At 34.9% G+C, this 48,650-nt stretch carries 50 protein-coding genes (1 of these 50 only partly in view); 25 read left to right on the forward strand and 25 right to left on the reverse strand.

Annotation, left to right across the window (positions count from 1 at the left end; all coding sequences use genetic code 11):
• On the forward strand, positions 1-658 hold the 3' portion of the coding sequence (locus ACTF54_RS10880) for a formate/nitrite transporter family protein (protein ID WP_347196193.1). It extends 173 nt beyond the left edge of the window; only the last 658 of its 831 coding nucleotides appear in the window; its start codon lies off the left edge, out of view; it ends in the stop codon at positions 656-658.
• Between the two features lie 13 nt (positions 659-671).
• Here ACTF54_RS10880 and ACTF54_RS10885 read toward each other — a convergent pair whose 3' ends face one another.
• Together ACTF54_RS10885 and alaS are read right to left on the reverse strand one after the other, a co-directional pair.
• On the reverse strand, positions 672-1,163 hold the full coding sequence (locus tag ACTF54_RS10885) for a hypothetical protein (RefSeq protein ID WP_438969342.1): 492 nt from the start codon (positions 1,161-1,163) through the stop codon (positions 672-674).
• A gap of 42 nt (positions 1,164-1,205) precedes the next feature.
• Positions 1,206-3,827 (reverse strand): alanine--tRNA ligase, encoded by a 2,622-nt coding sequence (gene alaS, locus ACTF54_RS10890; protein ID WP_438969343.1) that lies wholly within the window; start codon positions 3,825-3,827, stop codon positions 1,206-1,208.
• Positions 3,828-3,981: 154 nt separating this feature from the next.
• Between alaS and ACTF54_RS10895 the strand changes: the two genes are divergently transcribed.
• From ACTF54_RS10895 to ACTF54_RS10905, 3 genes are read left to right on the forward strand one after another with little or no spacing between them, the layout of a single operon-like run.
• Complete coding sequence (locus ACTF54_RS10895; RefSeq protein ID WP_347196190.1) at positions 3,982-4,962, forward strand: M23 family metallopeptidase; 981 nt, start codon at positions 3,982-3,984, stop codon at positions 4,960-4,962.
• A gap of 15 nt (positions 4,963-4,977) precedes the next feature.
• Positions 4,978-5,241, forward strand: a complete 264-nt coding sequence (locus ACTF54_RS10900; protein ID WP_347196189.1) for a hypothetical protein — start codon at positions 4,978-4,980, stop codon at positions 5,239-5,241.
• 6 nt (positions 5,242-5,247) lie between these two features.
• Positions 5,248-5,574, forward strand: a complete 327-nt coding sequence (locus tag ACTF54_RS10905; protein WP_347196188.1) for a MerR family transcriptional regulator — start codon at positions 5,248-5,250, stop codon at positions 5,572-5,574.
• 37 nt (positions 5,575-5,611) lie between these two features.
• Here ACTF54_RS10905 and ACTF54_RS10910 read toward each other — a convergent pair whose 3' ends face one another.
• A complete protein-coding gene (locus tag ACTF54_RS10910) occupies positions 5,612-5,782 on the reverse strand; it encodes a hypothetical protein (protein ID WP_438969344.1) in 171 nt (56 codons plus the stop codon).
• 121 nt (positions 5,783-5,903) lie between these two features.
• On the opposite strand from ACTF54_RS10910, the gene ACTF54_RS10915 reads away from it, so the two are divergent.
• The 3 genes from ACTF54_RS10915 to ACTF54_RS10925 are packed head-to-tail and all read left to right on the forward strand — an operon-like array spanning position 5,904 to position 9,471.
• Entirely contained in the window at positions 5,904-7,040 is a 1,137-nt protein-coding gene (locus ACTF54_RS10915) for an O-antigen ligase family protein (protein WP_438969345.1), read from the forward strand.
• Positions 7,040-8,053, forward strand: a complete 1,014-nt coding sequence (locus tag ACTF54_RS10920) for a glycosyltransferase family 4 protein (RefSeq protein WP_438969346.1) — start codon at positions 7,040-7,042, stop codon at positions 8,051-8,053. The genes ACTF54_RS10915 and ACTF54_RS10920 overlap by 1 nt, the downstream gene beginning before the upstream one ends.
• Before the next feature lie 32 nt (positions 8,054-8,085).
• Positions 8,086-9,471 (forward strand): sugar transferase, encoded by a 1,386-nt coding sequence (locus ACTF54_RS10925; RefSeq protein ID WP_438969347.1) that lies wholly within the window; start codon positions 8,086-8,088, stop codon positions 9,469-9,471.
• A gap of 74 nt (positions 9,472-9,545) precedes the next feature.
• On the opposite strand, the gene lnt is transcribed toward ACTF54_RS10925, so the two are convergent.
• Positions 9,546-11,171 (reverse strand): apolipoprotein N-acyltransferase, encoded by a 1,626-nt coding sequence (gene lnt / locus ACTF54_RS10930; protein WP_347195726.1) that lies wholly within the window; start codon positions 11,169-11,171, stop codon positions 9,546-9,548.
• A gap of 65 nt (positions 11,172-11,236) precedes the next feature.
• Positions 11,237-12,307, reverse strand: a complete 1,071-nt coding sequence (locus tag ACTF54_RS10935) for a PorV/PorQ family protein (RefSeq protein ID WP_347195725.1) — start codon at positions 12,305-12,307, stop codon at positions 11,237-11,239.
• 116 nt (positions 12,308-12,423) lie between these two features.
• Here ACTF54_RS10935 and ACTF54_RS10940 point away from each other — a divergent pair, with 116 nt between their 5' ends.
• Positions 12,424-13,182 (forward strand): CDP-alcohol phosphatidyltransferase family protein, encoded by a 759-nt coding sequence (locus tag ACTF54_RS10940; RefSeq protein ID WP_347195724.1) that lies wholly within the window; start codon positions 12,424-12,426, stop codon positions 13,180-13,182.
• Between the two features lie 70 nt (positions 13,183-13,252).
• Complete coding sequence (locus ACTF54_RS10945; RefSeq protein ID WP_438969348.1) at positions 13,253-13,726, forward strand: hypothetical protein; 474 nt, start codon at positions 13,253-13,255, stop codon at positions 13,724-13,726.
• A 9-nt stretch (positions 13,727-13,735) separates the two neighbouring features.
• On the opposite strand, the gene lptB is transcribed toward ACTF54_RS10945, so the two are convergent.
• Positions 13,736-14,482: an LPS export ABC transporter ATP-binding protein gene (gene lptB / locus ACTF54_RS10950; protein ID WP_438969349.1), complete on the reverse strand. Its 747-nt coding sequence runs from the start codon at positions 14,480-14,482 to the stop codon at positions 13,736-13,738.
• 105 nt (positions 14,483-14,587) lie between these two features.
• Between lptB and ACTF54_RS10955 the strand changes: the two genes are divergently transcribed.
• From ACTF54_RS10955 to ACTF54_RS10965, 3 genes are read left to right on the forward strand one after another with little or no spacing between them, the layout of a single operon-like run.
• On the forward strand, positions 14,588-14,815 hold the full coding sequence (locus ACTF54_RS10955; RefSeq protein WP_347195721.1) for a hypothetical protein: 228 nt from the start codon (positions 14,588-14,590) through the stop codon (positions 14,813-14,815).
• Positions 14,815-15,393, forward strand: a complete 579-nt coding sequence (locus ACTF54_RS10960) for a phosphatase PAP2 family protein (RefSeq protein WP_347195720.1) — start codon at positions 14,815-14,817, stop codon at positions 15,391-15,393. The genes ACTF54_RS10955 and ACTF54_RS10960 overlap by 1 nt, the downstream gene beginning before the upstream one ends.
• Before the next feature lie 6 nt (positions 15,394-15,399).
• Positions 15,400-15,846, forward strand: a complete 447-nt coding sequence (locus tag ACTF54_RS10965) for an OsmC family protein (protein ID WP_347195719.1) — start codon at positions 15,400-15,402, stop codon at positions 15,844-15,846.
• 13 nt (positions 15,847-15,859) lie between these two features.
• On the opposite strand, the gene ACTF54_RS10970 is transcribed toward ACTF54_RS10965, so the two are convergent.
• The 13 genes from ACTF54_RS10970 to ACTF54_RS11030 all read right to left on the reverse strand — a co-directional run bounded on the left by ACTF54_RS10970 (position 15,860) and on the right by ACTF54_RS11030 (position 30,917).
• Positions 15,860-16,483, reverse strand: a complete 624-nt coding sequence (locus tag ACTF54_RS10970) for a MarC family protein (protein ID WP_347195718.1) — start codon at positions 16,481-16,483, stop codon at positions 15,860-15,862.
• 111 nt (positions 16,484-16,594) lie between these two features.
• Positions 16,595-18,901: an acyl-CoA dehydrogenase family protein gene (locus tag ACTF54_RS10975; protein ID WP_438969350.1), complete on the reverse strand. Its 2,307-nt coding sequence runs from the start codon at positions 18,899-18,901 to the stop codon at positions 16,595-16,597.
• 315 nt (positions 18,902-19,216) lie between these two features.
• Positions 19,217-19,588, reverse strand: coding sequence for an endonuclease domain-containing protein (locus ACTF54_RS10980; protein ID WP_438969351.1), 372 nt, complete (start codon positions 19,586-19,588; stop codon positions 19,217-19,219).
• Positions 19,589-19,853: 265 nt separating this feature from the next.
• Complete coding sequence (locus ACTF54_RS10985; protein WP_438969352.1) at positions 19,854-21,716, reverse strand: M1 family metallopeptidase; 1,863 nt, start codon at positions 21,714-21,716, stop codon at positions 19,854-19,856.
• Between the two features lie 74 nt (positions 21,717-21,790).
• Complete coding sequence (locus tag ACTF54_RS10990) at positions 21,791-22,432, reverse strand: hypothetical protein (protein ID WP_347195714.1); 642 nt, start codon at positions 22,430-22,432, stop codon at positions 21,791-21,793.
• Positions 22,433-22,463: 31 nt separating this feature from the next.
• Entirely contained in the window at positions 22,464-23,477 is a 1,014-nt protein-coding gene (meaB, locus tag ACTF54_RS10995; protein ID WP_438969353.1) for a methylmalonyl Co-A mutase-associated GTPase MeaB, read from the reverse strand.
• A complete protein-coding gene (locus ACTF54_RS11000) occupies positions 23,478-23,897 on the reverse strand; it encodes a hypothetical protein (RefSeq protein ID WP_438969354.1) in 420 nt (139 codons plus the stop codon).
• A 498-nt stretch (positions 23,898-24,395) separates the two neighbouring features.
• Entirely contained in the window at positions 24,396-24,740 is a 345-nt protein-coding gene (locus ACTF54_RS11005; protein ID WP_438969355.1) for a DUF3140 domain-containing protein, read from the reverse strand.
• A 283-nt stretch (positions 24,741-25,023) separates the two neighbouring features.
• The gene (gene secA / locus ACTF54_RS11010; RefSeq protein WP_347195710.1) at positions 25,024-28,443 is read right to left on the reverse strand and encodes a preprotein translocase subunit SecA; all 3,420 of its coding nucleotides are present in this window, start codon (positions 28,441-28,443) and stop codon (positions 25,024-25,026) included.
• Positions 28,444-28,560: 117 nt separating this feature from the next.
• Positions 28,561-28,782, reverse strand: a complete 222-nt coding sequence (locus ACTF54_RS11015) for a DUF2795 domain-containing protein (RefSeq protein ID WP_015360681.1) — start codon at positions 28,780-28,782, stop codon at positions 28,561-28,563.
• Positions 28,783-29,002: 220 nt separating this feature from the next.
• On the reverse strand, positions 29,003-29,575 hold the full coding sequence (locus ACTF54_RS11020) for a cob(I)yrinic acid a,c-diamide adenosyltransferase (RefSeq protein ID WP_438969356.1): 573 nt from the start codon (positions 29,573-29,575) through the stop codon (positions 29,003-29,005).
• Between the two features lie 287 nt (positions 29,576-29,862).
• Positions 29,863-30,426 carry a YceI family protein gene (locus ACTF54_RS11025; protein WP_438969357.1) on the reverse strand — a complete coding sequence of 188 codons (564 nt, stop codon included), beginning with the start codon at positions 30,424-30,426 and terminating at the stop codon, positions 29,863-29,865.
• A gap of 59 nt (positions 30,427-30,485) precedes the next feature.
• Complete coding sequence (locus ACTF54_RS11030; protein ID WP_347195707.1) at positions 30,486-30,917, reverse strand: MarR family winged helix-turn-helix transcriptional regulator; 432 nt, start codon at positions 30,915-30,917, stop codon at positions 30,486-30,488.
• Between the two features lie 180 nt (positions 30,918-31,097).
• On the opposite strand from ACTF54_RS11030, the gene ACTF54_RS11035 reads away from it, so the two are divergent.
• Positions 31,098-31,685: a porin family protein gene (locus tag ACTF54_RS11035; RefSeq protein WP_347195706.1), complete on the forward strand. Its 588-nt coding sequence runs from the start codon at positions 31,098-31,100 to the stop codon at positions 31,683-31,685.
• Here the strand turns inward: ACTF54_RS11035 and ACTF54_RS11040 are convergent.
• From ACTF54_RS11040 to ACTF54_RS11055, 4 genes are all read right to left on the reverse strand, one after another.
• On the reverse strand, positions 31,668-31,922 hold the full coding sequence (locus ACTF54_RS11040; RefSeq protein WP_438969358.1) for a hypothetical protein: 255 nt from the start codon (positions 31,920-31,922) through the stop codon (positions 31,668-31,670). The genes ACTF54_RS11035 and ACTF54_RS11040 overlap by 18 nt on opposite strands.
• A 10-nt stretch (positions 31,923-31,932) precedes the next feature.
• Positions 31,933-32,223 (reverse strand): hypothetical protein, encoded by a 291-nt coding sequence (locus ACTF54_RS11045; protein WP_438969359.1) that lies wholly within the window; start codon positions 32,221-32,223, stop codon positions 31,933-31,935.
• Between the two features lie 82 nt (positions 32,224-32,305).
• On the reverse strand, positions 32,306-32,794 hold the full coding sequence (locus ACTF54_RS11050) for a CIA30 family protein (protein WP_347195704.1): 489 nt from the start codon (positions 32,792-32,794) through the stop codon (positions 32,306-32,308).
• Positions 32,795-33,156: 362 nt separating this feature from the next.
• Complete coding sequence (locus ACTF54_RS11055) at positions 33,157-34,725, reverse strand: ABC transporter substrate-binding protein (RefSeq protein WP_438969360.1); 1,569 nt, start codon at positions 34,723-34,725, stop codon at positions 33,157-33,159.
• 179 nt (positions 34,726-34,904) lie between these two features.
• Here ACTF54_RS11055 and ACTF54_RS11060 point away from each other — a divergent pair, with 179 nt between their 5' ends.
• From ACTF54_RS11060 to ACTF54_RS11070, 3 genes are all read left to right on the forward strand, one after another.
• Positions 34,905-35,315 (forward strand): DUF2141 domain-containing protein, encoded by a 411-nt coding sequence (locus ACTF54_RS11060; protein WP_347195702.1) that lies wholly within the window; start codon positions 34,905-34,907, stop codon positions 35,313-35,315.
• A gap of 125 nt (positions 35,316-35,440) precedes the next feature.
• Complete coding sequence (locus ACTF54_RS11065; RefSeq protein WP_347195701.1) at positions 35,441-36,352, forward strand: TIGR01777 family oxidoreductase; 912 nt, start codon at positions 35,441-35,443, stop codon at positions 36,350-36,352.
• A gap of 25 nt (positions 36,353-36,377) precedes the next feature.
• Positions 36,378-36,806 (forward strand): hypothetical protein, encoded by a 429-nt coding sequence (locus ACTF54_RS11070; RefSeq protein ID WP_347195700.1) that lies wholly within the window; start codon positions 36,378-36,380, stop codon positions 36,804-36,806.
• Here ACTF54_RS11070 and ACTF54_RS11075 read toward each other — a convergent pair.
• Both ACTF54_RS11075 and ACTF54_RS11080 read right to left on the reverse strand, forming a co-directional pair.
• Entirely contained in the window at positions 36,790-37,560 is a 771-nt protein-coding gene (locus tag ACTF54_RS11075) for a hypothetical protein (RefSeq protein WP_347202059.1), read from the reverse strand. The genes ACTF54_RS11070 and ACTF54_RS11075 overlap by 17 nt on opposite strands.
• A gap of 100 nt (positions 37,561-37,660) precedes the next feature.
• Positions 37,661-38,314, reverse strand: coding sequence for a YceI family protein (locus ACTF54_RS11080; RefSeq protein WP_347195698.1), 654 nt, complete (start codon positions 38,312-38,314; stop codon positions 37,661-37,663).
• Positions 38,315-38,551: 237 nt separating this feature from the next.
• Here ACTF54_RS11080 and ACTF54_RS11085 point away from each other — a divergent pair, with 237 nt between their 5' ends.
• The 9 genes from ACTF54_RS11085 (at position 38,552) to ACTF54_RS11125 (ending at position 47,947) form a co-directional block, all read left to right on the forward strand.
• Positions 38,552-39,106, forward strand: coding sequence for a nucleotide exchange factor GrpE (locus ACTF54_RS11085; protein WP_347195697.1), 555 nt, complete (start codon positions 38,552-38,554; stop codon positions 39,104-39,106).
• On the forward strand, positions 39,106-40,242 hold the full coding sequence (gene dnaJ / locus ACTF54_RS11090) for a molecular chaperone DnaJ (protein ID WP_347195728.1): 1,137 nt from the start codon (positions 39,106-39,108) through the stop codon (positions 40,240-40,242). The genes ACTF54_RS11085 and dnaJ overlap by 1 nt, the downstream gene beginning before the upstream one ends.
• A 268-nt stretch (positions 40,243-40,510) precedes the next feature.
• The gene (locus tag ACTF54_RS11095; protein WP_347195696.1) at positions 40,511-41,440 is read left to right on the forward strand and encodes an ABC transporter ATP-binding protein; all 930 of its coding nucleotides are present in this window, start codon (positions 40,511-40,513) and stop codon (positions 41,438-41,440) included.
• The gene (locus ACTF54_RS11100; RefSeq protein ID WP_347195695.1) at positions 41,433-42,728 is read left to right on the forward strand and encodes an ABC transporter permease; all 1,296 of its coding nucleotides are present in this window, start codon (positions 41,433-41,435) and stop codon (positions 42,726-42,728) included. Before ACTF54_RS11095 ends, ACTF54_RS11100 begins: the two co-directional genes overlap by 8 nt.
• A complete protein-coding gene (locus ACTF54_RS11105) occupies positions 42,713-43,615 on the forward strand; it encodes a mechanosensitive ion channel family protein (RefSeq protein ID WP_347195694.1) in 903 nt (300 codons plus the stop codon). The genes ACTF54_RS11100 and ACTF54_RS11105 overlap by 16 nt, the downstream gene beginning before the upstream one ends.
• A complete protein-coding gene (locus ACTF54_RS11110; RefSeq protein WP_438969361.1) occupies positions 43,608-44,501 on the forward strand; it encodes a DUF6268 family outer membrane beta-barrel protein in 894 nt (297 codons plus the stop codon). Before ACTF54_RS11105 ends, ACTF54_RS11110 begins: the two co-directional genes overlap by 8 nt.
• Before the next feature lie 2 nt (positions 44,502-44,503).
• The gene (locus ACTF54_RS11115) at positions 44,504-45,667 is read left to right on the forward strand and encodes a sigma-54-dependent transcriptional regulator (protein ID WP_347195692.1); all 1,164 of its coding nucleotides are present in this window, start codon (positions 44,504-44,506) and stop codon (positions 45,665-45,667) included.
• An 8-nt stretch (positions 45,668-45,675) separates the two neighbouring features.
• Positions 45,676-46,545 carry a PPK2 family polyphosphate kinase gene (locus ACTF54_RS11120; protein ID WP_438969362.1) on the forward strand — a complete coding sequence of 290 codons (870 nt, stop codon included), beginning with the start codon at positions 45,676-45,678 and terminating at the stop codon, positions 46,543-46,545.
• The gene (locus ACTF54_RS11125) at positions 46,538-47,947 is read left to right on the forward strand and encodes a M20/M25/M40 family metallo-hydrolase (RefSeq protein WP_438969363.1); all 1,410 of its coding nucleotides are present in this window, start codon (positions 46,538-46,540) and stop codon (positions 47,945-47,947) included. The genes ACTF54_RS11120 and ACTF54_RS11125 overlap by 8 nt, the downstream gene beginning before the upstream one ends.
• Positions 47,948-48,650: the final 703 nt, after the last annotated feature.

A 48,650-nucleotide genomic window follows, 5' to 3' on the forward strand; every position in this document is an offset into this window, starting at 1 on the left:
CTTTATGCTAGTCGCTATCGTTTATACTCTTTTCAATGGAACAATCGATGATAAATACATCCCTTATCTAGCCGCCTTTCTATATCCGTTGGGTTTCATTTTAGTGGTTTTAGGTAAGTCTATTCTGTTCACAGAACAAACATCGTTGTTGTCTTTACCGGTATTAAGTCGTCGTAAAACGGTAGGTGATTTGATGTCACTTTGGGGAATAGTCATCCTCGGAAATCTAGTAGGAGGTTATCTTATAGGGGCATTATTAGTCTGGATAGGTCCGCAATTAGGTGTCATTTCTTATCAAGGAATAGAAAACCTAAGTGATCATGTGAATCACTACTCTAGAGATATTATTCTAGTAAGCTCTGTTCTAGCAGGATGGTTGATGGCGCTTTTATCTTGGATCATTACTTCTACACACAAAGCAACAGGTAAAATATTGATTATTTACATAGTCACCTTTGTTATAGCACTTGCTGGACTGCATCACAGTATAGTAGGCAGTATAGAGGTTTTTGCAGGCTTTTTAGTTTCTGATAAGATTACTTTTATCGATTACCTAACCTTTCAATCGACATCCCTTCTAGGGAATGCCATCGGTGGTGTTTTCTTTGTGGCTATTCTAAAGTATGGTGCATTTCTTGCTAATAATAGTGAGGAGTAGCAATATTGTAGGTTTACATTTTCCAATTTAAATCGGTTTCCTTAATTATATCAAGGGAATTGAAATAATTAAATATATCTATGTAGTTAGAAGAGTTTTTGTTAAAAGAAATTGTGCCGCCGGATTTTATAAATAGTACGAAATGCGTGTTCAATTCAATCGATTTATTGATTGCATCATGTTTAAATGAAAATTCCATACCATTACCGACAACAATAATCTTGTCCTGTAGTAAATGATAAAAATCGGTTTCTGTCAGGTTATCACCTAACTCATCCATTTTATCTTTCAAATACTTGCGATATTGCTTTATATTTAGTTTTTTAAACCTAATTGGGTACAATAAAAACCATAACGCACTAATCATTACGTTTATAATAAGCAGCCACAAAGAGTATCCTTTAAAACTAACTATTACCGTGGTGCAAAGAATCCAAATCAAAGGAGTAACCGTTCTAAATATTCCTGTAAACTTTTGAATTTTGAGCTTGATAAAATAACCCAACTAAAGCATCTTCTATAGTTATAGCTTCTTCAATTACCATCTTTATACCATTTCCCTAGCCGCCACAAGCGCCGCATCAATCCCAGCAGCATTTTTACCGCCAGCAGTAGCAAAATGAGACTGGCCGCCGCCGCCGCCTTGAATATGCTTTCCTAGTTCGCGTACTATTTTACCAGCGTCTAGCGATTTTTCTTTTACCAGATTCTTACTTAGAATTACTGTTAAGGTTGCTTTATCTCCATTTGCCGCTCCTATAATTAAGAAAAGGTTTTCCATTTCTCTCTCGATATCAAAGGCTAATTCCTTTACTGATTTTGCATCAAGATCTGTTTTTGTAGCAATAAAGTTAACTCCGTTAATAACAGTTGCACTAGCCATTAAATCACCTTTAAGGTTTCCAGCTTTTGCTTTTAAAAGTTGTTCAATTTCTTTTTTTAATGATGCGTTTTCATCCTGAAGTGCTTCAATAGATTCCGCTAGGTTTTTTGTAGGATTTTTTAATATGGCTTTTATCTCATCAAAATGTTTTGATTGCTCAGTAAAAAAGTCTTTCACAGCATCACTAGAAATGGCTTCAATACGTCGTATTCCAGAGGCTACAGCACTTTCACTGGTAATTTTAAAATGCCAGATATCAGCTGTATTATTCACATGCGTACCACCACAAAGTTCTTGACTTTTTCCAAATTTGATCGTACGAACTACATCCCCATATTTCTCACCAAATAAGCCTATTGCTCCTTCTGCGATGGCCTGATCGTACGTGTTATTTCTATTTTCTTCTAGAGGTAATTGTTCTCTGATTCTTGCGTTTACAAAATTCTCAATTTCAACTAATTCTTCGTTGGTCACTTTTGAAAAATGAGAGAAGTCAAATCGTAAACTGGCACTGCGTACCATAGAGCCTTTTTGCTCTACATGTGTTCCCAATACTTTTCTTAGGGCTTGGTGCAATAGGTGAGTGGCTGTGTGATTAGAAGCAGTGCGCGCTCTTTGATGAGCATCTACAATGACTTTATAAGTTCCCTCTAGTTCATTCGGTAAGTTTTTAGTTAAATGAACGGTTTGACCATTTTCTTTTTTTGTGTCTATGATATAAACCGTATCACCACTCGAACTTTCTAAATATCCTTTATCACCTGTTTGTCCACCACTTTCTCCATAAAATGGTGTCATGTTAAAGACTATTTGATACAGTTCACCATCTTTCTTACTGGTTACTTTTCTATATTTTGAGATTCTAACATCTGCCGTTAATCGATCGTAACCTATAAATTCTTGGGTGTCATCTTCTCTTAAAATAGTCCAGTCTGTAGTTTCGGTAGCACTTGCTTTACGAGAACTATCTTGTTGTTTTTTAAGAGCAACGGCAAATCCATCTTCATCCATTTGAAGACCTTGTTCACTTAAAATCAAACGAGTTAACTCTTTAGGGAAACCATACGTATCATTTAATTCAAAAGCTTTTTTACCATCTAGAATGCTAGAACCTGCGCTCTTCATGTTAACAACCATTGAATCTAGTAGAGCAAGACCATTTTCTAAAGTTCTTAAGAAAGAAGCTTCTTCTTCCTTGATCACATTTATAATCAGGTTTTTTTGTGACTTTATCTCTGGAAAAGCATCGCCCATTTGTTTAGAAAGCGTGTTGACCAGTTGGTAAATAAAAGGTTCTTTTTTGTTCAAATAAGTAAATCCATAGCGTATAGCACGACGCAAGATCATACGTATGACATAACCTGCACCATTATTAGACGGCAACTGACCATCTGCAATAGAAAAAGAGACCGCTCTTACGTGATCTGCAATAACTCTTATGGCGATGTCTTCTTGCTCTGTTTTTCCATAGCTGTGTCCAGTAATCGTCTCTATTTCTCTAATAAGAGGTGTAAAAACATCGGTATCATAATTAGACTGCACGTTTTGCAAAACCATGGCAAGACGCTCAAATCCCATTCCTGTATCTACATGTTGGGCTGGTAGATTTTTTAAAGAGCCGTCTGCCATGCGATTGTACTGCATGAAAACGAGGTTCCAGATTTCTACCACTTGAGGATGATCCATGTTAACTAATGAAGCACCATCTACTTGTGCTTTTTCATTAGCATTTCTAATGTCTACATGTATTTCAGAACACGGTCCACAAGGTCCTTGCGCGCCCATTTCCCAAAAATTATCTGCTTTGTTACCGTTAAGAATGCGATCCTCATCAATCAATTCCTTCCAATAGTTATAAGCTTCTGTATCGCGATCTAGATTTTCACTTTTGTCACCTTCAAAAATCGTAACATAAAGACAGTCTTTATCAATTTTATAAACATCGGTAAGTAATTCCCAAGCCCAGGTTATGGCTTCTTTCTTAAAATAATCGCCAAAACTCCAGTTTCCTAGCATCTCAAACATCGTATGGTGATATGTGTCAACACCTACCTCTTCAAGATCATTGTGTTTACCACTTACTCGCAGACATTTTTGAGAATCTGTAATACGGTTATTTTTAGGGTCAGAATTTCCTAAAAAATACTCTTTAAATTGATTCATTCCCGCGTTAGTAAACATCAAGGTAGGATCATTTTTGATCACCATAGGTGCACTAGGAACAATTTGGTGTTTTTTATTTTCAAAAAACTCAAGAAATGTTTGGCGTATTTGTTTTGACTTCATTCTAGCTGTGATAGCGGTTAGTTCAATTTTCTTATTTTTGTTCTTAAGGATAAAGGTGGTGGTTATTCCGCTTTCGCGAAAGCGAAACAAACACTAACTTTTTTCTACTTATTTTTATCCATTAGAGCAGCACAAAAATAGCATAATAAAACGTATGGCAAAGGTTAAGTATTACTACGATTCTGAAACTCTTTCCTACCGTAAGGTAGAAACTAAAAAAAGCAAACTTTTTTTTAGAAGTATGCTATTTATATTACTGAGTTTTTGTTTTGGATTAGTCCTTTTTCTTTTTGCAGATTCTTTTCTAGCTTCTCCAGAATTGAAAAAAGCACGTAATAAGGTAGAGTATCTAGAACTTCAACTAGATGAAATGCAAAAAGATGTAGGCCAGTTAGCAAGAGTTATTGAAAATGTAGAAGATCGTGATAATACGATTTACCGCATATACTTTGACGCAAACCCTATTCCGGCAGAGCAACGCGAGGCAGGTTTCGGTGGTGTGAATAGATATTCAAGTTATGAAGGAAAACCGTCTGCAAGTAGAATAATTGAATTAAGGGAATCTATTGATAAATTAAAAAAACGTACTGCAATACAGTCTAAATCTCTTGAAGAAATAGCTGCTCTAGCAGAAGATAAAGAGAAGTTGCTTACTTCTATACCAGCAATACAACCAGTTCGTAATCAAGATTTAACGCGTATGGCAAGTGGTTATGGCTACCGTACAGATCCATTTAACAAAACGAGAAAGTTTCATTATGGTATGGATTTTACTGCACCACGTGGTACACCTGTTTTTGCGACAGGTGATGGTGTTGTTGCTCGTGCAGATGCTAATAGTTCTGGTTATGGTAATCATATAAGGATAGATCATGGTTTTGGGTATGTATCACTTTATGCTCACTTAAGAAGGGTAAAGCCCTATAATGTCAGAAAAGGTCAAAAGGTAAAAAGAGGTGATATTATTGGTTATGTAGGAAGTACAGGAAGGTCACAAGCACCGCATTTACACTATGAAGTGTTTAAAGATAATGAGCGTATCAATCCTATTAACTTCTATTATGGTAACCTAACTCCAGAAGAGTTTAATGCTTTATTGAAAAAATCCCAAGAAGAGAATATATCTCTTGATTAATAATAAAGAAGTGGTATGAATTTTTTAAGTATCAAAAACTTACTTTGTTTCTATTTCATAATTTTGGCGCCTTTAGCGATATTGATCTGGTGTAGTAAAAAAGATTGGATCGATGGCACTTTGTTGACCGTCGGGCTATTGTTTTATGCTATAGTTTACCGCACTTTTACAGATGGAAAAAGGCTAGCCGTTAAAAATATAATTCCAGAATCAAGTATCTGGAAGTTAGTGGTCCCAGGTACTCGATTTCAATACTTTAAAGAGCTTTATCTTAAATAATTAAATATGCATATAGAACTTCCTGAAAAACTATACTACACGATGGGTGAAGTAACCAAAGCATTTCAAGTAAATGCTTCTTTGGTGCGTTTTTGGGAAAAGGAGTTTGATGTATTGCAGCCTAAGAAGAATTCTCGTGGTAATCGCAAATTTTCTAAGGATGATATTGAGAATCTTAAAACGATATATCACTTAGTAAAAGAAAAGGGTTTTACACTAGATGGCGCTAGAGATTATATGAAAAATCACAAAAACGAGTTACAAACTTTTGAAATAATCAATAAGTTAGAACACGTAAAGGCAGAGTTATTAAAAATCAAAGCCCAATTATAAATACATAGTCCTTCTGGGATTTTAATAAGCTTGCTTTTCAAAAGAGTAATTTTGTGATTCTTAAAATACCAATTAAAATACCATAGTCTTTAATGATCAAGTTTGAAAAGCTGTCATATCCTTTTTTAATTGCTGGACATATAGTAATCACTATTTTTATGATTGCTGTTCCGTTCTTAGTTAAGGTGTTTTTCTTTGCAGCTGTCATATATTTTGTTCTAAGACTTTTTACAAGCGCCGATAGAAATAATGAAGTAATTCTTGCCTGTTCATATTTTACATGTTTAGAGGTTTTTCTAAGGATGAATGGTGCCCTACCGTTTTACGAAATGATCAAGTATCTAGTGTTAACTTTTATGCTTGCAGGAATCTTATTGAGAGGTTTTTCATTAAAATCCATACCCTTTGTAATTTATATTTTGCTTCTAGTTCCAAGTATTGTAATTGCCTCGCAAAATATCCCAGTTTCAGAATCTTTAAGGAAGGCTGTAGCGTTTAATTTAAGCGGTCCAGTTACTCTAGGGATAGTAGCAGTTTATTGTTTCCAGCGCACAATTACAACCACTAGATTAGATCAAGTTTTGAAACTATCCATAGGTCCTATCGTAATGATGACCTTTTATTTATTTGTTGTTACTCCAGATATACGTGATGTGGTTACTAATACCGCTTCTAATTTTGCTGCATCTGGTGGATATGGACCTAATCAAGTTGCTACTGCATTAGGAATAGGAATGTTCATTTGTTTTGTACGCTTTTTACGTATTAAGAATATATGGCTCAATTTATTAGATATTCTTCTATTCCTTGCCATGACCTATCGAGGTTGGGTCACTTTTTCCAGAGGTGGAATTATAACTGCATTTTTAATGATTGCTGCTATAATAGTTACTTTGTTTTTTCTCAAAAAATCAGAATTTAGATTTTCATTTTTACCTAAACTAGGTATTATCGCCTTTGGCCTGTTATTAGCTTGGAGTTATACATCATTAGCTACTAGTGGATTAATTGATAAAAGATATGCTAATCAGGACGCTGCAGGTAGAGCTAAAGAAGATCTTTCTACTGGTAGAGCCGAGCTGGTTTCTATTGAATTAGAAGCCTTTCTGGAACACCCAATAACAGGTATAGGCGCCGGACAAGTAAAATATTATCGAGCAAAAAAAGACGGTATTGTAGCTGCTTCTCATAATGAAACCAGTAGATTGCTTTCAGAACATGGCAGCATAGGGATTTTATCACTTCTTGTATTAATTTTCACACCTCTCATTTTTAGATTATCCCATAAAGGAAACGTTTATTTTTATCCTTTTCTGATTTTTTGGATAGCAACTATTAATCACAGCGCCATGCGTATTGCCGCACCTGCATTTTTTTATGGATTTGCACTTCTCTATGTGGTTAAACCTAAGGTGAAAAAGAAGAAAAAACTGATTAATGAAACACCAGCGGTAGCTGCGGTATAATGAAAAAGATTCTTTACATAGGTAATAAATTAGAAGGATCCGGAAAAACAGCTACAACCATCGATACCTTGGGACCTCTATTACAAAAAGAAGGATTTAATCTTAGATTTGCATCTTCTATTCAAAATATAAGTAAACGTTTTCTGCATATGATGCGTGTTACTTATAGATCTAGGAATTGGGCAGATGTTGTGTTGATCGATACCTACAGCACAAAAAATTTTTGGTATGCGATCACTATTGCTCGTATTTGCAAATCATTGAAGTTAAAATATATTCCTATACTTCACGGAGGTAATTTACCTGAAAGGTTAATAAAGAATCCTAAATCTATAGATACATTTATCACTAACGCATATGCCGTGGTAAGTCCTAGTGATTATTTAAATTCCGCTTTCGCGAAAGCGGGCTACCATAACATTATAAAAATCAATAACTTTATTGAGATAGAGAATTATCCATTTAAAGAAAGAATATCTATAAGACCTAAACTTTTATGGGTTAGATCATTTGCTCAAATCTACAATCCGCAAATGGCGATTCACGTACTGAAAAAATTGAAAGAAAAGTATCCTGATGCTAGTTTAACAATGGTGGGACCTGAAAAAGATGGCTCATTAGAAATTTGTAAACAACTGGCAAAAGAGCTAGATGTTGAGGTTCACTTTACCGGTCTATTATCTAAAAAGCAATGGGTAGAGATAAGTGCAGATCAAGATGTATTTATCAATACAGCACATTTTGATAACTTGCCAGTAAGTTTACTAGAAGCTATGGCATTAGGTTTACCTATCATCTCCACAGATGTAGGCGGCATTCCATACTTTATCCATCATGATGTGAATGGTAAACTAGTGCCAGATAAGGATATAAATAATATGATGATTGGTATTGAGGATTTAATAGAAAATCCCAAGAAAACTAATGAAATGATTAATGAAGCTAGGTTGAAAATTAAAAATTATTCTTGGCAGAAAGTAAGGTCGCAATGGTTTTCAATTCTTTCCTCATAAACTGTATCTTTACTTAATTAAAATTTATTTCTTTGTTAACACCCATTCATTTTGAAATGTCTGAGCGCAAAATTCTATTGCGTATCATTGATGTTGTTGTAGTGCTGGGTGCTTTGGACCTAGTTGGAGTGGTTTTTGATTATGACTATTTTATTATCCACGATCAAAGATGGACTTCTTCTATCGTACTTTCGGTTTATTTATTGTTTTTTGCAACCGTTTTTGAGTTATATAATCTACATCGTGCCAGTCGCATAATGAGTACGTTGCGCAGTGCGGTTACTACAGGATCTGTTACTTGCCTTGTTTATTTGTTAACGCCTTTTCTGACACCAGTTCTCCCTGAAAAGCGAATTCAAATTTTATATTTCTATCTAGCGGTAACGCTATCTCTTTTATTGTGGCGTGCCATTTATATTAAGTTTTTTGCTAGTTCCAAATTTAATAAAAAGATCATTCTTATTGCAGATGCTTGCGATGCCAGCGTGATTAAACAATCACTTCAGGATGCAGATCCTAATTATAAGATTATTGGTTTTATAAATACAGATCCTGCTTTAGAATCTAATGATCATCTAGACATCAAACAGTTTAGTATTAATGATGCTCAAAAGCTATTTCAAAATAGATCAATCACAGAGGTTGTAGTTGCTAGTAATCAATCAGAAGGTATTACCTCTAATCTTTATAGATGGCTTATAGAATTGGTCGAGGATGGACATTCTGTAAGAGAGTATACACAGGTGTATGAAGAAATGACCGATCGTGTTCCAGTTCAATATGTAGGAAAGGATTTTTATAAATATTTTCCATTTGCACGTAACAATCAAAACCGATTGTATTTAGTTTATCATCGTTTATTTGATCTGGTCACTTCTATTATCGGTTTGTTGGTTTGTCTTTTAATTATACCTTTTGTGGTGTTAGGTAATTTTTTAGGAAATAAAGGGTCTTTATTTTATAGTCAAGAAAGAGTAGGAGTTAATAGGAAGGTTTTTAAAATTATAAAGTTTAGAACCATGGTAAAGGATGCAGAAAAATCTGGCGCTCAATTTGCTATGGAGAACGATGTGAGAGTTACAAAATTCGGTAAATTTTTAAGAGCTACTCGTATAGATGAGTTTCCACAGTTTTGGAACATTTTAAAAGGTGACATGAGTGTTATAGGTCCGCGGCCAGAGCGTGAAGTTTTTGTAGAACAACTTTCAGAAAAGATTCCTTTTTATGAGACACGTCATGTAGTAAAACCTGGTTTAACTGGCTGGGCACAAGTAAAAACTAGATATGGTGTTACAGAAGGTGATCATTTAAGAAAACTTCAATACGATCTCTATTATATTAAAAAGCGCAGTGTCTTTCTGGATATCAGAATTATAATAAAAACATTAAGTACAGTAATCTTTTTAAAAGGACAGTAGTTTTCTAGTATTCAGTCTCAATGGTCAATGTACTTATTTTTTACTTGTATTAACTACCAGATAGAATTACAAAGTTACCTTCTCTTCATAGTTCCCTTTCTAAAAAGGCTTAACAGTAAAATGAATAACCCCATTAACTGCGCAATTCTCACGATGTAATCACCGTGCGTGGTATAAAAAGTCAGCTCTTTATTGGGGTAAATCTCTCCTTTAATAACGCCTTGTAATTCGTAATCTAACGATTTCTGAATCTCACCACGATCATTAATTATAGCGCTTATTCCTGTATTTGCACTGCGCGCAATCCATTTTCTATTTTCTATAGCTCTTAAACGTGCAAGACTTAAATGCTGTTGATGTCCTTGCGTATTGTCCCACCACCCATCGTTGGTAATTATAGCTAGAAAAGTGGCTCCATTTTTAACATATTCAGAAACATATTCTCCATAAACGGATTCATAACAAATCACTGGAGCAGCGATGCTAGAATTATTTAATTTAAAAACAGATCGCTCTTCTTGCGTCGTTTTTGTAGAAACGGTACCACCTAGATCGATCATCGCATCACCTAGAATAGGTTTCAAGACGCTTTTGTAAGGAAAGTTCTCTACGCCTACAACCAGTTTTGATTTATGATAAACCTGCAAAGAATCATAAGCAGATAGAAACATGGCACTATTGTAACTATTGTAATATGTCCTTCCATCGCGATATAAGTTAGTCTGACCGGCAGCTCTTTTTTTATCATAAAAGACCTCATCTATAGAGATACCGCCTAGATAATCAACATTAGGAAAAGCATATAATTTTTGTCTTAGATTTTGTACACTAGGATGAAAATCTAATTGATTTAAAGTACTCAGTCGTACGTCATCAGCAAGGACAGTTTCTGGTGTGATGATGACATCTGTAGATTCATCTATTTCAGGAATCGCGAGATTCATGATAATATTGATAATACTGTCATTTGTAGTATAATATTTCTCTTCGTACGGATCAATATTAGGCTGTACGATAACGACTTCTGTTCCGCTGCCTTTTTTGAAATTTAAAACTTCATATACTAATATTTGAGAAATTAGAATAGGAACTAGTATAATTACTAGTAGTATAGAAGAACGTTTGATTATAAATTTGCTCTTGGAAATAAGTCCGCTTTCGCGAAAGCGTAACACACTTAGAAAAACAAAAATATTTACCAGCCAGATCCATAATGATCCGCCGAAAGTACCTGTAAATTCATACCATTGAATCCAAGATGTCGTCTCACTAAATCCATTACCTAGGTTGAGCCATGGCCATGAAAAATCCCACTTTAAATGCATACTCTCAAAACTGATCCATAAACAGGCTAGAAATGTGAGCGCTGCTCCTTGTGTAGCTTTACGAGCAAGTAAATGATAGCCTAAAAATACAGAACTCATCAATGCAGTGTTTGCTATTACTGCAAACCACATTCCAAATGCCGTAGAATAATACAACCAATAGGTTGTTGTAATATTGAATATGAAAAAGGTAAGATAGGAGTGAAGGAATACTTTTCCAGCAGTCCTTCTACCTTTAGCAATTCTTAATTTGCGTTCAACAAAAAGTAATGGGACAAAGGCTACAAAAAGCAATCCAGCAAATCCATAAGTTGGCCAGCTTAACCAAAATAAAATTCCTGATAAAAAGGCTAATAATATATGGGCTAGTTTCATGTCCTAATTAAATGATATACAAATTTAAGCTCTTTGTAGGTCAACCCATAATTTGAGTAAAATAATTACTTGCTAAAAACAGAAAGGTCAATATTAACCGAGAAAACATTAGAATACAAAGCCTCGCTCGAGTCGCCTATATCAGTTAGTGCATAATCTACAGAAATACCTCTGTATTTAAAACCTACACCTATGTTAGGTTGAAAAGTAGTGCTGCTATTGCCATCCAGCTGTTGAATATTCTGAAAATTACCGACACCAGCGCGTACAAAGACTAGGTCTACAAAACTATACTCTAGACCTAAGGATGGTGTTGCGCTCACAGCACTGCTAGAAATAATATCATTAGTCTGTATAAAACGCATGTTCATGTTTACCTCTGCAGTAAGGATGTGGTCGTAGTGAAAAGTAAATGTTCTAGCCAGCCCTAGTTGTAATTTAGGCAATGTGATTTCAGTCGTTTCTGGCAGTTCTTGATTTTGATTTTCTACTGCTCCGCTTATTTCACTAAATTTTTCTTCATCAATGGACCACGTGTTATAAGTAGTAGTAATGTCGCGTGCCATAAATCCTACTTGCCAGTCGCCGCGTTTAAATTGTAATCCTACATCAAAACCAAAACCCCACGAGTTAGCAAAATCACCTATTACACGACGTATCACTTTGGCATTTGCTCCATAAGAGAATCCGTCTAATTTTGCTTCACGAGCATAAGAAAAGGCAAAAGCCCAGTCTGCAGTAGAGAAAGTAGAAATACGGTCGTAATTGATATTTCCTTGATCATCTATCAATTGCGTCGTATTTAAAATATCATCTACAGAAAATCTGATAACAGAAAAACCAAAAGCGCTGACATCATCAATAGGCATTGCAAATGCACCGTAATTAAATTGGGCGATATTTGCAAAGTAACTAGAGTGCATTAAAGATAATTCTTGATCCTGCATTCTGGTTAGTCCTGCGGGATTCCAGTAAACAGAATTTACATTATCACTACTCGCTACAACCGCGTTGCTCATTCCTAGTGCTGCTGCGTCGACTCCTATATTAAGGAATTCGTTAGAGTAGGCTCTAGAGGTTTGCGCTTTCGCGAAAGCGGAACACAAAACCAACACTAAGTAGAAGTAATTTTTCAAGCAGTATGTTTAATATGTGGCAAATATCCTAGTTTCTGAGTTAATAACTATGAAAATCTCTGGATATTGCCTAAAAGTAAGTGAAACAGATCGCTAAAAAACTGCATATTTGTAGCATGAAGAAATGGGTGCCAAATATTATTACGTTATTAAACTTATTATGCGGTTGCATTGCTGCTATTTATGCATTTAACGACCAGCTGGTTTTAGCAGGGATATTTGTAGGCGCAGGAATATTCTTTGACTTCTTTGATGGTCTTGCAGCGAGACTTTTAAAAGTTTCAAGTGATCTAGGAACGCAATTAGATTCTCTCGCAGATATGGTTACCAGTGGTCTTGTTCCTGGAATTGTCATGTATCAAATGTTGAGTGATGCGATACTCATGAACTTGACAACAACTGAATCTATTAATTTTTTCTTAGGTGATGATTTGTACTGGATCACACATCCATACACACCTATCATAGGTTTTTTAATCACTCTAGGAAGTTGCTACCGACTGGCAAAATTTAACATAGACACCAGACAGACCGATTCTTTTATAGGAGTACCAACGCCTGCAAATGCCATTTTGATTATTTCTCTAGGAATTATAGCGCAAGATTATAATAATGAGGTGACTTACTTTCTTACTAATCCGTACATTCTTATCGCAATCACCTTAATAAGCGTTTATTTGCTCAATGCAGAATTGCCTTTGTTTGCCTTGAAGTTCAAAAGCTTTGGATGGAAAGGAAATGAAATCCGTTGGGTATTTATTGCGATTTGTATTGGGTTAATTTTTGGGCTTCAGATTTATGCAGTGCCATGTATTATTATCATTTATATCTTGATGAGTGTTATAAATAATATTACAAGCAAAACGAATACATAAAATAGCAGTTTTTCATAACTAGAAAGGTTTCTAAGGAAAGTAGTTGATTTTATCAACTCTAATTTAAGCAATGAATAAGATTATCAAATTCTTATATCGCAAAGGCTTTTTGAAAATTACTCCAGAAGTCATTGAAAAGGCATCAAAAAGTGCTGATCTGGATTTGTTGCTTTTAGGATTAGATGATAAAAATTTTAATATCCGGATAAAAGCGGTCGTGGCACTTTCCAAATATGCAAAGCAAAACGATGAAGTTTATGAAGCCATTTGTAAAACGATTCATAACGATATTACTATAGTTTCTCTCAATGCTATGAATTCTTTGATACTTCAAAATCATAACGAATATGAGAAATGGCAAAAAACTTTTAAAACTAAAAAAAAGGAATTAATCGATTCTAATAAAATTGGAATTGAAATCTCAACATATGGTTATACAGATTTCTCTAATTTAAAAATTAATCAAAAAATCCGAATGGCGGAATCTTATAAAAGAAATCAGATGTTACTATTACTAGTTCTATTACATTTATGTCTGGACTAAAAAGAAAATTTACTCAAAAATCTTCTTTTTCCTCAATTCAAAGTTTTGCCCTAGATAAACCCTACGTACCACTTCATCTTCAGCCAATTCTTCTGGAGAACCGTGTTTTAAAATCTTTCCTTCAAACATTAAATAGGTACGGTCTGTAATAGCAAGAGTTTCTTGTACGTTATGATCGGTAATAAGAATACCTATGTTTTTCTTAGTTAACTGTGCAACAATGCGCTGTATATCTTCTACCGCGACAGGATCTACACCTGCAAAGGGTTCATCTAATAAAATAAAGGTAGGATCTGTAGCTAGAGCACGGGCAATTTCTGTACGGCGGCGTTCTCCACCACTTAATAAATCTCCGTTTCTATTACGTCTATCTTGTAAGCTGAATTCTTCAAGAAGTTTTTCACAACGTTCTTTTTGCTCTTTTTTAGAAAGATCGGTCAATTGTAAAACACCTAGAATATTTTCCTCAACGGTCAGTTTTCTAAAAATAGATGCTTCTTGTGCTAGATATCCTATACCGCTTTGGGCACGTTTGTACATAGGATACTGCGTGATCTTTGTATCATCCAGCCATACGTCGCCGCCTGTAGGTTTTACCAGTCCTACGGTCATATAAAAAGAAGTGGTTTTCCCAGCACCATTAGGTCCTAAAAGTCCAACGATCTCTCCTTGATTCACTTCATAAGAAACACCTTTTACTACGGGACGTCCTTTGTATGATTTCTGTAAATTATCTGCTCTTAATTTCTTTTGCATAAAACAAATTTAATGGTTTTGAAATCAATTTTTGCCTAACTAATAACATCTTACATCACAGATATTATTAAATTGCAGTACTAATAGTAATTCAACTACTTTTTTATGGAACTTCCTAGATTTCTTATGGGCGATAACGTTCATTATCCTGAAGATATTTTTGTCATTCATTTAGATTATCCTCGTTTCATCATTAATTTAAAAGATGATGAAGTAGAGTTTCTTGAAGAAATTACCAAAGATGATAAAGAAGAGCTGGAAGAAGAAACGAAAAATCTCATTGAAGAAGCCAGTCGTTTCTATGACGAACAAATGGAATTGTACGAGGAGTAATGGAAGAAATTAAAGAACTGGACTGGGACGCCACTTTATTTCTCAATGATTGGGGAAACGATGCGGTAGATTTATTTTTCAATATTATCACGCATAAATTTTATGCGATACCATTATATCTACTAGTTCTATACGTTCTTTATAAAAAAATGGGTACGCGTAACTTAGTGATAGCATTAATTGCCATCGCATTGTTAATTACCTGTAGTGATCAATTAGCTAGTTTATTTAAAGATAATTTTGAAAGATTTCGACCTTTTAGAGAACCAGTCTTAGAAGGCTTAATTTCTAAAGTAGGGAAAAGTGGTGGTACTTATGGATTTTATAGTGGACACGCTAGTAGCGCCGTTGCTTTGGCAACTTTTTTATGGTTTATTTTAAAGCGCAAAAATAAAAACCTAGCAATCACTATGATTGGTTGGGCAGTTTTAGTTGCTTACAGTCGTGTTTATTTAGGCGTTCACTATCTAGGTGATGTGCTCATGGGAGCGTTTATGGGGATTTTACTTGGTTTACTTTTTGCATGGTTATACGCTTTCGCGAAAGCGAGATATGGAATATCTACTACTATTAATTAGTACTTTATGAGGAAGCAATTTCAATTTGAAGTACTTACAGAATGGCAAAAAGGTGTTCAAATAAATTCTAAAACCCATACTTCCAAAATTGTTGGAAAGCCTGATTTACAAATCTCTGCGGCGAGAGAATTTAAAGGAGAAGCAAGTAAACACAATCCAGAAGATTTGCTTCTCAGTGCACTATCTTCTTGTCATATGATGTCCTACTTCTATGTTTGCCAACAAAATAATATCGATATCTTAGACTACAAAGATCTTGCGACTGGCATTTTAGAATTAAAAGAAGATTCCAGCGGTGGTTTTATAGAGGTAATTCTGAATCCTGTGATTACATTAAGAGATAACCAACAAAAAGAATGGGCGCTGCAATTGCATAAGAAAGCACATGAGCTTTGTTTTATAGCCAACTCTGTTAACTTTCCAATAAAGATAATTCCTATAATAAATAACTAACAGCTGCTTACTATTAATTTAAAACATCAAAGGATAGCTTTAATCCAGAGATAACCATGCTAGTTCCAATTATGGCAATAATCAATCCCATCAATTTACCTATAACTGAGATGACATTGTCACCTATCTTTTTTGCAATTACGTCACTTAAGGAAAACGCGATGTAGTTCAATAAACACATCAGTGCAAATACAATCAGAATCACAGCAATATTGATATAGGAAGTAGTATTTGCGACAAAGTTTGTTGCTGTTACAATAGTTCCTGGACCTGCAAGAATAGGAATGGCAAGTGGTGATATCGCAATATTCTCGTCATAATTAACCGTTTTAAGACGTTTAATATTTGATTTTTTAGACTGTAACATTTGAAAACCTACAAAGAATATCAGTATTCCACCAGTAATTTTAAAAGCTGGAATCGTAATACCAAATAGGTCAAATATATAATTACCTAATAGTACAAAAACAGATACTATAATAAAGGCAACTATAACCGCTTTTAGATTTATTCTTTGTTTTGTTTCTTTATCTGCGCCTTCGGTTAATGTCAAGAAAATCGGCATATTTGAAATCGGATTCATAATGGCAAAAAAGCCAGTAAATACCGATAGCGCAAAAGTTAAAACATCGTTCATAGAACTAGATTATATACGTTTAAGTGATTTTAAAAGAGCATTTTGCTCTTTTATTTTCAGCGCGCAAAAGTAATCAAAAGAAACTTCTATGATTTTTATTTTTAATGTTATTTAGTAAAACTTCAGGGCTGTTTCTGTCATGTGCTTAGGAATATCAAATGCATCGACTAGAAACTGGCTTTCTTCCTTTAATTCTTTACAAAGCTTTTGTACCAATTTATTAATAGCTAGTGATTTTGAGCCACTGATGTAATCGTGCTCTAGATACCAGCCTTTGTTTTCTTCAATACGATGCAAAGTATATAGATTTTTCAAAGAGGAGAGTATCTCTTTTACGTTATCATCTTTTTGCTCCTCAATAGTGGCAATAAATCTTTCTAAAACAATTCTATCAATATAGGCGCTTGCCATATCTATTAAATGTACTTGAACACTTAGAAAAGCTTCATAACTGTCCATTCCACCTTTTATTTTCTTACTTAAACGCATGGCTAGAGAGCGCAAAGAATATTCTTCTCTGTAGGTAAAAGCAGCCAGTTGAAATTCACTGTCTAATAAATGTTCTTCAGAAGTATCTCTAGTTACTAATATATTAAGTTCACTCAAATTGGTAGAAGCAAGGCTGGAAATATATTTTAAAGTATCCCACCAGTCCATTTTACCAAATTGCTTTTTGAAATAAGTCAAGCGACTTTTTGCAGTAAGCTGCAGCAAGACTGTATTATCACCTTCAAAAGTGGTAAATATATCAGAGTCTGCTTTAAGGAGATCAAAATACATCTCGCTTAAATAACCTTTTCCACCACAAGCTTCTCTGCATGTTTGTATGGTTGCTGTAGTATTCCATGTAGATAATGCCTTTAAGCCTGCAGCAAGAGCTTCAATTTGTTGTGCATCATGATTTGTATGACTGGTATATTCTTTTAATAAATGATCATGGGCAAAATCATAGGCATAAGCATTTGCAATTAAAGGTATTAACTTTTTTTGATGTGTAGGATAATCCATGATGGATTGTTCTGGTTTTCCTGGTGGACCAAATTGCTTGCGATCGAGTGCAAAGTAAACAGCCATATTCAAAGCTTTTTTAGCTGCCGTATTTCCAGCAATAGGTACACATAGTCGTCCGCCTACCAAAGTTCCTAGCATGGTAAAAAACCTTCTTGAAGAACTACTTATTGGGCTGAAGTATTGTCCATCTTCATCTATATCACCAAATTTATTGAGCAAGTTTTCTTTAGGAATGCTGATGGAATTGAAGTGTAAGGTTCCATTATCAACTCCATTCAGTCCCATTTTATGACCATTATCACCTATGGTAATACCAGGCATAGTGTTACCATTTTTATCTCTGATAGGAACTAAAAAAGCATGAATCCCATGTTCTTCACCATCAACTATTAACTGTGCAAAAACCGTTGCCATTTGAGCATGCATTCCTGCGTTACCTATGTAGGTTTTTCTATCATTTTGTGTTGGTGTGTTGATAATAAAGCTATTACTTTCTAGCTGGTAAATCGCTGTAGTCTGTAAGGCTTTTACATTACTACCATGATGCATTTCAGTCATAGCAAAGCAACCAGGTAAGGTCATGTTACCTATGTCTTCCATAAACTTGTCATGATGATATTTTGTTCCCAAAGATGCTACACTACCACCGAATAATCCAAAATGAACACCAAATTTTATTGTAAGACTCAAATCATACTTAGCCAGTTCTTCAAAAACAGCCGCATATTGCACCATAGAATCAGAACCACCGTAAGCCGCTGGATAAGCTAGTTTACCAAGTCCAGCATCGGCAAGTTCTTGCGTCCATTGCATTACTTTCTCTTTACGCGTTTTTAAATCGTCATCATAACTTTCTATAGCGTCTTTATGACAATCTAATATGTTTTGAACCTGTTTCTTTAAGTCGGCATTACTATGTTGTAACAATACTTTTAAAGCATTGGAATAAGGTTTTCCTGGCTGGTTAATAGTAAATGATTGATCTGAAGAAACAGGATTTGTTTCATAAACAGAACGTATGGCTTCATGACTAGCGATCCCGATATACTTCTCAATATTTCTTACAGATTGCTCTGTTTCTGCGTTGGCCCATTGTTCACTATCCGGTTTTTTAGCAAGAACGGTTCCTAATGAAAACATATCTAGCCTTTCAGACATATCCAACACATTGACATGTTCTTTAATATAGTTTTTCCAATATGCCAATTCTCTTGCAGATGGCGGATTATCAGGTTCCAACCATTTATAAACCATCAATTTAGTTGCTTGCTTTATCGTTTCATTTTCGTCAATCTGTTTTTTGATATAAGCAATTTCATGCTCTTCTAAAACACCATCAGCCCAAGCGATATATAGTAAAGGTATAAATGGCAATAAAGAATCAGGAATAGATATAGACGTTTTCATATAACTTGGAATTAAGTGCTGCTGGTTGAATTGCAAGTAAGATACTTTTCTATTAGATATTTTTTGCCTTATAAAATCTTAAAACTGTTAGTAGATTTTAATAGCACTGCATCGATCCTTTCCGACCAAAACTCGCTCGCGCTCGCTTTGCCCACCTTTCCTTATCCCAGAAATTTGCATGAGCAAATTATCAGGGAACAAGGAAAGGAGTTTTTTTGACTCCTCGCCTGAGAACAGGCGAGGACAGATTGAGTTCTTGGCAAAGCCAAGACGCAATCAGGAGTGGTTGAAGGATACCAGAAAATCGCACCAATCTCATTTAACTCCACAATGTCTTTTTATATCAGTCAGAACATGCTCCAACTCACTAAAAACATATTGGTTCTCGTATCTTAAAATCGTAAACCCCATATTTCCCAAATCCTGATCTCGCAATTCATCCTTTTCAAATTGATCGGGCTGATCATGATAATTCCCATCCAATTCAATGATGAGTTGGTGTTGTGCACAGTAAAAATCTACAATGTAATTTTTAATAGAATGCTGCCTGCGGAATTTCAATCCATGGAACTTTTTAGTTTTTAATTCATTCCACAAAAAGGCTTCTGCAGGAGTTAAGTTCTTACGTAGGCATTTGCGGTTATCTTTAAGATGTGGCAAATCATGAATAGGTTTCCTACGTTTCATGATTTGAAATTAATGAAATTAACTGAGATAACTTTAAGCACTGCATCGATCCTTTCCGACCAAAACTCGCTCGCGCTCGCTTTGCCCACCTTTCCTTATCCCAGAAATTTGCATGAGCAAATTATCAGGGAACAAGGAAAGGAGTTTTATAAACAGAGATTTAAATAAACTCCTCGCCTTAGAAAAGGCGAGGACAGATTGACTTCTTGGCAAAGCCAAGACGCAATCAGGAGTGGTTGAAAGATGCTGGTTTTAAGAACAAACTCTATTTTACACCCAACATCTCATCCACCGTATTTGCAGTAACACTATGATAGTTACTTCTAGCGGTTTTGTAAATCTCTTTTGCTTCTTCTATTCGTTCCGCTTTCGCGAAAGCGGAAAATAAAGTAGTTACATACCAACGACGACCTACAGTATTTAAAAACTCAGCGATTTTTGTGTCTACGTTATTACTATGATAATCGTTCAAAATAGATTGCTCGTACCAAACCATGGTGATGTAAGAATTGGTAGAATTAGTAAAGTCAAAAGTGTCATCCAATTGCTGCATTTGCGCTATGGAAATATCCGTTGGGAAGTTGCGAACGAAATGCACCCATTCTTGTGGTGTCCAGTTTTCGGTTTTAGTAACCTCTATTTCACTAGTTTTTAAGAACTCTTCTAGCATTTTCTCTACGTTGGAAAAGGCATCAGATTCAATGACAGCGGCGTTTGCTGGAATACCTGGCTGGTAAATCCATTCTTCCGTATTAAAAGTGATGTTGTTTTTGTCTAGTAAATTCTCGTTGAGGTACAAGATAAAGTCCTCAGTATTTGTGGTGGAAAAAGCGTTCTTTTTAAAGTAAGATTTTAAGAAAGCATCCATGCTTTCACGACCTACTTTTTCTTCTAGCGTTCGCAAAAACAGATAGCCTTTATCATAAGCAATACTGTTCATTCCGTCATCCGGATTGCGGCCTTGTAATTCTAATTTCAACTTGGTGTCATTAGGTGATTCTTTCAGTGCCTCTAGTTCATCTTCCAAATCTTGTTTACCGATTAATGCCAGCATATTAGCACGGTCTTTTCCATACAAAGCTTCCATGATGCGTATTTCAAAATAAACGGTAAAACCTTCATTCAACCAGAAGTCGTTCCAGGTAGCATTAGTCACTAAATTTCCGGACCAAGAATGAGCCAACTCATGAGCAACCAGCGAAGTCAAACTTTTATCGCCAGCAATAACCGTAGGCGTTGCAAAAGTCAACCGCGGATTTTCCATGCCACCAAAAGGAAAACTAGGTGGCAACACAATCACATCAAACTGTTCCCAATCATAATCGCCGTACAGATTCTCTGCCGCAACCACCATTTTCTCCATATCAGAAAACTCTTCATGGACTTTATTGAGCATCGATTTCTCTGCATAAACTCCAGTTCTATTACTTATTGCTTTATACTCAATATCACCTACAGCTAGTGCAATTAAATAAGCCGGAATAGGCTGTTCCATTTTAAAATAATAAACGCCATTTTCGTTCTTTTCCTTAGGATTCTCAGCGCTCATAACCGCCATCAATTCTTGAGGAACTTTTACAGTCGCATTATAAGTAATACGTATTTGCGGACTATCCTGAATAGGAATCCAGGTACGTGTTAGAATCGCTTGTCCTTGTGTAAATAAAAATGGATTCGTCTTGTCTGCAGTTTGTTGAGCAGTAAGCCATTGTAAAGCCTCGGTTTTTGCCGTGGTAGAGTAGGTGATGGCTATTTGCTTAGTGTCTTCTTTAATGGCAACGGTTAACGGTTGCCCTAAAGACTCATCAAAATCTCCTAACTCAAAATCAGTTGTTGTACCATTTTGAGTAACGCTTTCAATTTCTAAAAACTTACTGTCTAGAATGATTTGATCGCTACCGCTGTTTTTAATATCGTAAGTCGCTATTCCACGAATAACTTGGGTTTCAAAATCCACATGGATATCTAAATCTAGATGAGTAATCACCGCATCATTAGGTTGTGCGTAGGAATGGAATTCTTCTAGGTAGATTTTTGAGTTCTCTTTAGTTTGTTGTGTTTGTTTGTTTTCTTGGCAGCTTGTGACGGTCAGTATTGTAGTAAGTACAAGAATGATATATTTTTTCATTTAAAGTGTTTTATAAGTGTTTTGTTAAAGAAAGAGGAGTTGTCTAAATCAGAATTATTCCCAAATGATTTTTATCAATTATTCGTGTTTTTTCTCCAATTCAGTTTGGTTAGTTTTCCAATTTCATCTCTTTTCAAAAATTCTGTGTCTTTATCGTACATTTCTCTCCATTTTAAAAATAAATGACGCGATTTTAAATCTTTAGTAAAAATTGAATGTAAAATGTTCTGATCAATGTACCAGTAATTTTGCGAATTATTTATTCTCTGGTTAATGCAGTCATGGATATTACAAGCTTGACTTAGAAGATTAACTACCATTTTCCAATCAATTTTATGAGAAACTCTAGAAGAAAGTAAATGTCCAACATACTCATTTCGTATGTTCAAAATTTTAAGTTCTTCAAATAATGCTTTTGCTGGTTTTAATGTTAGATTAAAATCTTTGAGAATCTGCTCGTTTTCTAATGGATTAGATTTTAGAATTCTGTTTATCTGATTGAAGGAGTAATCTTCCTTATGATGAAATAGTTGTGTTAGATTTATGATTGCGTTATTCTTAAGAACTTGGTATATAAACCATAAATCTTTTGGTTGTTTTTGGTTTGTTTCTTCTAAATATTCCGGAAAACTAGTAAGGTATTCTACTATTATAATAGTGTTTATTATAATCTTTGTTTGTTCATCTAATACTATATTTAAATTTTTATCAGTCATTCAAATTGGTTAATTCTACTTAAATATCCATTCACAACCCCAACAATTCTCCAGCCGCATCAAAAGGACTTTTCTTTTTACTCAATACTTCTTGTTCTAGAGTCGCCAGTTTTGCAATTACTTCTGGACGGTTATAGAAGTTGGTTTTAATCGCTTCTTCTATGGTTTGATGAAACCAATACAATTCTTGTGCGTCGCGTTTGTTGGTAAAGCTGTAATTTGTTGTCGCGTGTTCTTTGTAGTTGTTAATTTCTTCTATGACTTCTGTGATTCCTATATTGTTCAATCCACTACAGGTTAATACTTGTGTAGGCCAGCCGTGGTCTTTTTGTGGCATGAGGTGTACTGCATTTTTGAACTCGCGTCTGGCGTGTTTTGCAGCGGTTTGATTTTCGCCATCGGCTTTGTTGATGATGATGGCGTCTGCCATTTCCATGATGCCGCGTTTGATACCTTGTAAATCGTCGCCAGCGCCTGCGAGTTTTAAGAGTAAGAAAAAGTCAGTCATGGAGTGGACTGCGGTCTCGCTTTGTCCTACGCCTACGGTTTCTACGATGATAAAATCATATCCTGCAGCTTCACACAAGATGATCGCCTCGCGTGTTTTACGTGCCACGCCGCCTAATGTAGTGCCGGCTGGACTTGGTCGTATAAAGGCTTGGTCGCTTTTGACCAATTCCTCCATTCTTGTTTTGTCGCCCAAAATGCTGCCTCGTGAGATATTACTGGATGGATCTATAGCGAGTACGGCGACTTTTTTGCCGCGATCTATGAGCTGTCTTCCCAGCGATTCTATAAAAGTCGATTTTCCCACGCCTGGCACGCCGGTAATTCCTAATCTAAAGGATTTTCCAGATTCTGGTAAGGCTTGTTTCATGATTGCTTTCGCGAAAGCGGAATCATCACCAGCAGTACTTTCTACCAAAGTGATCGCACGACTCAACGCACTTACCTGACCAGAATGTAGCTCGTTAAATAATTGATTTACATCAAGCTTTTCCTTCCTGCGTCCAGCGTTGGGATTTATATGTGAGTTGGTAGCCAATTATGTTGTCTGATTTTTTTTCATTCCTATTTTACCACCTAACCAAGCCATAGGAATATAGGCTACAAGTGCATCCAGTGCTGTAAACCAAGTAGGGCCAGGTAACATATAGTTGACCGTAATGCCACCTAGCAAAAAGATTCCGCCTATGATCAACGCCATTTTCATATGATGCGTTACGGCAACTTTTGCAGCGATTATCGCACCGATTAAAGTTCCTATTGCATGAGCTAAAAATGGAAATAAGAAATACTTAGGTTCTAAATCTGGCATAACGCCAGCGTAGGCGTCCATATCATTGATGTCGATTCCAGGAACAGGGAAAAGACTATGACCAGCATTGATCAACAGCATGTTAATAACACTTCCTAAAATCCAGCCTGCAACAACAGCGATAATATTTCTAACAATAGGATTCATAATGGTTAGTTTTTAGGATTTAAAAATACTAATAATAGTTGTGGTAACGATAGGAAACCATTTCGGTTTTATGGTGATTTTGGAAAGTTGGTTTAAACGCTACGTTGATTATTGCTTACACTGCATCGATCCTTTCCGACCAAAACTCGCTTTCGCTCATTTTGCCCACCTTTCCTTTTCCAAGGAAAGGACTTTTAATAAGATTGAAAATATTATTCTCATTTCATAAAATAAAATATTAAAGATCAAGGATTAAGTGTGTTATTTTTAATTATCGAACAAAGAAAATCCCTCTCCTTAAAATTGCATCCGACGAGCTTTTGCGAGAGGAATGCACAAGACAGGTTTCGCAGTTTTGCTGTAAATCAGGAGAGGATGCGCGGTGCTGGAATATTACACAAAAGCTAGTCTATATTTCATGCCTATTAATCGCAAAAACAAACCCCATTTTAGAAGTAACTGCTATTGCAATGGGGTTTGAATTATAAAATGAACCTCTTAACAGTCCATTTCTTTACAAGGGTCATGTCCCCAATTTTTTAAACTGTATCTCCAGTCGCTTTCTTTGATATCGCTTTTAGGCTTTTGTGCGCTATTTCTATGGACATAACCTATTACCTCGTACATGTGATCGTAATTAGTGTCAGTAAGCTCGTCGTTCTTTTTTCTTTTGATATTGATGATTTTGCGACCAGATTTATGACCTATGGACTCGCCATCGTTACTGTCTTTTCCTACGCTTTTTGATTTATAGGTATCGAGCCAGTCTTCTAACTCGCTAGGTGTCATGTTTACGACATTATAAAATTCGTCATAGGTTTTGTCTTTGGTTCTATCGCTCATATTTTTTTCTTTTAAAATAGATTCTTTTTGGAGCTCTTGCTGTTAAGGACTTTTGAAATGAGATAATTTTAACGTTTAGCTAGATCGCCAAAACTTCATAGGTTTTGAAAACCTGCGAGTTTGGCTAGAAATTGATGAGATATGGACTAGAATTCTCCTAAATAAAAAATGCCTCACTTTTCAGTAAGGCATTTTTGATGTTCTCGCTTTGGTCCTGAGCTACCTCAGTATAAACTTCCATTAAAAAATGGAAAGCGGAATAGTTATAACTTCTATTAAACCTTTAAGCTTTCTTTTCTAAAACCCATTCACCTTTATTGATCAAAGGAATAGCTGCTTTATACTTTACTTCTTTAGTCTCACCATTCATGATATTTTTAATGATCACTTTATCGTTACGGCCTATTTTAGGCTGATCGCGAGTGATGGTTTCTGTAACTTGAGGACGTTGTTGCTGACCGCTTGCTCCAGCACCGACAGCTCTATTACGTGCGGCTTGTTCATCACTATTAAGAACTTCTTCTTTTTGAGTACTGGTCTTTTCAGACTTACGTTGTCTTGCTTCACTTATGGCGTTTGCATCACGTGTAGGAAGATCGCCTTTAAACATAAAACCTATTACGTCTTTATTTACTTTATCGATCATCACTTTGAATAATTCAAAGGCTTCAAATTTGTAAATAAGTAGTGGATCTTTTTGTTCGTGAACGGCAAGTTGAACACTTTGCTTTAGCTCATCCATTTTACGCAAGTGAGTTTTCCACGCTTCGTCAATGATGGCTAGTGTGATGTTCTTTTCAAAATCGGTCACTAAAGAGCGACCTTCAGAGTCATAAGCATCTTGCAAATTAGTCGCTACATTTAAGGTTTTGATACCATCTGTAAATGGAACTGCGATACGCTCATAGTTGCGCTCGTCATTTTCCATAACGTTTTTAATCACTGGATAAACCTCAGAAGCGGTACGTTCCATTTTTTCTTTGTAGTGATCGTAGGCTGCTTTATAAATGACATCAGTAATAGATTTAGCATCTTTTGCAGCAAATTCTTCAGCAGATATAGGGCTGCTCATGGAGAAATAACGAATCAATTCAAACTCAAAGTTTTTGAAATCTTGAGCTAGTTTGTTTCCTTCAGTAATATTCTCTGAAATGTCGTAAATCATGTTTGCAATATCTACCGCAAGGCGATCACCAAATAAGGCGTTGTGACGTCGCTTGTAAATTACTTCACGTTGCGCATTCATTACATCATCGTATTCTAATAACCTCTTACGAACACCAAAGGCATTTTCTTCTACCTTAGTTTGTGCACGTTCAATAGATTTTGAAATCATAGAATGCTGAATCACTTCACCTTCTTTCATTCCTAGTCTGTCCATGGTTTTTGCCATACGTTCAGAACCAAAAAGGCGCATTAAGTTATCTTCTAGAGATACATAAAACTGAGAACTTCCAGGATCTCCTTGACGACCAGCACGACCACGCAACTGTCTATCTACACGACGAGAATCATGACGTTCTGTACCGATAATGGCTAGTCCACCAGCAGCTTTCACCTCGTCAGATAATTTGATATCTGTTCCACGTCCAGCCATGTTTGTAGCGATGGTTATCTGTCCTGGATTACCAGCTTGAGCAACGATGTCTGCCTCGCGTTTGTGCTGTTTTGCATTCAATACGTTGTGCTCTATTCCGGCACGTTGTAAAGTCCTACTCAGCAATTCAGAAATATCTACAGAAGTTGTTCCTATAAGCACTGGACGACCAGCTTGCTTTAATTTAGTAACTTCTTCAATGACTGCGTTGTACTTTTCTCTTTTAGTTTTATATACTAAATCCTGACGATCATCACGAGCGATAGGTCTGTTAGTAGGAATCTCAATAACATCTAGTTTGTAGATTTCCCAGAATTCTCCTGCTTCAGTTACCGCTGTACCAGTCATACCAGATAACTTCTTATACATACGGAAGTAGTTCTGTAAAGTAATGGTTGCAAACGTTTGTGTAGCGTCTTGAATTTTTAAATTCTCTTTTGCTTCAATCGCCTGGTGAAGTCCATCACTATAACGACGTCCATCCATCGCACGACCAGTTTGTTCATCTACAATCTTAACGATCATCTCTGTTTCTACTCTAAAACCACCAGCGCCGTTAGGAACTTTCTTTTCTTGAGCGTCAACAATGTATTCTGTGTCTTTTTCAAATAAAGTATAAGCTTTCAAAAGTTGGTTGAGCGTGTGAATGCGTTCTGATTTTACAGAGAACTCACGGAACAACTCTTCTTTTTTCTCAGCCTCTTCTTCTTTAGAAAGTCCCGCGTTTTCAATGCGGCTTATTTCCATACCTATTTCCGGCATTACAAAGAAGTCTGGTTGATCATCACCAGAAAGGAACTCAATTCCTTTATCACTTAATTCTACTTGATTATTTTTCTCGTCAATAACAAAGTACAATGCCTCGTCTACTTTAGGCATTTCACGGTTGTTATCTTGCATATAGAAATTCTCTGTTTTTTGAAGTAAGGTCTTTATTCCTTCTTCACTCAAGAATTTAATCAAGGCCTTATTCTTAGGGAGACCACGATAAACACGTAATAATTGTTTTCCTCCTTCTTTTAGATCACCTTCAGCAATTAGTTTTTTTGCTAGAGCAAGTGTTTGTACCAACTCTTTTCTTTGTACTTCTACTATGTTAGCAACTGGTTGTTTAAGCACATCAAATTCCTGACGATCACCTTGTGGAACTGGTCCGGAAATAATTAAAGGTGTACGAGCATCATCTACAAGAACAGAATCAGTCTCATCGATTATGGCATAGTTGTGTTTGCGTTGCACAAGGTCTTTTGTTGCGTGTGCCATATTATCACGCAAGTAATCAAAACCAAATTCATTATTGGTTCCATAAGTGATATCTGCTAAATAAGCTTGACGTCTTTCTTCAGAATTAGGTTTGTGGTAATCTATACAATCTATCGTCAGACCATGAAATTCAAATAATGGCCCTATCCAGGCACCATCACGTTTTGCTAGGTAATCGTTTACTGTTACTACATGCACTCCATTACCAGTTAATGCATTGAGGTATACAGGTAAAGTTGCCACTAATGTTTTTCCTTCTCCAGTTTGCATTTCGGCAATTTTACCGCTATGTAGGGTCGCTCCACCTATTAATTGAACATCATAATGAATCATATCCCAAGTGATAGGCTTTCCAGCCGCGTCCCAAGAGTTTTTCCAAATGGCATGATCACCATCAAGACTTACGTAATCAACACGTGCAGATAATTCACGATCTCGCGAAGTGGCGTTTACACGCATTTCTGGATGGTGGAAAAAGCGTTTTGCTGTTTCCTTCATTACCGCAAATGCTTCTGGCATTATCTCATTGAGAATCGCTTCACCTTCTTCATAAGAAACGTCTTGTAGTTGATCTATTTCATTATAGATTTCCTCACGTTTATCAATATCTTCTTCTTTTTCTGCTCTTTCTTGTAGCGCACTTATTTTAGATAAAGTTTGCTCTTTTGCAGCTGCGATACGCTCCTTAAATTCTACTGTTTTATGACGTAATTCGTCAATGCTTAGCTTCTCAAATTCTGGTTCAAATTTGAGTATTTTGTTAACAATAGGCTGTATTTCTTTTATATCCTTCTTAGACTTATCGCCTACGAATACCTTTAATACGGAATCTAATAGTCCCATGATATTTTATTTAATTGATTTATAGCAGTTTAAAAATTTGTTGCTGCTGTTGCTAATATCTAAAATTAAAGCAAAAAAAAAGTCTCTTTACGAGACTTTTTATACGATTCGTGATCGTTAATACTCATCCTCATTCCAGAGGTAATCGTCGTCTGTAGGATAATCGGGCCAAATCTCTTGAATAGATTCATATAAGTCTCCTTCATCTTCAATGGCTTGTAAATTTTCCACTACCTCTAACGGTGCTCCTGTACGAATTGCATAATCGATCAATTCGTCTTTCTCAGCAGGCCAAGGTGCATCACTTAAATAAGATGCTAATTCTAGTGTCCAATACATATTTTTACTCGTTAAGTTTTTTGCAAAAATAAACTTCTCGTCGATTTATGCAAGTTAATTTTACTTTGATTTCAAGATTTGCAAGAGCGTATAAGCTTTTGAAAATCAAAATGTTTGCTGAAAGTGTTCATCAGTTGCCCCACGATTTATTTCATTTTAATCAAAAGTCACTGTTTTTATGCTCTTTAGGCAATAGTAACAGACTCTGAATGAAATGAGATTAGTATTTTTCTGGGATCCATTTTATCTCTTCGGCTTGCAAATCTTTAGACAATTTACGTGCCAGTACAAATAGATAGTCAGAAAGTCGGTTCAGATACTTTAAAACTTGAGGATCTATAGGTGTAACATCGTTAAGCTCTGATGCTATACGCTCTGCACGGCGGCATACCGTTCTAGTTATGTGACAATATGACACAGAAGGATGACCACCTGGAAGTATGAAATGAGTCATTTGTGGTAATTCTTCATTCATAGTGTCCATTTCTTTTTCTAACATGGTGATTTCTTCATCACTAATCTTAGAAATATTCAAACGGTCTTTACCATTTTTGAGGGTTTCTTTTTCTGGTGGTGTTGCAAGTATTGCACCTACAGTAAAAAGGTGGTGCTGGATCAGATTGATGATTTTTTTAGTGTGAGAGTCAATTTCTTGATCTCTAATTAATCCCATCCAGGAATTAAGCTCGTCTACGGTTCCATAACTATCGATTCTTAAATTATGCTTAGGTACTCGAGTACCTCCGAAAAGCGCTGTAGTTCCTTTATCTCCTGTTTTGGTATAAATTTTCATCGTATATTATGTGTTGTCGAGTAAATGTTGTGTGCTTTTTATTATAAAGACGTTAGACATTCACTTTCATTTCTAATCGAGTTAAATCTATTTGAAGGTGTTATTGTTTTTAAATCATCAACCATTGTTTAAACTAATTGAAAATCAAAACAACCGATCTTTGAAAACATCTGGTGCCATCTAATAGATTTCAAAGATAGGGAAGAGGTAGACCATTAAAAAGTGAAGATTTACACAAAAAAAATCCCACAACTGTGTGTGGGATTTTGATAAATTTGAGAAGAGGTTTAGAACTTTAAAACAACCGCTACTTCAAAATTGTCATAGATAAAATTATCTCCTAAACCTTTAAAGAAACTTTTAGAACCATATTTCACATCATATTTACTACGATCGATGTTTAACGTGGTACTTGCACTAGTATCATTTACTAAAAGATCAAAGGTTATTGGGTTAGATTTTCCTTTAATGTTGAGATTTGCAGTTACTTTATAATAATCTTCTAGATTTTCTACTGAAGTAAATACTAGAGTAGCTTCTGGGAAAGATTGAGTAGAAAAGAAGTCGTCGCTTTTAAGATGTCCTTCTAGTTTTCCTTTCATTTCTCCTTCTAAATCGGTAACATCTAAAGAGCTCATATCGATGATAAAATTGCCTCCGGTAAGTTTTTCTTCTTTAAACTCTAACTGACCAGATTTTAACTGGATGGTACCTGTATGGCTACCGCCAAATTTTTTACCGGTCCAGACTGCTGTGCTTGTTGCTGTGTTTACTGTTTTCATCTCTTTTTCTTTTGTGCTAGTTCCTGCAACTATTGCAAGGATCATAGCAGATTTTAAAATTACATTCATGGTTAAAAAAAATTAATTGTTTATATGTTAATTGTATGTACAAATATTAGAATAAAAATTTAAATTTTATCAAGATTATGGATTAATAAACTCATTTCAGTTTCATTTAGATTTTCAGTAAGTGAGGCTTCTGCATCGTCCACTTTTTTATCTAAAATGGCAAGGAGTTTTAAGCCTTTATCAGTTATAGTTAGTTCTATTTGTCTTCTATCCGTAGGGCATTGCACGCGACCTACTAATTTTTTATCTACCAGCTTATCAATAACTCTAGTAGTATTTGAATTTGCATGAATCATGTTTTTACTCACATCTTGCAAACTTGCTACTTTACCTTTGCGACCTCTTAATATACGCAGGACATTGAATTGCTGTAAGGTAATACCATGCTCTTTTAAATTAAGACTAATGGCTTCAGTTACCGCTGTACCTTTCTTAATTAGAGTGGTAATTAGCTTTCGCGAAAGCGGAATAGAAGTAACATTTTTACTCATAATTTTTTAATATACAATTACATTAATTGTTTATACAAATATATTAGCAATTCTGAGAATAAAATTTAAATTAATGTTAAAATAAACCATCGCTTTTTTAGTAGTTTTGTTCAAAATCTATAATAAATGCTTTTAATCAATAAAATGTTCAAAATTGCGTTCTATAATCAAAATGTAGTTATGAAAAAGTACGTCGCAATTCTCGTTATTCTTACATCTACCGTTTCCTGGGCACAGTCGGAAAGCGGATTAGGAATTACTGCCGGAGCAAATTATGGTTCTACCGGTGATCTGAAAGAAAACGGACAGACTATTATCGATAACCCAAAAGAGGAATTAGGATTTCATCTAGGTGTCTACTATAAACTGGATTTTGGGATCATTTATGTCAGACCAGAATTGAAGTATACTCAGTTGAGCAATGAATATAATGGTGTACAGTTTGATATTGAAAAATTAGACTTACCTATTTTAATAGGTGCAGAAATAATAGGACCACTACATATTTTTGCAGGACCATCTTTACAATATGTCATGGATACTGATATTCAAGATATAGATGCTACAGATGTGGAAAATGATTTCACTATAGGAGCACAGTTTGGGATAGGTATTAATTTAGGGAATCTAGGTATAGATGTGCGATACGAACGTGGTCTAACTGATAATGAATTGAGTTTTATCGATAATACTGTTAATATTAACCGACCGCTAACGATTGATTCTAGACCTGAACAAATTATTCTTGCGTTAAGTGTTAAGTTTTAATCGTAAAAGACTTTTTATTTCTTTTAAAATATTTTCTCTGGCTTGAGTCTCATAAGTGTGAGTCAACTCTTCTCTTTCAAAAACGGCGTCTTGTTCAAGAAAATGTAGCATCGCTTTTTTACGTGCCCGTTTGTATATGAAGTTAGGATACATCTTATATTCTTTTCTTACTTTTTGTGTATAACTGGTGTATATCTCATTTATCTGGCCTAATATGCTTAGGTCATGATCTATCAATAAATTAGTGTCAGGATCTGTCAGGTTTTTTTTGTGATGTTGTGGTTGCTATGATTTGATCTTTACACAGCTTGATGTTGTTGAAGGATGTTTTAGAAAGGTGTTTTTCTAAAACCTGGGCACTTTTATATTCGTTATCTTTTCTGGTAGCATCGAACACAATATCATGATAAAATATGCTTAAAACTAATGCGTTTTCACAGATAGGAATGGTTTCAGAATTCTCTAATTCTTTAAACATAAATTGTAAACGCTCTAGATCATGATATGATCTTGAGATTTGAGAATAGCTTTTCTTCAAAAAAAGAAAACACTCTTCTATATGAAGAGTGTTTGTTGTTATGGTTTTAAATGTAGAAAAGAATAAATTCCTTAATTACATGTTATGCAAGTTCTATTTTATCAATCAGTAATTCAAAGTCAACCTCTTCATTACCAATAAAAATAGAAAGCTCATCTATAAAAGTGTGATCAAAGTTGTCCATATTTAAATGGCTTCCTTTAAAAGAAGGTATCATATCTTCCAGTATAAGTTCTACAGTTTCCCATTTTCCAGTAGTAGAAAAAGGAATAATATAGGAATGTCCATCAGATGAAGATTCTTTAAAACGTAATTGGTACTCATTTCCATCACCTTTTAAAGTGATGAATGCTTTAGTTGCATCACCCAATTTAGTATCGGGACATTGATATCTAGCAGATGCAAAGCCTCCGTTTTTTTCTAAGGAAACCGTACCGCTAAAAACGGCATGTCCATCACTATTTAATTCAATTGTACTTTTTGAAATGCCACCCATCACCGTGTCATTTATGTTGGTCCAGTCTTCTAGTTCTTTATAAGAAGAAAAATCAATTAAAATCGTTTTATCCATAATAATGCGAAAGATAAAGAATACAATACATTTGTTTATACAACATGTTTGTTTTTAACGCTAAATTTCTAAGAGGTTTATAAATATGACGTCCACATCTTAATTAATGGAAATTTTTCTAATTAATTTCTTCCGGAACAAACGTTTTTCAACGTACTCGTGATTTTATAAAGCAAGACGCTAATGATTATTAGATGTTATCATCCTTCTTAAGAATTTTGGAATGACTTATCAGTTATTTTTCTAACGACTTTTTTAAAAATGGTGTTCATCTATTTGATCATTTCATACTTCTTCTAATAAGCTAGAGATACGTGAGCAATAATCAAATTACCATTTTATAGATATACTTGAAATACATGTCATTTTTTTTTCACTCTCGTCAGATCCAGCATATTTACTGCATTACTTTCTAGATTAACAACTTTCTTAGATATGAAACGCACACTCTGATCATAATATAGAGGAACGATAGGAGCTTCTTCTATGATTAAACTATCCATTTGTTTATATAGTTCAGTTCTTGTTTTAGAGTTGCTTATGGTTAGAGCCTTTTGATATAACGAGTCATACATTTCATTCTTAAAATGTGTGTAATTAGGTCCGTTAGGGGCAAAGTTTTTTGAATAAAAAAGAGACAGGTAATTTTCTGCATCAGGATAATCTGCAATCCAGCTGCTTCTAAAAACGTCTAATTGTCCGGCTTTTCGAGCTTGTCTTAAAGTAGAAGGTGTCATAACATCAATTTGAACTTTCAAGCCTATTTTCTGTAGTTCTTTTTGAATGAACTCACACAGATCGAGATAATTTGCTCCTGTACTTATAGTAATTGATGGATTATTATCTCCAGTTTGATCAACGTACTTTAAAATAAGCTTTTTTGCTTCTTCGGGATCATTAGAAAATCCCGTAACGCTGCCACCTGCAGGAATACCTTTAGGAATAAAGCCATTATGCGCTGGTGTTCCTATGTTATTGCGCAAATATTTGATCATTTTATTACGATCAAAACCTAAATTGATAGCTCGCCTTACATATTTACTTTGCAATTCAGATGATTTAGAATCTACTTTAAGTCCTAAATATTCAGTATTCAAAAAAGAAGCCTTTACTAGGTTTACAGTAGGAACATACTTTTCTTTTAGTTCTCCATCTGTGGTTAAAAGCTCGTCTTTATAACTAGGGTCAATAGCATTTATAAAATCTAGATTTCCTTGAGCAAACTCTAAAAACTCACTTTGTTTATCTGTTTTAAAAGTGATGGCTACAGCTTCTAAGTAGGGTAAGGAGTTACCTTCTTCATCTTTTTCAAAATAGCGATTGTTTTTGCGCAATACCATTTTGACATTTTCCTGCCATCGTTTCAGATAAAAAGGACCTGTTCCTATAGGTTTTTCTCTTAAATTATTGCTACCTTCTGGTACCACGCTGCAATATTTCATAGTAAGCAATCCCAAGAAAGCTGGAAAGGGTTGCTTTAAAACTATTTGTAGCTCTAATGGTTCTATCGCATTGATTTCTTTTACGTTACTCATGACCCAAGCGCCAGGAGAAGCTACCGATGGATCCGTTAATCGTTCAAGAGAATATTTAAAATCTTGGGCTGTTATGGTTCTCGCTTTCGCGAAAGCGTCATTAAAATACACGTCTTTCTTTAGATAAAATGTATAGACAGTAGCTGTAGTATCTACCTTCCAGTTTGCAGCTAGATCTGGAGCTACTTCTAGATTTTTATCCAGTTTTACCAGCCCGTTATATAGTAAATTACATACCCATATATTTCTTTGGTCCTTTGCAAAAGCAGGATCGAGACTGGTCACATTTGCGTGTTCATTATATTTAAAAACCGTTTGTGGATCAATTTTTTGTTCTTGATTTTGACAAGAGATACTAATGATGGATAGTAGTAAAAATATAAACTGTTTATTCATAAGGTAAAGATAGTAAAGTGCTTTTCTAAGAAGGTTTTATAAACTCAAAATAATTTATTGTTGTGATTTCTACAGTTTTTACAATTCGGTTATATAAAATGACAGTTGGGTAATAACAATTATTCATAACATGATCATTGCTGCATATTTGTCCTGTCTAACAATTTAAATAACCTACTATGAAAACTTTATTTACATCTATCATCGTATTATTGATCTCTTTAACTTTTAGTGCTCAAGAGACATTTACTCTTAAAGTTGTAGTTAACAATGCAAAAGATGACCAAGGTAAAATGGTGTATTCCTTAAACACAGAAAGTCAATTTATGAAAGCTGCACCACTACAATCTGCAAGTGTAGAAATTAAGAACAGAATAGCGATTGCTACTTTTGAAAATGTGCCTGCAGGAGAATATGCAGTAATGGTATTGCATGATCAAAACGGAAACCAATCCATGGATTTTTCTGAACAAGGAATGCCTATAGAGTCTTATGGTATGAGTAACAATCCTATGAACTATGGTCCACCAACGTGGATGGATGCAAAATTTACTATAGACAGCGATAAAGAAATAATCATCAGATTATAGATAAGAATTGATTTAAATAATTTCTTTTCAAAAAGGTAATGACTCAATAGGGACATTACCTTTTTTCTTGTTAATTATCTCCAAAGTATATAGCGTTCTATTACTTTGATAATTAAATTCGTAACATGGTTGTACTTATAACAGGAGCTACTGGTCTAGTGGGCTCAAGAATTTCAGAAGATTTAATTGCGCAAGGTCACACGGTTCATTATCTCACCACTAGAGAAAGCGCTATAAAGAGTCAACAAAACTACAAAGGCTTTTTATGGAATGTAAAAGAAATGACTATTGATGCTGATTGTATTAAAGGTGTCGATGCTATAGTCCATCTAGCTGGAGAAACCGTTTTTCAAAGATGGAATGAAGATGCAAAAAAGCGTATACTTAATAGCCGCTTAAACAGCACAGAATTGTTGTTGCGTTTATTAAAAGAAACCGATCATCAGGTAAAACATGCGGTGACGGCTAGCGCTATAGGTATTTATCCAGATGATCAAAATGGTAAAGCTCTTAGAGAAGATGAAATACCACCTACAGCGACTAACTACCTTGCAGATGTTTGTATCGCATGGGAAAAAGCAGGAGCACAGTTTAAAGAATTAGGACTTAATCATGCGGTTGTAAGAATAGGGATTGTGTTGTCAGACAAAGGCGGCGCGTTAGAACAAATGTCAAAACCTGTAAAGTTTTATGCTGGTGCTGGATTTGGTAATGGCAAAATGTGGCAAAGTTGGATCGCTATAGATGATCTATCTGGCTTATTTATTCATATTCTTAAAAATAACTTAGAAGGAGTTTATAATGGTGTCGCGCCGCATCCAGTAAGAAATAGACCAATGATGGAAACAATAGGTAAGGTATTAGGGAAGCCAGTTTTTTTACCCAATGTACCAGAATTTGTAATGAAATTAATGCTAGGTGAGATGTCTTCTATCGTTCTTGCCAGTCAGCATGCCAGCAGTGCAAAGGTGGAAGAAAATGGTTATGTTTTTGAATATCCAGAACTAGAAAAAGCTCTAAAACAATATTTGAGATAAGTAAAATAGGTGAAAATTGTAATTAATGAATATTACGATCCATTATCCAAAACAAACAAAAGTAGGCTGGTCATACAGGTACTTAGAAGTTTTAAAAAACGATAGACGCAAAGACCTGGTGAAAAGTGATAGTTTCTATATGCTAGAAGTCAATCCTGGAGATAAGATTCAAGTAAAATCTGGTATGATAAAGTCTAATATTATAATTTCTGAAAATCAAACAGATCTTTGGATTGAATTAAGTGCCTTGGCAAAATATAATAGTATCGTTCTACTTGTTCTAACTCTGGGTGTATTCGTTGCTCGTTCTTATGTAGAATGGGAATTCAAAACCATCTTTTCTTTAATTTGTGTTTATACAGGTTTAATGTGTTTATGGGCATACATCATGATGAAAGGAAATCATATCAAGATTAAAGCAACACCACTTGACTCTGTTAAGACCTCTCATTAAACTCATCCCATTGTTCCTGACTTTTCTTTCTATTGTTTCTCACAATAAGAACAATGGCCAGTACAACTAGTCCAGCAACTAATAGAAAACAAAGTACTCCACCAGCCATATACCCTAAGGCATAACCAGTGTTGTAAGCATTAGATTTTTCTGGATCGTTCTCATTATTAAAGAGTGCGTCAAAGCTGTTACATTCTGTATATTGATTTTCTTTAGTATAATCTGGGTTGATATAAATGCTATTAAAGAAATCATCTGCTGTACTTTTTTTCAACCCTTTTACCGGTTGATATAGACTTACTTGATACATCGTTTCTTTAATCTGTATAAAACGAAAATCACTATTGTACAATTCTTCTGTCTCTGCGTCTAAATCGTTGTATTCTATAACACCTTGCAAAACATCTTTATCAATAAATGTAGAATTATATTTTACACGTTTTTGTGGTCTGCCACTTACTAGATAGTCACTAACATCTTTATAATGTTTCTTCATCTCGCGTTTGTTGGAATAACAGGAGAGATCATCAGTTCTTATTCTGTAAACAAAATAGGAAACATCATCAACATCAGCATAATGCACTAACCTAGTTATTCCATCAATACTATCGTTTTCAGTATAATAGTAGGTATCAAATGGCATTTGTATAGATAATATTGAATCTATCGCTATTTCTTCAAACTCTTGAGAATAGAGTAGAGAAGTACCATTTATGAAAAGAAATAGGGTAAAAAGGACCTTTTTAATCTGCATAGGTTGATTAGAATATGAAATGCAATAATACACTATAACTAAAACAAAAAAGGTCTACAATTTGTGATTGTAGACCTTTTTAAAAATATAAGTATTCTAATTACTTCACAGCAACAAGGCTTATTTTTAATTTAATATCATCAGATATCGCTTTGTCAGCAACAACGTCAGCAAGACTTGAAGAACCATACTTAATTCCCCAATCTGTACGATCGATAGTAAACTCTTCACTATTCAACATCATTTTGTCACCATCATAAGCAACAGTTACTGGAAAAGAAACGTTTTTAGTAACATCTTTTAAAGTAAGGTTACCTTCTAAAGTAGAACCACTTAAACCGGTTACAACAAATTTTGCCGTTGGGTACACAGCTGTATTAAAAAAGTCAGAAGAAGTACCTTCTCTTTCTCCAGTTAAATGCGCTTTTAAACTAGCCGCTTTATCTCCTTCAAGGTCAGTTACCTCGATAGAATTCATGTCAATGGTAAACTCTCCACTTTCTAAAGCTTCACCATTTACTTTTACCATACCGCTAGAAAGATAGATATTACCTGTATGGTCTTCTGTAGGTTTAGAACCTATCCATGCAATATTAGAAGCTTCAGTATCTACTGTATAAGTCACTGCCTCTACAGTCGCCTCAGCAGCATCTGCAGCTTCAGTAGCTTCTACTTCATTTTTGTTGTCTTTACAAGCAACTGTAAAAGCGATTACCGCTGCCATTCCTGTGATTTTTAAAAAATTGCGTTTCATTATTTGATATTTGATTATTTGATTAACAAAATTAAATGTATATACAAATAGTAGCGTTAAAACTATATTAATAATTGCGGTGACATAATGACACGGTATTTGAAATGGCAGCACTTTTGCTTTATCGCGATGAGGAAGATGAAGATGGATTTGTTTCTCGCTTTCGCGAAAGCGGAATAAGTACCAACATCTTTATAATAAAAGAGTCGAATTAAGTTAAAAATATACCATCCTAAAATGGCAAAGAATAATAAAGAAGAAAAAGACCTGAAAGAGCAGGAAGCACCAGAAGTAATGGAGCAAGAAACAGAAGAAGTTCAAGAAGAGGTACAAGATGAACGCAGCGAGGTAGAAATTCTTGAAGATCAATTGCAGGTAGAAAAAGATAAATTTTTACGTTTGTTTGCAGAATTTGAAAACTTTAAAAGACGCACTGCAAAAGAGCGTATGGAACTTTTTAAAACTGCTGGTGAAGGAGTTTTAAGAGACATGTTGCCAGTTCTTGACGATTTTGACAGAGCGATGATTGAGATTAATAAATCTGAAGATGAAGATCTAATCACTGGTGTTAAATTAATTTCTGGAAAATTACGTACTACGTTAGTAGGAAAAGGTCTAGAAGAATTTGACGTTAGGGCAGGAGACACTTTCAACGCAGACATACATGAGGCCATTACTCAAATACCAGCGCCTAACGATGATATGAAAGGTAAAGTGGTAGATGTAATAGAAAAAGGATATAAACTGGGAGACAAGATCATCCGTTTTCCTAAAGTAGTGATAGGACAATAATTATGGCAGATTTTTATGACATATTAGACGTACAAAGAGGAGCAACCGCTGCAGAGATAAAGAAGGCCTATAGAAAAAAGGCTATTCAATATCATCCAGATAAAAATCCTGGAGACGCAACTGCAGAGGAGAATTTCAAAAAAGCGGCAGAGGCTTATGAGACCTTAAGCGATCCACAGAAAAAATCTCGTTATGATCAAATGGGTCATCAAGCATACACTTCTGGTGGAGCTGGAGGTTTTGGCGGTGGTGGTGCTGGAGGTTTTGACATGGACGATATTTTTAGTCAGTTCGGTGATATTTTTGGCGGCGGTGGCGGCGGATTTTCCGGTTTTGGAGGATTCGGTGGTAGTCGTGGAGGGCAGCGTCGTGTAAAAGGTAAAGATTTACGTATACGAGTTTCTCTAACGTTAGAAGAGGCAGCAAATGGTGTCGATAAAAAAGTTAAAGTAAAACGTAAAAAACAAGCTCCAGGCGTAAGTTATAAAACCTGTGGTACTTGTAATGGTAGCGGTCAGGTAACCAGAATCCAAAACACTATTTTAGGTCGTATGCAAACTGCTGCGCCTTGTAATGTTTGTGGTGGTGCTGGACAGACTATTGACAATAAACCAGATGGAGCAGATTCTCAAGGGATGGTTGCTTCAGAAGATACAGTAACTATCCAAATTCCTGCTGGTGTAGAATCAGACATGCGTCTTAAAGTTTCTGGAAAAGGAAATGATGCACCAGGAAATGGAGTAAGTGGAGATTTACTTGTAGACATAGAAGTAAAACCGCACGCAGAATTACAGCGTGAAGGTAACAATCTTCATTACGATTTGTATGTTAGTGTACCAGAAGCGGTTCTAGGAACTTCTAAAGAAATACAGACCGTAACAGGTAAAGTACGTATACCTGTTGAAGCTGGAATCCAAAGTGGGAAAATTTTGAGATTGCGTGGTAAAGGTATGCCTAGCTTAAATGGTTATGGTACTGGTGATTTACTTGTTCATATTAATGTATGGACACCACGTAAGTTAACTAAGGAACAAAAAGAGTTTTTTGAAAGCATGATGACCGATTCTAATTTTGATCCTGCACCAGAAAAAGGCGACAAATCGTTCTTTGGAAAGGTAAAAGACATGTTTTCTTAAAGAAAACTTAATGGATTAGAAAAATTTATATATATTTACTCCAACGAATGGTCAACCAACCATTTGTTATTTTTCTTTTTCATAGCAATTTTTCCCACCTCTTGTTTTCAAGAGGTGGGTTTTTTTATGCCAAATTCTATAGAAAAATGTGAAGATTCGCGTATTTTATCTGTTATTATTAATTAATCGGCTAGTATCGATATTAAAATCTTCAAAATACTTAGTAATCCCATATCGTTCTTGTTAATTTAGCACAATTAATTTTTGCATGGATAACGCATTAGAAGTACAACATATAAAAAAGATTTACGGAGATTTCACAGCATTGAACGATGTGTCTTTTTCTGTACCTAAAGGAAGTGTTTATGGTTTGCTAGGACCCAATGGTGCTGGTAAAACTTCACTTATAAGAATTATCAACCAGATCACTATGCCAGATGGAGGTAAAATCCTTTTGAATGGTGAGCAATTACAACCTAAACATATAGAAGATATAGGTTACATGCCTGAAGAGCGTGGTCTATATAAATCTATGAAAGTAGGTGAGCAATGTATTTATCTAGCTCGTCTAAAAGGCTTGTCAAAAACAGAAGCAAAAGAGCGGTTACAATATTGGTTTGATCGATTAGGAATAGAAGGTTGGTGGAATAAAAAACTACAAGAACTTTCTAAAGGTATGGCACAAAAAGTACAATTTATTGTAACTGTAATGCATGAGCCGAGTTTATTAATTTTTGATGAACCGTTTTCTGGTTTTGATCCAGTGAATGCAAACCTTATTAAAGACGAGATTTTAAAATTACGAGATGATGGTGCAACGATTATTTTTTCAACACATCGTATGGAAAGTGTAGAAGAAATGTGTGATCATATTGCATTAATCAATAAATCAAATCTAGTTTTACAAGGAAAACTGAGTGATGTAAAACAACAGTATCGTGATCGTAATTATGCTGTCTCATTAATATGTATGAATAATGATATGGCATTTCAACAAATTCCATCAGAGTTCAATCCTCTTCCTATCGAACTGTCTGGTTTAGATAATACCCTAGACTTTCAAATTAGAATTCCAGAAAATGTGGAAATACCAGTAGCGTTAAACAAGTTGACGCACTTAGGAGAGTTGACTCATTTTAGTGAAGTTATTCCTAGTGTAAACGATATTTTCATTCAAACAGTGCAGCATAATGGATAAATTGTGGCTCATTATAAAAAGGGAATACCTCAATAAGGTTAGGAATAAAACCTTTATAGTCATGACTTTTGTAAGTCCATTGATTTTTGTAGGCGTTGTATTATTAATAGGATGGTTGACCAGTATTAATTCTGACACGGCAAGAAAAATTGCTATCCTAGATCAAACAGATGGTGATTTTATATCTCTTTTTGAATCCTCAGACCGTAATGAATATATTAAGTTAGATGGTATCTCTAAAGAAGCAGCAGTCGCAGCAAGCAAGCAAGCAGATTACTATGGGCTGATCCTTATGGAATCTAGAGACGGCGCTTTGACTGATTTAAGTTTTTATTCTGACGATTCACCATCAAAGGATTTTTTGGAATCCATAGAGGATAAAATAAATGATAAAGCTACTTCACAAAGCCTAGAAGACGTTGGGATAAGTCCTAGTCTCATTTTAGAACGTAAAATTGATAAAGAAATTCAAGTCCAAAACTTCTCTGGCGAGAAAACTAGTAAAATGTCTGGATGGATAAAAATCGCTACAGGTGGTGCCGCTGGATATTTATTGATGATGTTCATTATTATATATGGTAATATGGTGATGCGATCTGTAATAGAAGAAAAAACCAGTCGCATTATAGAAATTATAGTGAGTAGTGTGAAGCCCATTTATTTAATGATTGGTAAAATTACGGGAACCTCACTTGCTGGTATTACACAATTTATTATCTGGGTAATCGTTGGTTTTATTCTATTAACAATAGGAACCACGTTTTTTGGTGTAGAAGCATTTACAAATCCTGCAAATGCAGATGTTATGGCACAAGCACAAGACATGACAAAAATGGAATTGGTCATAAATGATATTGCTCAGTTGCCTATTTTAAAATTATTGATCTGTTTCTTTATTTATTTCATGGGTGGTTATTTTCTTTATGCATCCATATATACGGCGATAGGAGCAGCAGTAGATAATGAAACCGATACACAGCAATTTATGTTACCTGTAATCGTGCCGTTAATGCTGGCAATTTATGTAGGATTCTTTTCTGTAATGGACAATCCACATGGTACTGTAGCCGTTGTCTTTTCATATATTCCGTTGACATCTCCTATTGTTATGTTAATGCGCATACCTTTTGGTGATATTGCCTGGTGGGAAATTGCTAGCAGTATGTTATTGCTTTATGTAAGTATAATAGGTGTAGCAATGCTAGCAGCAAAAATATACCGTATAGGAATACTTATGTATGGTAAAAAAACAAATTGGAAGGAGCTTTATAAATGGCTCCGTTATTAAATATGAATATAGATTGGGATAAAATAAAAGAATTTATTAATTATGAAATAGTTCCCGAGGGAAAAAACGGTGGATTCCATCTGGACACTTGGATGCTTATTTTAGCTGTTATTGCGATTTTAATTACTACTCTTATTTTAAGAGGTATTAGGAAAGTGGTAACTCGTAAAATGGACGCACCTGATAAGTTGAAGTTTGAAAGCGTTTTTAAATTTTTTAATTATGTAGTTTACATCATTGTAATCATAACAGTATTAAATTCTAGTGGAGTACAACTTACCGGTATCTTAACGGCTAGTGCAGCCCTGTTTGTAGGTTTAGGTTTTGCACTTCAAGATTTATTTAAAGATATAATTGCTGGAGTAACCATTTTAATTGATCGATCTGTATTAGTTAATGATGTAATTGAAATGAATGGTAAGGTGGGTCGTGTCTTTGAAGTTAAATTGAGAAGTACGCGTATTATTACCAGAGATGACAAAATATTAATCATTCCCAATCATCTTTTCATGTCAGAGTCTGTATATAATTATACTCAAAACCATCCAAAAACTAGAGAAAGTGTACAGGTAGGAGTAGCTTATGGTAGTGATACAGCATTAGTAGAAAAGATACTCATTCAATGTGCTCGTGAACAAAAAGGGATCTTAAAAAGTCCAGAGCCTTTTGTTATGTTCAATGACTTTGGCGATAGTTCATTAAACTTTGGTGTTTACTTCTTTATAAGAGATGCGTTTACAGATCCACGCATCAAGAGTAGCTTACGTTTTGCTATTGATAAGGCATTTAGAGAGAATCAGATTACGATCCCATTTCCGCAAAGAGATTTGCACATTATATCTCAGCCATCAGTTAGGCAAAATTCTAATGATATGAGTCATGAATAGTATGAGAAAATATGCAAAGCTATGTGTGATTGTGTTATTTGTTATCGCTTTCGCGAAAGCGCACTCTCAAGGAACAGATTTATTTAGAGCAGAGTATACTTATTTTCCGCAACGAAAATCTGATAACAGTTTTAGAAGATTTAGAACTTTTGCAAATGTGCCGTTAAAAGTGGATGAAGGTACTTATATCGTCCCTTTTATTGAATATAGAAATGTCCAGTATTTAGTGCGTGATGATTTTATGCGTACTGATTTTGGAACTGATCGATACGAAAGTTTTGAAGTTTCATTAGGGTACACATTTCCAATGAAAAATAATTGGAGATTTGGATCGCGCGCTGGTATTCTTGTAGCCTCTAATTTTGATGAAGGTAAAGCGCATAGCGATGATTACTTTTTGTCTGCCAGTGTTTACTTTATTAAAAATGAAAAGAATCGTGAAGATGGTGGTAAACCGTGGCAACTTGTTGTAGGTGTGCAGTATAATACAACCGCAGGTAGACCGTTTCCATTACCATACATAAACTATTATAGAGAAATAAATGAGGACTGGAGTTTTACTTTAGGAGCACCTAAAATGAACCTCAAATATAGATTTAGCGATAAAAATAGTGTGCAGTTATATGCTAGATTAGATGGTTTTTTTGCAAACATTCAAAACGATGAGCCTACTACAAGAGGTGTAGCCGAAGATGTTTCTATGACGGTTGCTATGTTTGGTCCTGGCTATCAGTATAACTTTACTAAACATATATCTGCATATGTGTATGCAGGTTATACATTTATCAATGATATTAGATTAAGAGATGATAATGCAGATGATGTAGTCACTCTTAATGACACCAATACGTTTTACTCTCGTATAGGTTTAAAATTCAAAATATAATTATGGCAAATATTCTCCTAATAGAAGATGAGAGCGCGATACGTCGTGTGTTAGGTAAAATTTTATCTGAAGAAAATAAGAACTATAAAGTGTCTGAAGCGTCAGATGGTCTAGAAGGAATAGAATTGATCAAAGACAACGATTATGATCTGGTTCTTTGTGATATAAAAATGCCTAAGATGGATGGTGTTGAGGTTCTGGAAGCCATTAAGAAAATTAAACCAGAAATCCCTGTTGTTATGATTTCTGGTCATGGTGATCTGGATACGGCTGTAAATACTATGCGATTAGGAGCATTTGATTATATTTCTAAGCCACCAGATTTGAATAGGTTACTCAATACAGTGCGCAATGCATTAGATAAAAAAAGTCTGCTAGTTGAAAACACAAGACTTAAAAAGAAGGTTAGTAAGAATTATGAAATGATTGGTGAAAGTGAGCTTATCGTTATCATTAAAAATATTATTGAAAAAGTCGCGCCGACCGATGCTAGGGTTCTTATCACAGGACAGAATGGTACTGGAAAAGAACTAGTGGCACACTGGCTACATGAAAAAAGTGATCGTTCTAAAGGTCCTTTTATTGAAGTGAATTGTGCGGCGATACCTAGCGAGCTTATTGAAAGTGAACTATTCGGTCATGTAAAAGGTAGTTTTACTGGGGCAAATAAAGACCGCGCAGGAAAATTTGAAGCAGCAAATGGTGGTACCATCTTTCTTGATGAAATAGGTGATATGAGCGCAAAGGCTCAAGCCAAAGTGCTGAGAGCGCTACAGGAAAATAAAATCCAGCGTGTAGGAAGTGATAAAGACATTAAGGTGGACGTTAGAATTCTTGCTGCGACCAATAAAGATCTTAAACAAGAAATAGCAGATAAAAAGTTTAGAGAAGATTTGTATCACAGACTTGCTGTTATTCTTATAAATGTACCTTCTTTAAACGATAGAAGAGAAGATATACCTTTGTTAATCAATCATTTTGCAGCAAAAATTGCAAAAGAACAGGGAAATGCTGCTAAGCAATTTGAAGATAAAGCCTTTAAATTGCTACAAGAATACGACTGGACAGGTAATATACGTGAGCTGCGCAATGTAGTGGAAAGATTAATTATCTTAGGCGGTGAACAAATTAGTGAGAAGGACGTAAAGCTTTTTGCTAGTAAATAAATAGAGGTATGTTATCAGAAGATTATCTAGCTAAAAACAATTTTGAACTTTCAAAACTTTCTACTTGTTCTATCGATGCTCTTTCTAAAAAAGAAGTTAAAAAGGAATTAGCAATTGTAAGAAGAGAGTTAGCAGAATTTCAAACTAGACTTTATGCCCATGATAAGCATGCTGTGTTAGTATGTTTTCAAGGTATGGACACTTCTGGTAAAGACAGTCTTATAAGAGAGGTTTTCAAAGATTTTAATGTAAGAGGTGTTGTACAACATAGTTTTAAAGTGCCTACAGATTTAGAATTATCTCATGGTTATTTATGGAGACATTATGTAGCATTACCTTCAAAAGGGCATTTTGGCATCTTTAATAGAACACATTATGAAAATGTTCTAGTGACTAGGGTACATCCAGAATACCTAATGGCCGAAAAGCTTCCTGGATTTGATAGCCCTGAAGATGCTGATGAGGATTTCTGGCAAATGCGTTACCAACAAATCAATAATTTTGAAAAGGAGTTAACTGAGAATGGTACTTTTATTTTTAAGTTCTTTTTGAATCTAAGTAAAGAGGAGCAAAAGAATCGTTTACTTAGAAGACTTCATTTACCAGAGAAAAACTGGAAATTTTCAGAAGATGACTTGAAAGAGCGCAAGCTGTGGGATAAGTATATGCTTTGCTATGAAGAAGCGATAAAAAACACAAATACAAAAAATGCTCCGTGGTACGTCATTCCAGCAGATGATAAACCTATGGCGCGATTGATTGTTGCAAAGGTTCTTGTAGAAACGCTATCTAAATTTAAGGATATTCTACCTCCACAATTAGATGAGGAGACATCAGGGAAAATTAATGAATATATAGCAGCTTTAGAAAATGAATAAGATATATAGTTTTGGGTTTATTATTTTGATGTGTTCCGCTTTCGCGAAAGCGCAATCCATAACCACAAAGAAAGCAGATTCAATAATGATGAGAAGTATTTACGACTTCAATCTTACAGAATCAAAAAGTTATGAATGGTTAGAATATTTATCCAATACTATAGGAGGAAGGCTATCTGGATCCATACAGGCACAAAGAGCAGTTGAATACACCGAAAAAGAACTTGCAAAATTTACAAATCGAACCGAGTTACAATCAGTCATGGTTCCAAAATGGACTCGAGGCACACCAGAATTTGCCTATATTCAATTGAATGATTTATCTACTATAAATGTCAATGTATGTGCATTGGGAGGTTCAATACCGACTAGAGAAGCCGGAATTAAAGCAAAGGTAATTGAAGTTAACTCTATTGCAGAACTCGCGCAATTAGGAAAAAGCAAAATAGAAGGTAAAATTGTTTTCTATAATAGACCTATGGATCCTAAGAAAATTCAAACTTTTGAAGCATATGGTGGTTGTGTAGATCAAAGATATAGCGGTGCTGAGGAAGCAGGAAAATATGGAGCAGTTGCTGTTATTGTTAGATCTATGAATTTACGATTAGATGACTATCCTCACACTGGTTCTATGAGTTATGGAGATTTGCCGATTGAGAACTATATCCCAGCCGCCGCTATAAGTACTAATGACGCAGAAAAACTACATACATACTTATTATTAGATAAGAATCTAGAGTTTTATTTGAAACAAGATTGTACCAATTGGGGTGATGTAGAAAGTTATAATGTAATAGGTGAAATAAAAGGTAGTAAATTCCCTAATGAAGTGATTATTGTAGGCGGGCATTTAGATTCTTGGGATTTAGGTGACGGGAGTCATGATGATGGTGCGGGCGTAGTTCAAAGTATGGAAGTTTTACATACATTAAAGGCTTTAAATTATCAACCGTTACGTACTATAAGAGTTGTTCTTTTTATGAATGAAGAAAACGGATTGAAAGGTGCTCGAGAATATGCAAAGCAAGCAATGCTGAAAAAGGAAAATCATATTTTTGCTTTAGAGAGTGATGCTGGTGGATTTACTCCTAGAGGCTTTAGTTTTGATACCAGTGATGAACAAATGGAAGTAGTAGAATCATGGATGCAATTATTCAAACCTTATTTGATTCATTATTTTGAACAAGGTGGCAGCGGTGCCGATGTTGGACCTTTAAAGGAAATTGGGACTGTTCTTGCTGGATTAAGGCCGGATTCACAAAGGTATTTTGATTTTCATCACGCGGCTAACGATACTTTTGATGCCGTTAATAAACGAGAATTAGAATTGGGTGCAGCAACAATGACTAGTTTGATTTATCTATTTGATCAATATGGAGTAGTGAATACAACAAAGGATTAAAGTTTTGTTTCAGCTACGTTAGAAAGTATTGGTGTCGATTAATTACTCTTTAATAGTTTTAATTAAAATCACTGTTTTGGTAAAGTAAATTAGCACTTAGTTGATCTATTAGATGGATTAAGTAGTTGTACTTTTATATGTATGTATAAAAACCTGATGACTTTGGCTAGGTCAATTGGTATTCTGGTTATCTCTTATTTATTCCCTTTTTTATAGATATCTTTTACTTTTTTGATTGATCAAGTTTTTCTAAGTACATCTGCTGCTGGTAGTATTTTTTCATTTGATTTATTGAAGGTTTAGTTTTGGTTTTAGTTTAGATGGTTTTGACTTACTGAATTTTGGTTATTATTTATCTATATAAGTAATGATGTAAGCTAAGAGATATTGATTTGTATGTTTTGAAATAAAGTTCGAAATTATTTTAGCGACTAAATCTTTGTTGTTTAAGTGTTTAAGTTTTTTTTCATTTTTTTTCATTTTTTTCTTTCAAAAAGTTTGGTTGGTAAGAGAAAGTGTCTGTATATTTGCAACCGCTTAACGAAACAATGATATGTTTAACTAAGCAATTGTTCTTCAAAAAAGTCGAAAAATCAGTGAGTAGATCGTGAAGATTTGCTGCGAGATTTCGCTTTAAGATTTTGAAGATGTTCATTGAGATATTGATTGATAACAAAATGTAATTACTGGAGACAGTAATTTT

The organism is Nonlabens sp., assembly GCF_965657255.1.
Classification (GTDB): domain Bacteria; phylum Bacteroidota; class Bacteroidia; order Flavobacteriales; family Flavobacteriaceae; genus Nonlabens.

Excerpts from the sequence above, each read along its gene's own strand:
- alaS (WP_438969343.1), bottom strand. The coding sequence starts at position 3,827 with ATGAAGTCAAAACAAATACGCCAAACATTTCTTGAGTTTTTTGAAAAT.
- ACTF54_RS10895 (WP_347196190.1), top strand. The coding sequence starts at position 3,982 with ATGGCAAAGGTTAAGTATTACTACGATTCTGAAACTCTTTCCTACCGT.
- ACTF54_RS10900 (WP_347196189.1), top strand. The coding sequence starts at position 4,978 with ATGAATTTTTTAAGTATCAAAAACTTACTTTGTTTCTATTTCATAATT.
- ACTF54_RS10905 (WP_347196188.1), top strand. The coding sequence starts at position 5,248 with ATGCATATAGAACTTCCTGAAAAACTATACTACACGATGGGTGAAGTA.
- ACTF54_RS10910 (WP_438969344.1), bottom strand. The coding sequence starts at position 5,782 with ATGACAGCTGCAAAGAAAAACACCTTAACTAAGAACGGAACAGCAATC.
- ACTF54_RS10915 (WP_438969345.1), top strand. The coding sequence starts at position 5,904 with ATGATCAAGTATCTAGTGTTAACTTTTATGCTTGCAGGAATCTTATTG.
- ACTF54_RS10920 (WP_438969346.1), top strand. The coding sequence starts at position 7,040 with ATGAAAAAGATTCTTTACATAGGTAATAAATTAGAAGGATCCGGAAAA.
- lnt (WP_347195726.1), bottom strand. The coding sequence starts at position 11,171 with ATGAAACTAGCCCATATATTATTAGCCTTTTTATCAGGAATTTTATTT.
- ACTF54_RS10940 (WP_347195724.1), top strand. The coding sequence starts at position 12,424 with ATGAAGAAATGGGTGCCAAATATTATTACGTTATTAAACTTATTATGC.
- ACTF54_RS10945 (WP_438969348.1), top strand. The coding sequence starts at position 13,253 with ATGAATAAGATTATCAAATTCTTATATCGCAAAGGCTTTTTGAAAATT.
- lptB (WP_438969349.1), bottom strand. The coding sequence starts at position 14,482 with ATGCAAAAGAAATTAAGAGCAGATAATTTACAGAAATCATACAAAGGA.
- ACTF54_RS10955 (WP_347195721.1), top strand. The coding sequence starts at position 14,588 with ATGGAACTTCCTAGATTTCTTATGGGCGATAACGTTCATTATCCTGAA.
- ACTF54_RS10960 (WP_347195720.1), top strand. The coding sequence starts at position 14,815 with ATGGAAGAAATTAAAGAACTGGACTGGGACGCCACTTTATTTCTCAAT.
- ACTF54_RS10965 (WP_347195719.1), top strand. The coding sequence starts at position 15,400 with ATGAGGAAGCAATTTCAATTTGAAGTACTTACAGAATGGCAAAAAGGT.
- ACTF54_RS10970 (WP_347195718.1), bottom strand. The coding sequence starts at position 16,483 with ATGAACGATGTTTTAACTTTTGCGCTATCGGTATTTACTGGCTTTTTT.
- ACTF54_RS10975 (WP_438969350.1), bottom strand. The coding sequence starts at position 18,901 with ATGAAAACGTCTATATCTATTCCTGATTCTTTATTGCCATTTATACCT.
- ACTF54_RS10980 (WP_438969351.1), bottom strand. The coding sequence starts at position 19,588 with ATGAAACGTAGGAAACCTATTCATGATTTGCCACATCTTAAAGATAAC.
- ACTF54_RS10985 (WP_438969352.1), bottom strand. The coding sequence starts at position 21,716 with ATGAAAAAATATATCATTCTTGTACTTACTACAATACTGACCGTCACA.
- ACTF54_RS10990 (WP_347195714.1), bottom strand. The coding sequence starts at position 22,432 with ATGACTGATAAAAATTTAAATATAGTATTAGATGAACAAACAAAGATT.
- ACTF54_RS11000 (WP_438969354.1), bottom strand. The coding sequence starts at position 23,897 with ATGAATCCTATTGTTAGAAATATTATCGCTGTTGTTGCAGGCTGGATT.
- ACTF54_RS11005 (WP_438969355.1), bottom strand. The coding sequence starts at position 24,740 with ATGAGCGATAGAACCAAAGACAAAACCTATGACGAATTTTATAATGTC.
- secA (WP_347195710.1), bottom strand. The coding sequence starts at position 28,443 with ATGGGACTATTAGATTCCGTATTAAAGGTATTCGTAGGCGATAAGTCT.
- ACTF54_RS11015 (WP_015360681.1), bottom strand. The coding sequence starts at position 28,782 with ATGTATTGGACACTAGAATTAGCATCTTATTTAAGTGATGCACCTTGG.
- ACTF54_RS11020 (WP_438969356.1), bottom strand. The coding sequence starts at position 29,575 with ATGAAAATTTATACCAAAACAGGAGATAAAGGAACTACAGCGCTTTTC.
- ACTF54_RS11025 (WP_438969357.1), bottom strand. The coding sequence starts at position 30,426 with ATGAATGTAATTTTAAAATCTGCTATGATCCTTGCAATAGTTGCAGGA.
- ACTF54_RS11030 (WP_347195707.1), bottom strand. The coding sequence starts at position 30,917 with ATGAGTAAAAATGTTACTTCTATTCCGCTTTCGCGAAAGCTAATTACC.
- ACTF54_RS11035 (WP_347195706.1), top strand. The coding sequence starts at position 31,098 with ATGAAAAAGTACGTCGCAATTCTCGTTATTCTTACATCTACCGTTTCC.
- ACTF54_RS11050 (WP_347195704.1), bottom strand. The coding sequence starts at position 32,794 with ATGGATAAAACGATTTTAATTGATTTTTCTTCTTATAAAGAACTAGAA.
- ACTF54_RS11055 (WP_438969360.1), bottom strand. The coding sequence starts at position 34,725 with ATGAATAAACAGTTTATATTTTTACTACTATCCATCATTAGTATCTCT.
- ACTF54_RS11060 (WP_347195702.1), top strand. The coding sequence starts at position 34,905 with ATGAAAACTTTATTTACATCTATCATCGTATTATTGATCTCTTTAACT.
- ACTF54_RS11065 (WP_347195701.1), top strand. The coding sequence starts at position 35,441 with ATGGTTGTACTTATAACAGGAGCTACTGGTCTAGTGGGCTCAAGAATT.
- ACTF54_RS11070 (WP_347195700.1), top strand. The coding sequence starts at position 36,378 with ATGAATATTACGATCCATTATCCAAAACAAACAAAAGTAGGCTGGTCA.
- ACTF54_RS11075 (WP_347202059.1), bottom strand. The coding sequence starts at position 37,560 with ATGCAGATTAAAAAGGTCCTTTTTACCCTATTTCTTTTCATAAATGGT.
- ACTF54_RS11080 (WP_347195698.1), bottom strand. The coding sequence starts at position 38,314 with ATGAAACGCAATTTTTTAAAAATCACAGGAATGGCAGCGGTAATCGCT.
- ACTF54_RS11085 (WP_347195697.1), top strand. The coding sequence starts at position 38,552 with ATGGCAAAGAATAATAAAGAAGAAAAAGACCTGAAAGAGCAGGAAGCA.
- ACTF54_RS11095 (WP_347195696.1), top strand. The coding sequence starts at position 40,511 with ATGGATAACGCATTAGAAGTACAACATATAAAAAAGATTTACGGAGAT.
- ACTF54_RS11100 (WP_347195695.1), top strand. The coding sequence starts at position 41,433 with ATGGATAAATTGTGGCTCATTATAAAAAGGGAATACCTCAATAAGGTT.
- ACTF54_RS11105 (WP_347195694.1), top strand. The coding sequence starts at position 42,713 with ATGGCTCCGTTATTAAATATGAATATAGATTGGGATAAAATAAAAGAA.
- ACTF54_RS11110 (WP_438969361.1), top strand. The coding sequence starts at position 43,608 with ATGAATAGTATGAGAAAATATGCAAAGCTATGTGTGATTGTGTTATTT.
- ACTF54_RS11115 (WP_347195692.1), top strand. The coding sequence starts at position 44,504 with ATGGCAAATATTCTCCTAATAGAAGATGAGAGCGCGATACGTCGTGTG.
- ACTF54_RS11120 (WP_438969362.1), top strand. The coding sequence starts at position 45,676 with ATGTTATCAGAAGATTATCTAGCTAAAAACAATTTTGAACTTTCAAAA.
- ACTF54_RS11125 (WP_438969363.1), top strand. The coding sequence starts at position 46,538 with ATGAATAAGATATATAGTTTTGGGTTTATTATTTTGATGTGTTCCGCT.